This window comes from Actinoplanes couchii (assembly GCF_016862075.1).
GTDB lineage: Bacteria > Actinomycetota > Actinomycetes > Mycobacteriales > Micromonosporaceae > Actinoplanes > Actinoplanes couchii.
In genome coordinates this window covers 1-48085 of sequence record NZ_BOMG01000127.1, presented here as the reverse complement: position 1 = coordinate 48085, position 48085 = coordinate 1, and the positions used below count along the sequence as shown (strand labels likewise).

At 68.2% G+C, this 48085-nt stretch carries 39 protein-coding genes; 13 read left to right on the top strand and 26 right to left on the bottom strand.

Annotated features, from left to right (window positions below; all coding sequences use genetic code 11):
* From Aco03nite_RS49065 to Aco03nite_RS49050, 4 genes are all read right to left on the bottom strand, one after another.
* Positions 1–3690, bottom strand: a 3690-nt coding sequence (locus Aco03nite_RS49065; RefSeq protein ID WP_203809480.1) for an ATP-binding protein, incomplete at its 3' end; no start/stop codon positions are given.
* Between the two features lie 13 nt (positions 3691–3703).
* Positions 3704–5194: a serine/threonine-protein kinase gene (locus Aco03nite_RS49060; RefSeq protein ID WP_203809478.1), complete on the bottom strand. Its 1491-nt coding sequence runs from the start codon at positions 5192–5194 to the stop codon at positions 3704–3706.
* A gap of 37 nt (positions 5195–5231) precedes the next feature.
* Positions 5232–6329: a PIN domain-containing protein gene (locus Aco03nite_RS49055; RefSeq protein WP_203809476.1), complete on the bottom strand. Its 1098-nt coding sequence runs from the start codon at positions 6327–6329 to the stop codon at positions 5232–5234.
* A gap of 232 nt (positions 6330–6561) precedes the next feature.
* Entirely contained in the window at positions 6562–7344 is a 783-nt protein-coding gene (locus tag Aco03nite_RS49050; protein WP_203809474.1) for a transposase family protein, read from the bottom strand.
* 402 nt (positions 7345–7746) lie between these two features.
* Here Aco03nite_RS49050 and Aco03nite_RS49045 point away from each other — a divergent pair, with 402 nt between their 5' ends.
* The gene (locus Aco03nite_RS49045) at positions 7747–8832 is read left to right on the top strand and encodes an IS110 family RNA-guided transposase (RefSeq protein WP_239146067.1); all 1086 of its coding nucleotides are present in this window, start codon (positions 7747–7749) and stop codon (positions 8830–8832) included.
* Between the two features lie 158 nt (positions 8833–8990).
* Here Aco03nite_RS49045 and Aco03nite_RS49040 read toward each other — a convergent pair whose 3' ends face one another.
* From Aco03nite_RS49040 to Aco03nite_RS49020, 5 genes are all read right to left on the bottom strand, one after another.
* Positions 8991–10394: a nickel/cobalt transporter gene (locus Aco03nite_RS49040; protein WP_203809472.1), complete on the bottom strand. Its 1404-nt coding sequence runs from the start codon at positions 10392–10394 to the stop codon at positions 8991–8993.
* Positions 10391–11665, bottom strand: coding sequence for a HupE/UreJ family protein (locus tag Aco03nite_RS49035; protein WP_203809470.1), 1275 nt, complete (start codon positions 11663–11665; stop codon positions 10391–10393). The genes Aco03nite_RS49040 and Aco03nite_RS49035 overlap by 4 nt, the downstream gene beginning before the upstream one ends.
* Positions 11665–12891 carry a DUF3500 domain-containing protein gene (locus Aco03nite_RS49030; RefSeq protein WP_203809468.1) on the bottom strand — a complete coding sequence of 409 codons (1227 nt, stop codon included), beginning with the start codon at positions 12889–12891 and terminating at the stop codon, positions 11665–11667. The genes Aco03nite_RS49035 and Aco03nite_RS49030 overlap by 1 nt, the downstream gene beginning before the upstream one ends.
* Positions 12892–13053: 162 nt before the next feature.
* The gene (locus Aco03nite_RS49025; protein WP_203809466.1) at positions 13054–13695 is read right to left on the bottom strand and encodes a response regulator; all 642 of its coding nucleotides are present in this window, start codon (positions 13693–13695) and stop codon (positions 13054–13056) included.
* Positions 13692–14831, bottom strand: a complete 1140-nt coding sequence (locus tag Aco03nite_RS49020; RefSeq protein ID WP_203809464.1) for a sensor histidine kinase — start codon at positions 14829–14831, stop codon at positions 13692–13694. Before Aco03nite_RS49020 ends, Aco03nite_RS49025 begins: the two co-directional genes overlap by 4 nt.
* A 151-nt stretch (positions 14832–14982) precedes the next feature.
* On the opposite strand from Aco03nite_RS49020, the gene Aco03nite_RS49015 reads away from it, so the two are divergent.
* Entirely contained in the window at positions 14983–15525 is a 543-nt protein-coding gene (locus Aco03nite_RS49015; RefSeq protein WP_203809462.1) for a hypothetical protein, read from the top strand.
* 93 nt (positions 15526–15618) lie between these two features.
* Here the strand turns inward: Aco03nite_RS49015 and Aco03nite_RS49010 are convergent, their stop codons facing one another.
* Complete coding sequence (locus tag Aco03nite_RS49010) at positions 15619–16605, bottom strand: lysylphosphatidylglycerol synthase transmembrane domain-containing protein (protein WP_203809460.1); 987 nt, start codon at positions 16603–16605, stop codon at positions 15619–15621.
* A gap of 79 nt (positions 16606–16684) precedes the next feature.
* On the opposite strand from Aco03nite_RS49010, the gene Aco03nite_RS49005 reads away from it, so the two are divergent.
* From Aco03nite_RS49005 to Aco03nite_RS48995, 3 genes are all read left to right on the top strand, one after another.
* On the top strand, positions 16685–17692 hold the full coding sequence (locus Aco03nite_RS49005; RefSeq protein ID WP_203809458.1) for an ABC transporter substrate-binding protein: 1008 nt from the start codon (positions 16685–16687) through the stop codon (positions 17690–17692).
* A 72-nt stretch (positions 17693–17764) separates the two neighbouring features.
* On the top strand, positions 17765–18022 hold the full coding sequence (locus tag Aco03nite_RS49000) for a hypothetical protein (RefSeq protein ID WP_203809456.1): 258 nt from the start codon (positions 17765–17767) through the stop codon (positions 18020–18022).
* Positions 18023–18155: 133 nt separating this feature from the next.
* Positions 18156–19580 carry a WGR domain-containing protein gene (locus tag Aco03nite_RS48995; protein ID WP_203809453.1) on the top strand — a complete coding sequence of 475 codons (1425 nt, stop codon included), beginning with the start codon at positions 18156–18158 and terminating at the stop codon, positions 19578–19580.
* A gap of 4 nt (positions 19581–19584) precedes the next feature.
* Here the strand turns inward: Aco03nite_RS48995 and Aco03nite_RS48990 are convergent, their stop codons facing one another.
* The 4 genes from Aco03nite_RS48990 to Aco03nite_RS48975 form a co-directional block, all read right to left on the bottom strand.
* On the bottom strand, positions 19585–20190 hold the full coding sequence (locus tag Aco03nite_RS48990; protein WP_239146066.1) for a TetR/AcrR family transcriptional regulator: 606 nt from the start codon (positions 20188–20190) through the stop codon (positions 19585–19587).
* 22 nt (positions 20191–20212) lie between these two features.
* A complete protein-coding gene (locus Aco03nite_RS48985; RefSeq protein ID WP_203809449.1) occupies positions 20213–21787 on the bottom strand; it encodes an MFS transporter in 1575 nt (524 codons plus the stop codon).
* Positions 21788–21931: 144 nt separating this feature from the next.
* Positions 21932–23095, bottom strand: a complete 1164-nt coding sequence (locus Aco03nite_RS48980) for a hypothetical protein (RefSeq protein WP_203809447.1) — start codon at positions 23093–23095, stop codon at positions 21932–21934.
* A 91-nt stretch (positions 23096–23186) separates the two neighbouring features.
* The gene (locus tag Aco03nite_RS48975; protein WP_203809445.1) at positions 23187–23384 is read right to left on the bottom strand and encodes a hypothetical protein; all 198 of its coding nucleotides are present in this window, start codon (positions 23382–23384) and stop codon (positions 23187–23189) included.
* Positions 23385–24097: 713 nt separating this feature from the next.
* Here Aco03nite_RS48975 and Aco03nite_RS48970 point away from each other — a divergent pair.
* Together Aco03nite_RS48970 and Aco03nite_RS48965 are read left to right on the top strand one after the other, a co-directional pair.
* A complete protein-coding gene (locus Aco03nite_RS48970; RefSeq protein ID WP_203809443.1) occupies positions 24098–25129 on the top strand; it encodes a helix-turn-helix domain-containing protein in 1032 nt (343 codons plus the stop codon).
* Positions 25126–25350: a DUF397 domain-containing protein gene (locus Aco03nite_RS48965; protein ID WP_239146065.1), complete on the top strand. Its 225-nt coding sequence runs from the start codon at positions 25126–25128 to the stop codon at positions 25348–25350. Before Aco03nite_RS48970 ends, Aco03nite_RS48965 begins: the two co-directional genes overlap by 4 nt.
* Positions 25351–26021: 671 nt before the next feature.
* On the opposite strand, the gene Aco03nite_RS48960 is transcribed toward Aco03nite_RS48965, so the two are convergent.
* From Aco03nite_RS48960 to Aco03nite_RS48945, 4 genes are all read right to left on the bottom strand, one after another.
* On the bottom strand, positions 26022–29687 hold the full coding sequence (locus tag Aco03nite_RS48960) for a tetratricopeptide repeat protein (protein WP_239146064.1): 3666 nt from the start codon (positions 29685–29687) through the stop codon (positions 26022–26024).
* A gap of 243 nt (positions 29688–29930) precedes the next feature.
* Entirely contained in the window at positions 29931–32240 is a 2310-nt protein-coding gene (locus Aco03nite_RS48955) for a tetratricopeptide repeat protein (RefSeq protein ID WP_203809439.1), read from the bottom strand.
* A 762-nt stretch (positions 32241–33002) separates the two neighbouring features.
* Positions 33003–33965 (bottom strand): FecCD family ABC transporter permease, encoded by a 963-nt coding sequence (locus Aco03nite_RS48950; protein ID WP_203809437.1) that lies wholly within the window; start codon positions 33963–33965, stop codon positions 33003–33005.
* The gene (locus tag Aco03nite_RS48945) at positions 33962–34921 is read right to left on the bottom strand and encodes a FecCD family ABC transporter permease (protein ID WP_239146063.1); all 960 of its coding nucleotides are present in this window, start codon (positions 34919–34921) and stop codon (positions 33962–33964) included. The genes Aco03nite_RS48950 and Aco03nite_RS48945 overlap by 4 nt, the downstream gene beginning before the upstream one ends.
* A 99-nt stretch (positions 34922–35020) precedes the next feature.
* Here Aco03nite_RS48945 and Aco03nite_RS48940 point away from each other — a divergent pair, with 99 nt between their 5' ends.
* Both Aco03nite_RS48940 and Aco03nite_RS48935 read left to right on the top strand, forming a co-directional pair.
* Positions 35021–36043, top strand: coding sequence for an iron-siderophore ABC transporter substrate-binding protein (locus tag Aco03nite_RS48940; RefSeq protein ID WP_203809435.1), 1023 nt, complete (start codon positions 35021–35023; stop codon positions 36041–36043).
* Positions 36040–36840 carry a siderophore-interacting protein gene (locus Aco03nite_RS48935; protein WP_203809433.1) on the top strand — a complete coding sequence of 267 codons (801 nt, stop codon included), beginning with the start codon at positions 36040–36042 and terminating at the stop codon, positions 36838–36840. Before Aco03nite_RS48940 ends, Aco03nite_RS48935 begins: the two co-directional genes overlap by 4 nt.
* Here Aco03nite_RS48935 and Aco03nite_RS48930 read toward each other — a convergent pair.
* The 3 genes from Aco03nite_RS48930 to Aco03nite_RS48920 all read right to left on the bottom strand — a co-directional run bounded on the left by Aco03nite_RS48930 (position 36788) and on the right by Aco03nite_RS48920 (position 39922).
* A complete protein-coding gene (locus tag Aco03nite_RS48930) occupies positions 36788–37804 on the bottom strand; it encodes a LacI family DNA-binding transcriptional regulator (RefSeq protein WP_203809431.1) in 1017 nt (338 codons plus the stop codon). The two genes, Aco03nite_RS48935 and Aco03nite_RS48930, sit on opposite strands and share 53 nt — an antisense overlap.
* Positions 37805–37816: 12 nt before the next feature.
* On the bottom strand, positions 37817–38542 hold the full coding sequence (locus Aco03nite_RS48925; protein ID WP_203809429.1) for a hypothetical protein: 726 nt from the start codon (positions 38540–38542) through the stop codon (positions 37817–37819).
* Between the two features lie 171 nt (positions 38543–38713).
* Entirely contained in the window at positions 38714–39922 is a 1209-nt protein-coding gene (locus Aco03nite_RS48920) for a pectate lyase (protein ID WP_203809427.1), read from the bottom strand.
* 137 nt (positions 39923–40059) lie between these two features.
* Here Aco03nite_RS48920 and Aco03nite_RS48915 point away from each other — a divergent pair, with 137 nt between their 5' ends.
* Positions 40060–40425, top strand: coding sequence for a hypothetical protein (locus Aco03nite_RS48915; protein ID WP_203809425.1), 366 nt, complete (start codon positions 40060–40062; stop codon positions 40423–40425).
* Here Aco03nite_RS48915 and Aco03nite_RS48910 read toward each other — a convergent pair whose 3' ends face one another.
* Complete coding sequence (locus Aco03nite_RS48910) at positions 40426–41220, bottom strand: PHP domain-containing protein (RefSeq protein WP_239146062.1); 795 nt, start codon at positions 41218–41220, stop codon at positions 40426–40428.
* An 86-nt stretch (positions 41221–41306) separates the two neighbouring features.
* Here Aco03nite_RS48910 and Aco03nite_RS48905 point away from each other — a divergent pair, with 86 nt between their 5' ends.
* A complete protein-coding gene (locus Aco03nite_RS48905) occupies positions 41307–42053 on the top strand; it encodes an alpha/beta fold hydrolase (RefSeq protein WP_239146061.1) in 747 nt (248 codons plus the stop codon).
* Here the strand turns inward: Aco03nite_RS48905 and Aco03nite_RS48900 are convergent.
* The 4 genes from Aco03nite_RS48900 to Aco03nite_RS48885 are packed head-to-tail and all read right to left on the bottom strand — an operon-like array spanning position 42036 to position 46889.
* Entirely contained in the window at positions 42036–44120 is a 2085-nt protein-coding gene (locus Aco03nite_RS48900) for an iron ABC transporter permease (protein WP_203809424.1), read from the bottom strand. The genes Aco03nite_RS48905 and Aco03nite_RS48900 overlap by 18 nt on opposite strands.
* Positions 44117–45157, bottom strand: a complete 1041-nt coding sequence (locus Aco03nite_RS48895) for an ABC transporter substrate-binding protein (RefSeq protein WP_203809422.1) — start codon at positions 45155–45157, stop codon at positions 44117–44119. Before Aco03nite_RS48895 ends, Aco03nite_RS48900 begins: the two co-directional genes overlap by 4 nt.
* The gene (locus Aco03nite_RS48890; RefSeq protein WP_203809420.1) at positions 45154–45975 is read right to left on the bottom strand and encodes an ABC transporter ATP-binding protein; all 822 of its coding nucleotides are present in this window, start codon (positions 45973–45975) and stop codon (positions 45154–45156) included. Before Aco03nite_RS48890 ends, Aco03nite_RS48895 begins: the two co-directional genes overlap by 4 nt.
* Before the next feature lie 53 nt (positions 45976–46028).
* Complete coding sequence (locus Aco03nite_RS48885) at positions 46029–46889, bottom strand: helix-turn-helix domain-containing protein (RefSeq protein ID WP_203809418.1); 861 nt, start codon at positions 46887–46889, stop codon at positions 46029–46031.
* Positions 46890–46933: 44 nt separating this feature from the next.
* On the opposite strand from Aco03nite_RS48885, the gene Aco03nite_RS48880 reads away from it, so the two are divergent.
* Entirely contained in the window at positions 46934–47719 is a 786-nt protein-coding gene (locus Aco03nite_RS48880; RefSeq protein WP_203809416.1) for a maleylpyruvate isomerase family mycothiol-dependent enzyme, read from the top strand.
* Positions 47720–47764: 45 nt separating this feature from the next.
* Positions 47765–48085: hypothetical protein (locus Aco03nite_RS48875; RefSeq protein WP_203809414.1), on the top strand; the 321-nt coding region annotated here is incomplete at its 3' end.

The window sequence follows — 48085 nt, the reverse complement described above, 5'->3', positions numbered from 1 at the left end:
AGCAGCGGCGGCAACCGCCCGTGCGTCATCCACGGTGTACAGCGGGGCGGTCCCAGGCGTCTCCGCAACAGACTGCAAGAGTTCCTGGATTTTGGTGTACAGGTGCGCCGCCCGTGGCTCGATCGCCTCCCCGTCACGGATCTTCAGGGCTGCGAGCATTGCGCTGGTCAAGGCGAGGTTAAGGTTTGCGGCGCGGCCGCCGCCTTGTTCAAGCCGCTCCTGGAGGTCGGTCGGTACCTCGACCGAGATCTCAATCATGCCGGGTCGTTCCACAGACGGGACGATCCGTTGTGACGCTGAGTCAAACATAAGCGCCCGACGGCGTGCGACAGGCAGATCAGCGTCGTCCTCCGGACTGCCCAGCGCCTCGTGGGATCTGGCGACGAGCCGCTCACCCACGGCCTTGAGCACGGCCCTACGTTCGTCGTCGCCTGTGACCACCATCCATATCGCGATCTGGTCCGGAGGTACTTGTAGGGCCTCTTGGTCGTCGCTTGCCCGAAACGGTCCGCTTTCGCCGACGATCCGCGCGATCTCCATGTCCCACACAGCGGGATGCTCCAAGAAGGCGTCAACCGTGTCCCCAGCCGCGGCCAGATCCAGCACGACGAGCGAGTAGGCCACCGCCGGAAAGGCCACGCTCTCGCCGGCCGAGAGTACGTCGTCGAGCACGTCAGCTAGGGGCCGCGCCACCAGCTGTGTCTTCGCCCAGGCGCGAAGCGCCATCAGCGCCGACATCGCGGTGTACGCGCCGATGCCAGACCGGCGATACCAGCCCCAAGCGGTACCCGGCCCGCTGTACATCACGGCCTCGGCCCAGTGCGGCAGGCTCAGGGGAAGCCTGATCTCACCCCGCGGAACACCGAACGACGCCTCGACGCGGATCCGCGCATCAGAGGCGGCGTCGACTACGGCCCCCACGAGCCTGAGCCCATGTGCCGGGGAACTGGCCAGCAGTACCGCGAACGGCCCCCAGTCAGGTCCGGCCAGACCAAATCCAAAACGGCGGGACGTGTGAGGGGAATGCTCTCGCACGCCGTCCTCATCCTCGTACCCAGACAGGCCTGTACGCTTCCGCCTTGGTCGACGCTTGGCTGAGCGGGCGGGCCGGCGGCTAGGTACCTCCGGGTCCAGCGTGAGGGGTAGATCCAAGTAGCAGCTTCCAGCGAGTTCGAGCAACAGATCCGGGTTGTCTCTGGCCAATGCGGCCGCCACTTCCGGATCCTCGACTACTACATATAGGTCATGTCCACGCTCCTTCGCACGGTCGAGAAGCGCCCGAGCGTCCGGTGATAGGTAGCCGCCAAGCAGTCCCACAACCGCTAGCGCCGCGTCGTACGGATCGCCGTACCAAATGTCAGCTGTCCATTTGGCCACCACAGCGCTCAAAGTAGTGGGGTCGGGGATGAAGGCTGTTGCCTGACGCCCATTCACTTCCAGGCTCACAAGCCAGCGACGCACCAACTGAGTCGCCATGCCATTCAGCCGCTGCGGCAGACGGTCAGAAAGGGCACCAATAAGCGCCACGACGGGCGCAGCCAGCACATCGTCGAGTTGGAGTGCTTCGCCGTCCGGTTGGATCCGGGAAGTAGCCGCGTACCGGCCGGTGATGTCGATGAGTTTGTGCAGCCCAGCGCCGTCTCTGGCAAGCAGCTCAGGGGTCAGATGGGCCAACACGCTGTCCGGGCTACCGATGGAGACGAGTGCTTCATACGACACTTCGTCCCAACGGCTTCCGTCTCGGGCCGCGAGCTCCTGGCACAGGCTCACCGCGTCGCTCCAGGCTCGACGGACATCAACGGCGTCATCCGTTGCTTCAGCGAGTCTGTGCTGGATGGCCAACCTCACCGCGCGGATTAGCGAGCGTGGAGTGCTTGCCGACCCCAGAAGCGCAGCGCCATCGTCTTCGACTAGCCGCATGGCCGTGGCGTAGTCGGCCAAGACGTCATGGGCGAAGCGGTACGCCGAACGATGGCGTTGGAAGATGTCGTCGCTGACGAGCCCACTGATGGCTTTTCCGTCGGCGCTCGGCAGACGGCTGCTTCCGGACCCCGCGATGACGGCTTCTGCAAGCATGATCCACGCGACGTCGCGGTCCTGTGGCGAACCTTGCCCGGGCACGAGCCCTTCGCTGCGCCGCACGACCTTCTCGTGGACCACCGCGATGACGTCCTCTTCGCCAAGTACCTCATTCTCCCCAGGGGCAACCTGGGATCGGGCCAGGAGATCCACCAGATACGGTCGGCGTAGCAGGCGCTTGCTCCGGGGATGGCGCAGGAGGGGCGCCAACGCGGGGAAGGCTGTACTGACCTCGTCTACCTCGAGATCGGATAGTTCGTCGAGCAAGATGTACGTTGTAAGACGGTCCCCAAGTCGCCCGGTCAACTGCACGGCCGCATCCGCACGGCTCGTAATCACAACCGTCCATGGTGGCGAGGCTGTTCCCGCGGTTGGCGCGGCATCCAGAAGTGACTCCAAGAGCCGACCCGCATCTGTCAGCGCGTGCTCAGCTCCGTCGATTAGCAGTACTCGGGGGCCGATTGTGGGTGCGGCGCCCAGCACCGTCTTGAGGTGGGAGACGCCCAACTCCTGCTGTACGGTGGCCAGCGTGTCGCCGCTGCGGGTCGAGAGGCTAATCGCAACGACCGTCGCGGACTCATCTAGGTCTTGGACCGCCCGCCGGGAAAGAACGGACTTGCCGACGCCGGCCGCGCCAGACACGAGCACAATGCCGCCGAGTTGGATGGCCTTACCAAGTTCGCGAGCCGGGGTCGCTCGCTCGAGCCGCAGGCGTCCGCCCATCTGATCAACGGTGCGGGCGAGTTCTTGGCGCGAGGCGTCAAGAACTCGCCCCAGTTCAGTCCGGTGGCGCGGATCCGCTGTCAAGGGGATGCTGCGGGCGTTGAGCGCGGCTCGGAGCATTGGGGCGTCGATGACACCCGCGTTCGGCCCCCAGGCCTCAGCCAGCGTCCGCAGCTCCGAGAACACTATGTGCGCCTCTGTGGCACCCGGCGGAAGGATCGTAGACAGTCGGCTCTGGGCCTCCAGCACGTCACGGCCGTCGTCGCCGACCTCGAAAATCCAGACGTGCAGGTACTTGAGGAGTTCATACGCCAACTCGTCTAACTGGTTGTCAGTCAAGGTCTCGCCGTGGGCCTTGATCGCCACGTCCACGGTGTCCTTGAAGTACCCGTAACGTGTCCGCACCTCCCCGGAAGTAGCACCCGGGACGAGAACCCCTCGGAACGTCGCGACCGTCGAGTGGGACCGGGCGATCTCCGTCAGTCTCTGCAGCTGCTCCAGAGGCCCACGCGGGCCGGAGGCGCCGAATCCCAGCCTCAGGCGCCCCGCGGCGAGCGCCTCCCGCTCCTGCCTCAGCGTGTCGATGCATTGGCCAAGAGCGTCAACGAAGGCGTCGTTTGACGGAGCCGGAGACGCCGTCCGCTTGATCTGAAAATCGATGCCATTCTCGGCGGTGCCTGTGTCCGAGCGCAGCACTAGATCATCAAGCGTGTTCCCGGCCACGCGCCGCTGGAACGCCACGGTGGCGAGGGGCGCCGTGAGGCCCGGCAGCAGATCGCCCGTTAAGAGGCGAGCGAGCGCGACGGCACCAAGGGTGTACTCCTCGATGGTGCCGGCACCGCCTGTGGCTTCGGGCGATACCTGCCTCTGCGGGGGTTGGGTGCTCATGTCCTTGGTTTCCTCATCGCCGCCACACCCACGGGATCTCGACCTCTGGCATCAGGCTGGGCTGGCTCCACCCCGGTGACGATGCATCGACCAGCCAACCAGCCCACCGGCTGATCACGCCGTCCAGATCCTCGCCGGTCAGCTTCGTGAATGGCCAAGCCAGCTGCAATACGTCCATTCCCGAAGACAACGCTCCGGCGGACTCCGGCCCCGGTCCGAGAGCGAACGGCGCGACAGATGACGTCCTTGCCATCAGCGGATTGTGCATAAACGCCAGCTCGTACCAGCCGAACCGGCCCTCTTCGAGGGCGTCGCAGTACCAAAGTGCGTGGCTGCGGCCCTCATACCTGTTACGGCCTGCCGGGATCCGCAAGCCGATCTCGGCCACAGCGATCACATCAAACAACGGATGGCCCGGATCGCCCCATCGGTCGGTAGACGCAGTGATCGGCGGGGTCATCCTGAGCGTGGCCTGACCCAGTCGCATCGTCCATTGGCCGTCCCGGGGAGACGGAATGGCAGCAGGGGAGGGCGCAGCATCCGCCAACGATGCCCGGATCGTGCCCGAGATGCTGAGGTAGTTCTGCCGTGCCGCATCCAGGAGTCGCTCTCGCCGCTCCGAGGCACTGGCCGCCCGCGACGCCGAGCGCTCCTCCTCGGCTCGCTTACCCACCTGCTCGTGATGAGCTGCCTGTAGACGCGACAGTCCGGCCGTTGCAGCCGGGATCAGAACTCCGTCCAGCCGTCGCTCCAAATCCGTGGCGGCCGGGCGAGCTTCAGCTTGCTTGTATAGACACTCCATGACCAAGGCCGCCAGAGTGACCGGAACGTTGGGCAGGGGTGCCGGGGTCTCATGAAGGTGCTGTTCTCGGAGATCCGACACGTCGGGACCGACGAACGGCCGCCGCCCTGTGATCAGCTCGTAGGCGATTACTCCGAAGCCATAGACATCGGTCGCACTGGTCGCTCGTTCGTCACGCCACTGTTCTGGGGCCGCGTACAGCGGCGTCTTGGAGAATTTACGGGTGTCGGGCGCCGTGGTGGCATCGGCGAACCGGGAGATCCCGAAGTCTGCGAGGCACCACCGACCGTCCACCAAGAGCACGTTCTCCGGCTTGAGGTCGCGGTGAACCACACGGCCCGCCAGGTCGCCCAAGGCTTGGGCGATGTCCGTCAACACACCCACCGCCGCACCCACCCCGAGACCAGCGCCGCCAATCTCGTTCAGCAGGTCTCGCAGCGACTTCTCGGCCTGGGGCATGACGATGACCCAGGCGTCTTCAGTCTCGCCCTGGTCGATGACCGGCACGACGTTGCGAGCTTCTCCGAGATCCACAAACAGCAGCTCGCCCTGCGCCCCAGGAAGCCTTTTGACGAATTTGACCGCCGCGTCCTCGCCGCCGCCGGCGGCGGCGTACACCTGGCCGAAGCCCCCACCGCCGAGGCGTTCGCCAATCTTCCAAAACTTGCCAAGTTGGAGCGTTGCTCCTTGCATAAAAATCATTCTTTCGTGGCTATTCGAAGCTGACTATGACTGTCATCTACTCGACCGGTACCGGCCGTCCGATCTGATACCGGTCCCCGGGCAGTCGAATAAACGAGGGGTGGGCGCTCATGATCCGCCTCAGGCCTGCTGCAGTAACTTGTTCGCTGCTGGCCAGATTCATGACATCGCGCAACTCGCCGGGCGTCATCGCCTCGCCGCTGCGGGCCAGCGTTCGAGCGCACCGCTCCGTGGGGGACTCGGCCCGCCAGGGTGGATCGTGCACCGTCAACAGATCAGACCTCAATTGGGCGTATTCGCCCATTTCCGCCAGGACCCGGCGCATTTGCAGGCCCAGATGATCCAGCAGATCGCGACCCCCAGCTTGCACGTCCGCCCGCGCCTGCCACAGCAGCCGCCCCGCGACAGCGGCAAGAACCAAGGAGACAGGCACAGTCCAGGGGAAGCGTCGACCGAGCTTCACGAGCCCGCCAACGCCGGCCCACATCATCTGCGTACTCATGATCGCCACTACTGCACGGTCGATCTGCTCGCCTTCGAGAGCAGCCGCCCGCCTCAGTACCTTCGCCGTGACTGTCCAGTCGCTGGCCTTGTTGGCGTAGCCGAGCCGAGCAAATACTCCGTCCCGCGTGATGATCGCCGCTGGCCCGAGGAAGGCTGCGATGGCAAGGCTCGGCCAGTCATCTGGGTCACCTACCGGCTCGGGTTGCCTGATTCCAGCGATCTCCGGTCGCAGGTACTCCCCGATGGGTAGGTCGACAACCCGGAACAGCGGGGCGACCCGATCTCTCCAGACGCTCGTCGCTACCCCTGCGTCAACGCCGATCTTTCTGGCGATCCGGTCTAGGTGCTCATCCATCTCCCCGGGCACGTGCTCCGCGATGAAGCAGGGCACCCGGCCCGTGAGCACGAGCCGGGTGGCCAACGATTGATGACCCGAGATCGCCTCCATGCAGCAAGCCGTTGCGATGGCATTTGTGTCGAGCACCGCCACGAGCTGCGGCTCCCCGGTGATGTGCATCAGGTCAGGCCGGAGCCGCCACTTCAGAGGGATCTCCCAGCTCACTTGAGCAGGAACGAGCGCGGCGGGATGTTCCCGGCTCGGACCGGGCGACTGGCGATCTTCAAGGTCCACCTGGTCAGCCTGGCAGAAGGGTACGACAACTTTCTTCCGGTTTCTGGCCGTCATCCGGCTCCAGCGGACGTCGCCAGGTCCAGGTCGGGGTTACCTCACGACGTGGCGCTCCCACCCGAGCGGCTCGTATACGGTTCTCCTTGCCGGCGGACCGCTTATATTGACCGGATCGCACGAGCGGGTGTGCGAAAGGCAGCGCGACATCAACGGCGGTGTGCACATTGAGCCTTTTTCATCCTGAGTAGGCCGGGTGCTCGACCTGGTGCAGGACGAGAATGGCCTGCACGATCGGGGTCGCCCGGTGCGGGCTGCAGCGGAGTTTCGTCAGGATCTTCCAGATCTTGAGGGTGGCGTTGGCGCGTTCGCCGATGGCTCGGATCCGGGCGTGTGCCCGGTTGACCTTCTTCTGCCAGGCGGAGAGTTTCGGCCGGTAGCGGTGCCGTTTGAACGGGGTCCGGACGCTGCCGCGGACTCCTTGATAGGCCTTGTCGGCGAACGTCATCACCTTCGCGCTGGTCAAGGCCTTGATGATGGCGTGAGTACGGGCTGCGGTCAGGTCATGGACCGCACCGGGCAGAGCTGCCGACACCCAGATCAGTCGGCCGGCCGCGTCGGCTATGACCTGCACGTTCACGCCATGGCGGCGGTGCTTTCCCGAGTAGTAGGGCTTCTGGTCGGCGACCCGGTCGATCGGGATCAGGGTGCCGTCGAGGATCACGTAGGCAAGCAGCCGGATCCTGGTCATCGCTGTTTCGAGGTCGTTGGCGGTGGCGGAGAGGAGGTCGACGGCCTCACGGACGTAGCGCCAGGCGGTCGTCACGCCGATCTCGAAACCGCAGGCCAGGCGGGTCAGGGTGTCGCCGTTGCGCAGGTGTGCCAGGGCGAGCAGTGCTTGCCGGCCGGGGTCGAGGCGCCGCCACCGAGACCTGCGCTGGTTGCGGTGTGCTCGGATGAGGCCGGCGAGGTGGTTCAGGCTGCGAGTGGACAACGGAATCGCGGCAGGGTAAGACAGCACAGCGAGGCTCCCGGTTGGGGCATCGGATCTTGGTCGACTGCTGTCTTACCGGGAGCCTCATCCTATGTCGACTCCGCCGTGATGCCCCTGCTGTGACCTGCACGGTCACGATGAAAATGGCTGTGAAACTCGGTGTTGGCCGGCCTGGGGTTGGCTGGCAGGGTCGGCGTCATGATCGCGACCGGGTGTGGCTCATGAAAATGGTTGCCCCGCAGGGTGCTCTCAGTGAGATCTGCCCATCCGGTCGTGGGTCGGGCGTCGGCCCTGCTCTCTCTCGGTGGCTTGATCAGAAGCTTGCCCGACCCGTTGCAGCGGGTCGTGGCTCATCACAGTCCTGCCTCGAGAGCACCTTTCCTGGGCCGACGCCGTCACGACGTCTCCCCGGGAAGGCAGTGCGCCGCAATGGCCATCGTCGCAGACCAGTACGACTTCATCGTCGGCGTGGACACCCACGCCGCCTCCCACATCCTCGCCCTGATCACCGCCGCCACCGGCGCGATCAGTCAGCCGGCACAGTTCCCTGCCACCCCCGCCGGGCTGCGCCGTGCCGTCGGCTGGATCCAACGCCACACCCAGACCGCGGCGACGCTGATCGTCGTCGACGGCGCCGGGTCCTACGGCGCCACCTTCACCGAGCAGCTGGTCGCGGCCGGTTTGACCGTCGCTGAGGCACCCGAGATCCCGGCTACCACCCGGCGTCGCCGCGGGAAAAGCGACACGGTGGACGCCGTCGCGATGGCCCAGGCCGCTCGCAGCCTGGATGTCGACCATCTGTGCTGGCCGCGGCAGGCCGGCGATCGCACCGCGCTACGAGTCCTGGCAGCGGCTCGCGAACAGATGAGCGGCGAACGCACCCGCGCGGTCAACGCGCTGACCGCGCTGTTGCGCACGGTCGATCTCGGTGTTGACGCCCGCCGGGCCCTGACCACCACGACGATCGCGACCATCGCGGCCTGGCGCACCCGAAGCGACGGCATCACGCTGGTCATATGCCGCGCCGAGGCCATCCGGTTGGCTCGATGCATCCGCGTTCTCGATGCGGAACTCGCCGCCAACCACACGGCACTTCAGCAAGCCGTCACCGCGCAAGCACCCCAGCTGCTCGCCCTTCCCGGCGTCGGTCCTGTCGTCGCCGCCACCGTCCTGCTCGCCTGGTCTCATCCGGGACGCATCCGCTCCGAAGCGGCGTTCGCCGCTTTGGCTGGCGCGTCACCCCTGCCGGCCTCGTCCGGAAACACCACCCGCTACCGGCTCAACCGCGGCGGCGACCGCCGCCTGAACCGGGCGCTCTACACCGTCGCACTGGTCCGCATGGGACACGACCCCCCGCACCCGCGACTACGTCGCCCGCCGCACCAGCGAGGGTCGCACCAAGCGCGAGGTCATGCGCAGCCTCAAGCGCTACACCAGCAGACAACTCTTCCGGACCCTGAACAGCGCCAGCATGGCCCCCAGCACCACTTGACAGCTATAGAAGCATCTCACTGATGACGAACCCGCCCGCCGATTCAGGTAAATCAGGGGTTTTCGGGGGCGGGTCAAATCACAACGGACAAAAAGAAAAGCCCTGATCAGCGTTACCGCTGGTCAGGGCTTTTTAATGGTCGGGCTGACAGGATTTGAGCCTGCGATCCCTTGTCCGTGGGTTAGATCGACGCTTCGGCCGTTGCGTGGAGTACTCCGGTGGAGAACATGACGACGCCGAGGATCACCACTACCGCTGCGGAGACCAGCGGCAATCTGGTGATCAAGATGCTGTCGCCGGGTGGGTGGATTCTCTGTAGTGCGCCGCGGACCGTTACCAGGAACAGGCCCAGGCCTACCAGGACTGCGGCGAGGCCGATGCTGAAAGCGACGATCATGGCCACTCCGAGGCCGGCGCGGTTCAGGCCTACGGCGAGGATCAGGATGCTCAGTGCCTCCGGGCAGGGGATCATGCCGCCGGACAGGCCCATGGCCAGCAGTTCTCGCCAACTGCGCGGCACATGATGATCATGACTGTGAGAATGGCCGCGGCCGTGTGAGTGCCCATGGTCATGGGCGTGCGAATGGTCGCCGGTATGTGCATGGTCGCTGGAATGTGTGTGGTCACCGGAATGCGCATGGGCGTGCGCGGTTCGGTGGGTGTGGAGGGAGCGCCAGCGGCGGACGGCCAAGCGGATGCCGAGGAACAGGACCACACCGCCGGCCGCCAACTCCAGCGCGGGCACCAGGACACCGGGCATCACCCGGTCGCCGATCAGGACGACCATGGTGCCCAGCAGGATCACCGAGGCGGTGTGGGTCACCGTAATGATGCCGCCCAAGGTGATCGCCTGGCGGGGCGTGCTTTTCGCGCCAACCAGATATGCGGCCATCAGCGTCTTGCCGTGGCCCGGGGTCAGCGCGTGGAAAGCCCCCAGCAACGCACACACCCCGATCAGGACGGCCAGCGTCCACGGCGAACCGAGCGGTTCCCGCAGAGCCGAGAACACCCGCCCGGTATAGCCGCCGGACTCCACCCCTGGAGTGGCCACGACCTCGGCCGCCCGGGCCGTGACCTGGTAGGACAGGATGCGCGACGAGGAGGAGGCCGTGACGGCACCGTTCACCGAGACGTCGATCGTCACCGTCTCGTCCAGGCCACTGGAGTATCCGTCGGTGAAGCCGATCTCGCCGGTCCCGGTGGGCAGGGCGATCGAGGCGAGGATCGCCGTGACACCACCGCCGGACGCCATCACCGCATACTCCGGGTAGCTGGTCCGCCCCACGGTGACCGGCAGCGAAGTCCCGTCGGCGGTCACCGACAGTCCGCTCACGACCGACGCGGCATGGGCCGCGATCTCCGCCGGGCTCAGCGCCCCGTCACCGTCGGTGTCGACGGTTCGGGCGAACGCCCCGGCCACCAACGTGCCGGGCAGGAGGTCGACCTCGATACCCAGCACACCGGTGTCCGGATAGAGCGTCACCTCGTGCACGACTTGATCAAGCGGGTGCGCGGTGGCCGGTGCGGAAGGAAGAAGGATGCCCGCGGCAAGCACCGCGACGGCGGCAGGCAGCCGATACCTCATGCCGCGGCCCTTCGGGACGACGTGTACACCGCGCCCAGGGCCACCGCCGACACGATGGTCACGGCGGCCAGGGTCGGGGTGGTGTGGGTGCCCAGGATGTCGGCGACGGTGGCGACCGGGTTCGGCAGGCCCAGGCGGTCGGCCAGCCAGCCGGTGGCCGCTACGCCGGTCAGGATCGCGCCGGTGACCCGGACGGCCGGGCCGAAGCGGGTGCCGGCGATCACCACCAGGGCGGGCAGGGTCAGGGCCACGATGATCAGCTGGACCAGCTCGATGCCCAGGTTGAAGCCGAACAGGCTCAGGACCAGGCGCCCGGTGGACAGCTGCATCTCGGCCAGGGTGAACGAGAACGCCATCCCGTGTCCGAGACCGAACAGCGCCGCCACCGAAGCTTCCCGGCCGGGGAAGATCGGGCGGATCGCATGCACCGCGCCGACCAGGATGCTCAGCGCGATGAACGCCTCCACCGGCCACGCCGGAACGTCCAGCCGGGTCAGGGCGGTCACCGCCAGGGCGGCCGAGTGTCCGATGGTGAACGCCACCGTCGTACGGCAGATGTGTTTGATCGCCGTGCGGGGTTCGCTGACCGCACGCCATCGCCCGCCGCGCGCCAGCAGCGGCGCCGGGAGCAGCAGGATGAGCAGGAACAGCAGGTGGTCGGTGCCCTCCAGGATGTGACGCCCGCCGAGTTCGGCCATCGCCACGAACCCGGACCAGGCGCTGCCGCCGTCGAGGTCGACGGTGAGCGGGGGCACGGTCAGCGTCCGGTTGTCGATCCCGATGGTGCCGACCTGGACCGCCTCGCCACCGTTCTCGGCGAGTTGCCCGGCGGCCCAGTCCTCACGGACCGAGACGAGCGCGGTGTGGGTGACGACCTGATGGACCACCACGTCGTACGCCAGGGTGAAGTGCCGCACGTCGCCGCCGGCCGGCGGGCTGAGCGTCACGTCGGCGTCGAGTTCCTGGTATGCCCCGGTGGAGTCCGAGGTGACAGCCGTGTCGCCGACCTCGACGGTCCACGCGGCGCCGTCAGTGCCGGTCGGTTTGATGTGGGCGGCCAGGTAGGACGCGGTGTCGGTGAGGCCGCCGGCGAGGGAGAGCTCGCTGAGCGGGATCTGCAGGTGCGCGGTCACCGACGTCTCGTGCACGTCGAGCAGGACCACCGAGTGCGGCATGGGATGGGCCGCGGCCGGCGACGCCCCGAGCAGGAGCGCCGCCGGTACCGCCACCGCGATCCCCGCGAGCAGGCGCAGGATGCGGTTCCGGATCATCAGAACGCGAACTCGGCCCCGTAGTCACGGACGTGGTCGCGGTACACCGTGTGGTAGTGGATCTCGGTGTTGTAGACGACGCCGTTCTGGCAGACGAACTCGATCCACACGCCCGGGCCGTCGATGCGCAGGTAGTCGCCCTGCGTGTCGTAACCGGTGCCGCCGGACAGGCCGACGAACGTCTGGTTCAGCTCGGTCTCGTACGTCTTCATCAGCTGCGCGGTGGTGGCGTCGTCGGCGTTGCCGACCCACTGCCGGACGACGTCCAGGACCAGCTTCTTCTGCTTGGCGTTGAGCGACTTGACCGCCAGTCCGGACTTCGTCTCCGGGAACTGGCCGTCCTTCTGCGGGCCGACCAGCACGTCGGTGAACGACTGGTCGAGCGTCGCGGACGTCTTCTGCGCGGTGGTCAGACCGTTGGCGAGCGCCGTGACGGCCTTCTTCTGCGCGGCCATCGCCTCGACGACGGTGCCGTCCTCGGTGGTGTAGCTGATCGGCTCGACGCCGAGGAAGAACGGGCTGGCGCTGGTGACCTTGCCCTTCTCGTACGTCAGGTGGACGGCCAGGTGGTGCCCGCCGAAGTTCAGCTCCCAGGTGCCGGTGGCCGACGGCGTACCGAGGAACGCCAGGTAGTAGTAGTCGCTGCCGTAGGTCAGGCCGGGCATGTCACCGCCACCGCCGGGCGGCCCGCCGGACGGGGCGTCGGCCGGGACACTGGCCGACGGGTCCGCGGACGGGGCGCCGCCACCGGGCGCGCCGGATCCGGCGTCACCGGCGAGGACCTCGTCGGCGGCCACGATCTTCTGGATCTGGTCGAAGCCGGTGCCCGTCCCGGTGCCGGTGGCCGCCTTCAGCACGGCCTTGGCCAGGGTGAGCTGGTCCTCGTCGAGGTCACCGAGCCCGACGCCCGGACGGCAGGTGTCGGCGCACGGCAGATTCGACCAGGCGGTGGCGTTCTCCTCGGTGAACTCCAGCAGCGCCTTGGCCTTCTGCTCGTCGGTCAGGGTGGACAGGAACGCGTTGGCGGCATTCGCCAGCCCCGGCACGCCTTTGGCCCCGCCGGTGGGATTCTTGATCGCCGCCGCCCTGGTCCCGTTCCCGCCGGTGTTGCGGTCGACAGTGGCGGCGTTCGCGGCAACGACACCGGCACTGAGCAGGGCGGCTGCCGCGGTGGCGATGGCCAGGCCCCGCCAGCGCCGGGACGCCGGCTTGCTTTCTTCCTTCACGGATTCTCCTTGAGAACGGATGCTGAGAATTACCTGCGAGCAATTCTTGACATCCGCGGAATGGAAAATCAACGCATCATCGGACATTCACAGACACATTTGAATTGGCTGTGAATTACGCACATCCTGCAATTGTTGTCATCCCCTGGCGGCGGTATTCGTCTACCGCGGCCGCGGTATGCCGCTGTCGTACACCGCGACGATCAGCGCGGCCCGGTCGCCGGTACCCAGTTTGGCCATCGCCCGGTTCACGTGGGTCTTCACCGTGTGCGGGGAGATGGACAGCCGGGCGGCGATCTCCTCGTTGCTCAGGCCGGTGGCGACCAACAGGGCGATCTCCCGCTCCCGGTCGGTCAGCGTGGTGAGGGCGCCCGGCGACCGGGCCGGGACACGCGCGGTCAGGGCGGCCATCGCCTTCGGGGACAGCAGCGAGTGCCCGCGGGCCACCACCCGGACCGCCTCGATCACCGCCTCCGGGTCGGCGTCCTTGCCCAGATATCCGCGGGCCCCGGCGGCGACCGCGTCGAGCACGTTGCCGTCGGTCTCGAACGTGGTCAGCACCAGCACGGCCGGCCCGCCCTCGGCGGTGATCCGGCGGGTGGCCTCGATCCCGTCCACACCGGGCATCCGCAGATCCATCAGCACCACGTCGATGCCACCGGCCCGGACCGCCCGGACCGCGGCCGCACCGTCGGCGGCCTCTCCGGCGACCACGATGCCCGGCTCGGACTCCAGCACACCCCGCAGGCCGACCCGGATCAGCGCCTGGTCGTCGACGATGAGTACCCGTACAGAATCGGTCATGGGTGTGTTGGTCCTTCCGGGTGCAGCGGCAGGACCGCCGTGACGTCGAAGAGGTGCTCGCCCGCCGTGATCTCGAGTCGGCCGCCGGTGGCGCGGACCCGCTCGCGCATCCCGATCAGCCCGTATCCGCTGGTCCCGGTCGTGTGCCCGGCGGCGACCGGATTCACCGACCGGACGGTCAGCTCGTCGGCGGTGGCCCGCACGGTGAGGGTGACCGGGCCGTCGCCGTGCCGTCGCGCGTTGGTGAGCAGCTCCTGAACCAGGCGGAAAGCGGTCATCCCGACCACGTCCGGCACCAGCGCGGGATCCCCGTCACGGTCGACGGTCACCGCCATGCCGCCGCTGCGCAGGGTCGCCACCAAAAGATCAATATCAGCCAACTTGGGTACGGGGACCGCCGCGTCCCGTTGCCCCGGCTCGCGCAACACCTGCAGCATCCCGGCCAGTTCCCGCAGCACCGCCTTGCCCGCCGACTCGGCCTCGCGCAGCGCGGTCTCGGCCTGATCCGGATCGGACCGCACGGTCCGCCGGGCCAGACCGGTGTGCAGCCGGATCACCGCCACGTGATGACCGAGCACGTCGTGCAGGTCCCGGGCGATCCGCAGCCGCTCCTCGGTGACCCGGTGCTGCGCCTCGGCCTCCCGGGTCTCCAGCGCCCAGCGGGCCCGGTCCTCGGCGGCGGCCACCTGGTCACGGCGGGCACGCACCGCCACACCGAGCCCGGCCGCGCCGAGGGTCCAGGCGATCATCGTGAACCCGATACCCGGCAACATCCCCAGCGGCTCGTAGCTGACGACCACCGCGAAGACCACCGCGAACGTGATGACGGCGGCCACCGCGAGGGGCCGCCCGCCGCGTTTGAGCGCCAGGTTCAGCAGCGCCACCTGGCACATCGCGGCGGCGCCACCGGCCCACTCCCCCGCCACACCGACCACGGCGTAACCGGCCAGGCACAGGATCCAGACCGAGACCGCGGCGCTCGGCCGCAGAGCCAGAGCCAGCGCCTGTACGGCCATCACCGCCAGCAGCGTGGGACTCACACCGTCCGGGTTGGTGATCGCCGAGAACGCGGCCACGGCGAAGATGACCAGCGCACAGGCGGCGATCCCGATCCGTGACCCGACGAAGTAGCGCATGACCGCGCCACCCTAACGGAGGAACCTGTCAGCAGCTGGGCGCCGGTTCACGAGGCCCGCCGGGGTGGCTCGCCTCCACGCGCGGGAGGAGGTGCGTGACGGGTTGCGGGCGGCAGCGATGATGACCGACATGCGACGCATATTGATTGTCATGGTTTCCGCTCTGGTGGGCCTGCTGGCCGCCACCGGGCCGGCCGTGGCACACCCACGGGGGATCGCGGATCGGTTCATGCTGCAAGCGGATGAGCTCGGCGGTGCGACGCCGGGACCGGTCGAGGAAGGACTGGTGTGGCCGCTGCTGCCCCAGCCCTGCACGGACCGGCCGATCCCGCAGCCGACGGCGACCAGAACGCAGGCCGCCGACTACAACACCCGGTTCCGGGTCTATCAGAACGTCAGCCGCTTCCGGGGCGACGGCGCTCAGCAGTACCTCACCGAACTGAAAGCCCAACTCGCCGACTGCGGTGTCGGCGGCGGTGACAACGGCTTCGACCCGGTCGCCGAGGATCACCTCGGGCCGGACAGCGTGCTGTTCCTGGGCAACTACGACCTGGGCGACCGGTGGGTCGCGTATGTCGCGGCAGCGGTGGACCGGCACGTCGTGGTGATCATGGTTTCCGACCCGTCCCTGGGTGCCGGTGATCCGACCCTGGCGAACGGGCTCGCTCAGGCGGCCATGGCCCGCCTCCGATAGACCGCATCCCGGCCCGGATCGCGCGTCCGGGCCGGGCCACGGATGGTCTCGGCTCTCGGTTTCCGGTAACCGACGGGAACGCGGAGGAAACCGTCAGCAGCTGGACGCCGGCTCGCGGGGCCCGGCGGGCGTAGCTCGTTTCCGCGACCGCAGGTGGAGGTAACCGGCCAGGCCGGCGGGCAGCATCAGCCAGAACGAGATCAGCCGGTAGCCGATGACGATGCCGAGTGATTCGGTGGCCGTGGCGCCGGCCGCCGTCAGGCCCGCCAGCAGGCTGGCCTCGATCACCCCCAGGCCGCCGGGGGTCAGCGGGATCTGCCGCACCACCTGCACCGTCAGGTAGACGCCGGCCAGGTGCTCCCAGCGCATCTCGGCGTCGAAGGCCGCCGCCACCAGCATCAGGCAGGCCAGGTCGAACACCCATTTCGCGGCCGCGAAGACGAAGACCGCCGCCCAGTCCCGCAGCCGGACCTGCCGGCCCAGGCGCAGCACCCGGTACGCCTCCCGGGCCAGTTTGCGCAGCCGGGGGTGGCCGGCGAGCCGGTCCTTGATCCGGGACCGGCCGACCGGCAGCCGCCGCCCCACCACGACCGCCGCCACCAGGACCGCCACCGGGATCGCGAGCAGGGCCGGGGCGGCGCTCAGGGATCCGCCCGCGGCGAGCACGACCAGGGCCAGGGCGGACACCACGCCGGACAGGACCGTGACGGCGGCGGCCGCGGCCGAGGTGGCGCCGTGCACCGCGTACTGCCGGAACGTGTAGGCGGCGGAGACCACGGCACCGGCCGGCACGACCGTGCTGATCGCGTTGGCGGCGCTGGTGATCGCCACCGTCTCGGACGGCCGGACCGGCACCCCGAACGCCACCAGCAGCCCGTGCTGCTGCAGCGCGAAGGCCAGTTGCGAGGTCAGCCCGGCGGCCACGGCCAGGGCGGCCCACCCCGGTTCCACGGCCCGCAGCAGGTCGAACAGCGCCTCCGGATCGGGGAACTGCCGGTGCACGAGCACGGCGGTGGCCGCCAACAGGGCGACCACCACCGTGGCACGCCACCATTTGCGGAACGTCGGCCCTGGCTTCACAACGACCGATCATGCCCCGCGCGTGCCACCCGTGTGGTCCCCCTGTCCCGGATCCGATCGACGGAGGACGATGAATGGCATGCGGAGTCTTCTCACGCTCGTCATGGTGGCGGCCACCGCCGTCGCGGCCACGCCCGCGACCGCCGCCACCCCCACACCCGATCTCGTCCGGGTCCGCTCGGCGTCACGGTCGCTGCCGATGCTGGCCGGAGTGGCCGGCGGATTCTTCGCCGCCGAACGGCTGGACGTCGACTATGCCCAGTTCGTGTCGTCGCGGCCGACCTTCGTCCAGGTCGACCAGCAGGAGATCGAGTTCATCGTCTCGTCGATGGACAACGCCATCAACTATCAGCTGAACCCGGGCAATCCGGCCGGCCGGATCCTGGACAACGTGATCGTCGCCGCCCACGACCTCGGTCTCGGGCTGGCGCTGACAGCGGCGCCCGGCTATCCCGACGCGACCAGTCTGCGCGGGAAACGGGTCGGGGTGGACGTACCGCATTCGGGGTTCGGTCTGCCCGCCGAGAAGATCCTGCTCGAACAGGGTCTCGTCGCCGATACCGACTACACGCTCGTGTCGGCGGGCAGCACGCCGGCCCGCTATCAGGGTTTGCTCGACGGCTCGTGGGAGTCGGCGATCATCAACGCCGAAGGGGTGGTCCGGGCCCGCGCGGCCGGGCTGCCGGTGATCGGGACGGTGGCCGACTACTTCGACGCCTACCAGGGCGGGATCGTGGCCGGAAACCGCGAGTGGCTGGCCGCCCACCGGTCGGTCGCGGTGCGGTTCCTCCGGGCGTACGTCCGGGCCATGGTCTGGCTCTTCGATCCTCGCCACCGGGACGCGGCGATCGCGCTGCTCGTGGACACGGAGACCCCACCCGAACTGGCCGCCGCGATCTACGACCTGAACGTGAGCGCGGACGGCCTGGCCCGACGCGGCGCCCTGAGCCCGGCCGGTTTCCGCGCGGTCCTGGAACTCCGCAACGAGTTCCACGGCTTCGAAACCCCACAGGACATCGACCGGTTGGCCTCGCCGGAGGGCGGCCTCTACGACCTGACCTACTACAACCGGGCAGTCGGACACTGAACTGTGGACCGAACTGGAGATCACCCCTGACCAGCGGCTTCACCCCTTGCGATCCCTTGTTACGGTGCCCGGATGCCCCGGTTCCGCATCCTGCTCCCCGTCGCCCTGCTGATCCCGGTCGCCGTCGTCGCCACCTCGCTGTGGGCAGTGAACCGGGAGGCGGCTCGGGCTCCGGAGGTACGCAAGCTCGCCGAGGTCACCCGTGAGGTCAAGGCGTACACCGAAGAACTGGAACGGACCGCCGGCCGCGATCTGGAGTCGTGGGGCGGCGGGCCGGAACCGTGCGAGCTCCGAACCTTGTCGTCGTCTACCTGGGGAACGACTGTATGAGTCCGGCTCCCGGTGAGGATCCGGGTTATCACGGAAGTTGATGTGTTCCACCGTACGGGACGACGACGGTCAAGAATGTCGTACGGCGTGGCTATGGTCTTCGGTGTTCCCCCTCCTGGTGAAAGGTGGCCCGATGCCGGCCGAGACGACCTACCTCGAACTCTCCGAGAACAGCGGGAGTGCGCACAAGTTCTACGAGGTGACCATCGACGGCACCGAGCTGACGATTCGGTACGGGCGGATCGGTGACCGTGGGCAGGTCAAGACGTCGTCGTTCACCACCGATGCCAAGGCCAAGGCCGAGGCGGCGAAGAAGATCGGCGAGAAGGTCCGCAAGGGATACGCGACTGCTGTGATCGGGCAGACCGCGCCGCGTTCGATCACCCGGCGGCAGATCGTCAGCACCCGGTCGACCGCCAAGAGCGCGCCGGTGCTGTGGCGTTACAAGACCGGCAGCCCGGCGTTCGGGGTGTTCGTCGACGACGAGGTCTGCATGGTCGGCAACGAGGCCGGTGTGATCACGACGCTGAACCACCAGGCGCAGGTCCAGCAGCAGTTCCGCCTGCCGGACGGGGTGAAGTGCATCGTCGCCGACGACCGGTGGATCTACGCGGGCTGTGACGACGGCAACGTCTACGACCTGTCCGGCAAGGTGCCGCGCCTGGCGTACCGGATCGCGCCCGAGATCGACATCTACTGGCTGGACATCCACGACGGTGTCCTCGGTGTGTCGGACGCCGACGGGGGCATCGCCGCGATCGACCACGAGGACGAGTTCCTGTGGCAGCGCAAGGGCCGCGGATCGTCGGCGTGGATGGTCCGGTGCGACGACAACGCCGTGCACCACGGGCACAGCGCCGGGGTGACCAGCTACGACTGGCGTACCGGCAAGGAGCTGTGGCACACCGGGACCAGGGGTTCCGTGCTGTTCGGCTGGCAGGAGCGGGACACCGTCTACGCCGGCACGTCCGACCGGCGGGTCGTCGAGCTGGGCAAGGACGGCCGGGACCGGCAGACCTACCTGTGTGACGCCGCCGTGTTCTCGTGTGCCGCCGCTGAGGACGGGCGCTATGTCTTCGCCGGTGACAGCTCGTCGTCGGTGTACTGCTTCGACGCCAACGGCACCCGGTTGTGGAAACTCTCCACCGGCTGCGGCTCGGCCTACTCGATGCAGTACCACGACGAGAAGCTCTACATCGTCACCACCGACGGCTCTCTGGCCTGCATCGACGCCAGCGAGCAGGCGATCCAGGCGGCGGTGAGCGGCACCGTGCCGGTGGCGGTCGACGTGAAGGCCCCGCCGCGGATGGCACAGGTCGCCCCGTCGACGACCGTCGAGATCGTCACCGACCCGGCCGACGGCATCATCGTCGAGTGTGTCGAGGAGTCCGGCCGCCTGCGCATCCGGGTGGTCACCGACGGCTACCACGGCGACTGGCAGGTCCAGTTCCCGAAGGGCATCCGCGAGAGCGGCACCCGCTACGTCGTCACCGGAGTCCGCGAGGCCTCCCGCGGCGGCTTCTACCGGGCGTACGGCGAGATCCGCCGCCTGCGCTGAGCCGTCAGGCGGCTGCTCCCCGGAGGATCGCGTCGACCAGGGCCTCCGGGAAGTCCTCCGCCGGGACGGACGAGGTCATCCGGAGCATCGACTGGATCATGCCGGGGGCCGACAGCATCAGCTGGGTCAGTTCGACGTCGAGATCGGCGCGCAACTCGCCGGTCTCGATGCCGCGCCGCAGCACCTGCCGGGTCACCTCGCGGCGTGGCTCGACGTAGGCCTGGTACATGCGGGCCAGCTCGGTGTCACGCTGCATCTCCGGCAGCAGGCAGGCGGTGACCTTGCTGAACCGTTCGGCGCGTGGGGTGCGGTGCGCTTTGATCAGCGCGATCAGATCCTCGCGCACGGATAGCCCGGCCAGCTCGGGCAGCGGACCCTTCATCGACCGGACCGCGTCGATGATCAGCGTCTCCTTGTTGGGCCAGCGCCGGTAGATGGTGGCTTTGCCGACGCCCGCCTTGGCGGCCACCGCCTCGATCGAGATGGCGGCCGCGCTCTGCCCGTCGCTGAGCAACCCCAGCACCGCGTCGAGGATGCTCTCGTCGGCTTGGGCGTTGCGGGGCCGGCCAGGAGACTTGCGCTCCTGGCCGGCCGTTGTGCTGCTGTTCATGTGGTTCATTGTTGCCGGTGTATTACGCGCCGGCCAGTTCCCGGTCCGGTTCCCCGGCCGTGGTGGGGACGACGGGCTCGGAGCGGCGCTTGCCGGGCAGCCACAGGACCGCCACCACCGCGCCGAGCAGGGCGAACACGGTCGAGCCGATGGCCGCGTAGTGCATCGCGGTGACGAACGACGCATTCGCCACGTCGAGCAGGGCGGGTGCGGCCGGTCCGGCCTGACCGGCGACCGCGTAGGCGCCGGCGATCGACTCGCGGGCCGTCTCGACGACGTCGGCCGGTAGCCCGGCCGGGGCGGTGAGGTGGTCGCGGTAGACCGAGGAGACGACCGCGCCGAGGACCGCGACACCGAGGGCGCCGCCCAGCTGGCGGATGGTGTTGCTGACCGCCGAGCCGACGCCGGCCTTCTCCCGCGGCAGCGTGGCCATGATCGCCTCGGTGGCCGGGGGCATCACGTTGGCCATGCCGACGCCCTGGACGAAGAACGCCACCGCGACCAGCGCGATCGGGGTGTCCACGCCGATGAAGGTCCAGATCGCGAGGCTGCCGGCGACCAGCAGCAGGCCGACGGTGCTGACCGCGCGCGGGCCGAACCGTTTGACCATCGAGGCGCTGGCCGGTGCGAAGATCAGCTGGCCGAGCGCGAACGGGACGAACAGCGCGCCCGAGGCGAGCGGCCCGTACCCGCGGACCATCTGCAGGTAGAAGGCGCCGAAGAACATCGCGCCCATGGCGGCGAAGAAGACCAGGCCGATGATGCCGGTCGAGGCGGAGAACTGCCGGTTCAGGAAGAGCCTGACATCGAGCGACGGGTACGCGACCCGGCGCTCCCAGAACACGAACGCCACCATGATCAGGATGCCGGCGGCGAGCGTGGACCAGGCGGCGAGGTGACCGAAGCCGTCCTCGCCACCCTTGATCACACCGTAGGTGAGCAGGGTCAGGCCGACGATCGACAGCAGCACGCCGATCACGTCGATCCGGCCGGGCCTCGGGTCGCGCGACTCCGGCACGAGCACCGCGGCCAGCGCCACCCCGGCGATCACGATGGGCACGTTGATCAGGAAGACCGAACCCCACCAGAAGTGTTCGAGCAGCACGCCGCCGAGCACCGGCCCGATCGCGACGGCCAGGCCGACCGCGCCGGCCCAGACGCCGATGGCGCGCGGGCGTTCCCGCGGGTCGAAGACGTTCGAGATGATCGAGAGGGTGGCCGGCATGACGGCCGCGGCGCCGAGGCCCATCAGGGCGCGGGCGCCGATCAGCTGGTCGGGCGAGGTCGCGTAGGCGGAGATCAGTGACGCGATCCCGAAGACGATCAGGCCGGCGATCAGGCTGAGGCGGCGGCCCCACCGGTCGGCGAGGATGCCGGCGGTGAAGAGCAGACCGGCGAAGACCAGCGTGTACGAGTTGATCGACCACTCGAGTTCGCTCTGTGTCGCGCCGAGGCCGCGGTCCGGGTCGGCGATGGTGCGCATCGCCACGTTGAGCACGGTGTTGTCGAGGACGACCACCAGCAGGCTGATGACCAGTACCCCGAGGATGGCCCAGCGCCGGGGATGCCCGGTCTGGGGCTGAGCTTGGGTTTCCATGTGCGGGTGTCCCCCGAGAGCTTTCCGAAACGGAACCGTTCCGTTTCACAAAGCAAGCTAACGCCCACCTCGCAATAACGGAACGGCTTCGTATCGAAAGTGTCCCCCGTCACCCCGCCGGGGTGAGATCGGAAGCGTTCCCCGTCACCCCGCCTGGGTGAGCATGTCGTTGACGATCTTCTGGACCGGGGACTTGGTCTCCGGGCGGCTGTAGACACCCACCGCCAGCTGCCACTTCGTGCCGTCGGGGGCGGTGATGATGTGGCTCATGTCCAGGATGTAGCGGCCGTCGGCGTTGCGGGCCACCTCGACGTACGACGTACGCTCGTCGACAAAATCGACCTTCGCACCGTCGTCGAACCAGTCCCGGGCAACCGCCACGACGTCGGCGTTCGAGCAGGAGTTCGGGCACGGGCGCAGCATGAACTGCAGGCGCTTGGTGCGGTCCGGTTCCGGCGCGTTCGCCTCGAACGGCTTACCCTCGTCGATGCACACCCACGCCTTCGCGTTCTTGATCTCGATCTTGCCGGGAATGCAGCCCCAGGTCGGCGGGGTCCGGAAGGCGAACGGCACACCCTTGATGTCCATCGTGTACGTCTGGTCACCGGCCGCCCACGACGGCCCGGCCAGCGTGCGAGCCGGAACCGACTTCAAGGTCGGCCGCACGTCGGGCCACGGCAGCGAAGCACTCGCCGACGGCGTCGCGCCACCGGACGACGGCCCCGTGCCGGCCGGTTCGGAGGTCGACGGCGCGGGTGACCACGGGTCGGCCGACGGGATCGGCACGGGGTTGAAGGTGGGCACGGCGACCGGCTGGCTGGACGTGCGGAAGACGGCCGCGCTGCCGAGCAGGCCGAAGACGCAGAGCAGCGCCACCAGCGGAACGATCATCAGGGCGATCCCGGCGCCCATCCCCCGGTGCCGCTGCGGCGGCGGGCCCATCGTCCCGTCCAGCCAGCCGATGATCGGCGCCCGGTACTCGACCTCCACCACCTGGCCCGGATAGACCGGCACGACGGAGTCGGCGGACCCGATCCGCGGCGGGATGAGATAGGGCACGTGGACGTGCACGTGGTACTGCCCGGCGGGCATCGGGATCACGGTGCGGCCCCAGCTCACCGGCACCTTGTGGCCGTTGATCAGCATCAGCGGCCGGAACAGGCCGAGAATGAAGGTCATCCCGTGGTACTTCGCGGTCAGGGCGATCGCCCCACCGTTCGGATCCGTCGGTGGCTGGTACTGGTCGTACATGGTGTTCCTCTCCCCCGGTTCGACCCGGAAGTATACGAGCCCACCAGAGACCGTCATCTAGCTGCACAAACGCCCGCGCGGAACCACCACCGGGCGTTGCACTACCGGAAAGCGCGATCACATCGATCAAGATCGTGTTCGCACTGAATCATCCGTTTTCAACGGCCCCGGAGTCGTCGGCGTCCAGGGATGCACCCGAGTCGACGATGTCATGGCCGACCAGGAACTCCCAGATGGCCCTGGCGAGCGGTTCGATCTCGTTCTCCTCGATCGAGGCGTAGTCGTCGGCGAGCAGTACGTCGGCGACGTTGCCGGCAGCCCGCCACAGCGGTTGGTCGATCGACATCACGATCAGTTCCTCTCGTCAGGATCTCGGTAGACGTGGAGCAAGAATTCGATCTGGGCGGTTCGCCCGACCCGCCACCGTGCGTGGCAACGAAGAATCGCCTGCCGCGTCGGTCATTGCGGCCTGGATCACATCGCGTGACGGTCTTCGGGGTGCTTGCGGCGCCATGCCCGAGTCCCGGCTGCTCTGACCAGCCAAGGAACCGTGCGTAGAGGTTCGGCAGCGGACCGACCGAGCTGGCCGCCCAGTCGTCGATCGCCTCGATCAGGCACGAGCCGAGGAAGATCGAGAGGCCGTGCGGGAATCGTTGGTACTGCTCGGCGAGCTCGACCTTGGCAACCGCGCAGGGCCACGCCTGACCACACACCCGGCAATCCCAGGCAGGCCGTCCACCCTGATGGTCCGTGCGAGGAATCAGCACGTGTGATTCCCTCTCGCGCGATCCTCCGGCGCCGGCGTGCGGTCTCCCTCACACACGATCAACCCCAACGGCATCGTGGAACCGGCCCCGCGTGGGCCCTCGAATCCCGCAGCCGTCGCAGGCTTCGGGGCCGATCGGCTTTCAGGCTGGCGAATCGCTTCCAGCCTCACCTCCAGGCACTCCCACGGGAGACCACAGAGACACCGCGGGCGACTCAGTAGCTGCCACCACCTGGGTGACCGTTTGCCATGCATCACGCCTCCCCGCACTCGGAAGCTCTCGCCATCACGGGATGATCATGGATAACCATCACTTCCCGCGTGCAACAACGTACGCCGATGCAACCATGCGTGCAACGCGCTCACACGTGCAACTCAAACGGATGACGCAACATGCTGAGCCGCCCGACGCCGGGAACTGCGATTTGCAACACTTGGCCCACCTGCAACAGGAGGCGACGATGGGAACGGCAAGCGCACGAAGCCTCGGCCTGGCCCTACGCAAGCTCCGAATCGGCACGGGCAACGAGCGCAGTCCGCAATGGACCCTCGAAGAGGCAGCCGCAAGCATCCGGGCGCACAAGTCGACCGTCAGTCGTATCGAGCGCGGCTTGGTCGCCGCGAGCCCGAAGGACGTCGAGGCCCTGCTCGGGTTCTACGGCGTCGATGACCAGGAGCTGACCGAATCCGTCGTGGGCCTGGCCAGGGCCGGGCGGCGGCAGAACTGGTGGGCCGACTACCGCGACATCATCCACCCGCAGTTCCGGCAGTACCTCGGACTGGAGGCAGAGGCCGCAAGCCTGCACTCCTGGCAGCCGAACATCATCCCCGGCTTGCTGCAGACGCCCGGCTACGCGCGAGCCCTGGTCACGGCATATCAGAGAGGTAAGAACGCCGAGGAGGCGACGCGGCTCGTCGACGCACGAATGGAGCGCCAGACGCTTTTGCAGGGCAAGGACGCACCGATCTTCCAAGCAATCATCGGTGAGGCGGTCCTGCGCCGGGTGATCGGCGGCAAGCAGGTGATGCACGATCAGCTCACCCGTCTCGCGGGAGCCGCCGACCAGCCGAACGTCCAGGTGCAGGTGCTCCCCTACTCAGCCGGCGCGTACGTGCCCGAGGTCGGCGGTTTCCAGGTGCTGCGCTTCGCCGACAGCGAAGCAGGAGAAGTAGTCTGCGTAGAAATCTTGGGTCGGACGCTCTACTTGGATGACCGAGCCGAGGTCGAGCTGTACCGCGATGCTTGGGAAGACGTGCTGGGAAAGGCCGCGCCACACCAGGAGTCGCTGGAGCTGATCAGGACGGCAGCCGAGGAGATGCAGTGAAGCAGGACAAGGGCTACGGCCACATCAATCAGAGCGAACTGACATGGCGCAAGGGCAGCCGCTCCTCCGGCAGCGGAAGCGACTGTGTAGAGGTCGCCGACCTACCCGACGGCGGCTTCGCACTGCGAGACAGCAAGAACCCGGACGGCCCGACCCTGTTCTTCACTCCGGGCGAGCGTACTGCGTTCGTCGCGGGAGTACGGGACGAGAACCTTCTCTAAGGACCGCATGGGACCATCGCCAAACTCCGAAGATCCGAACGCGAAATCCGATTCCAGACACATGATTGTCTACGGTCAGCTCACCCCTTTCCCCCACGGATCTTGCAGCGGACCTGAGCTCGGGCAGTGACAGAAGAGAAACGGTTCGTTCGGCCGGATAGCTCGGTGGCCGCCTCGAAAGGCATGAAACCAACCCGATCGCCGCTGGCGGTCAACAGGGGATTTGGCGCGGGCTCCAAAAAGGCCTAGGCTCTGACCAGGGTTACCCCTGGTCAGAGCCTACATCTGAGCCGCCCGACGGAATCGAACCGTCGACCTACGCTCCTCGGCCATGGCCCTCTCTAGCTTGCCACTAGTCGTCACGAGTGGTGGTTTACCAGCGCAGACGCGACTGCCCACCGATCAACGTTAGTCGCCAATCGTCAGCCATCAGCATGAGTTTTCGGGGGGTAAACGGGGGCCAGACGGAACAACGGGACCACCCCCGCAACGAACCGTCAACCCGGCCAGCACGGTGTCTACGGCGTTTGTTGGTCGGACCGGCCGTACGGGTCGCCCGCAGCGTGGAACGCGTCAGGGCCGGTGCTGGGTGCTCAGCCTTCCGGCTCCGCCGCACGAAGGTTTGCGAACGGTCTACTTTTCCGTGTTTTGTTCCGTAGTCGTCAGCCTGGTCAGCCGTCGCCGTTTGGATTGGCACCAGGTCGCCTAAGCGACCTGACATGCTGCAACTTTGCACGTAGTTCGGCCGCCTCGGCCAAACGGCCTACTCGATCAAGGAGCTCGGCACGTGTGTCGTATGCGGCGAGGGCGTGACCAGCAAAAAGCTGCGGATTTCCCTCAAATAGCTGCTCGTAAAGCTCAATGGCTTCGTCGATCGCCGTCAGGGCTATCGGCAGGTCCGCGTTCACTCTGACGCACACGCTTGCATAAGTTCGAAGCGAGAGCGCAAGACTCGGAGCATGGACAGCTGGCTGCACCTCGGCCAACCGCCGACTTATATCGATGGCGTTCTTACTTGAAGCCAGAGCCTCCTGTGGTCGGTTCAGTGCGGGCAACCAGGTGGCGAGGTTGGTCAGCGCGGCGGCTAACTCGGGTAAGTAGGTGATCGGATCCGGCACTCCGACTCTCTGATAGATGTCGATACCCTCCTCGACCGCGAGCGCCGCCTCTTCTAGGCGCCCCTGCTCGAACAGGGAAATTCCCAAGTTGTTCAACGACGCGGCGAGTCTTGGAAGGTAGGTGATTGAGTCATCGTTTGCCAGGGTGCGATATACCGCGACCGCCTCCTCAACCGTCGGGGCTGCATCAGGAAGACCTAGCTGCGTACGGACACCGCCTAGATTGATCAATGACATGGCGAGCTGCGGCAGGTTGTCGGCAAGGTTTGCATCGACCGACTGCCGGCTGATACTGGTTGCTTCTTCGGCTGGTGACAGGGCGTCTCGATAACGTCCCAATTGGAAATAGGATGCGACCAGATCAGTCAGTGCGCCCGCAAGGGCCGGCAAATATTTTAGGTTCTTCGCAGCGAGCCGGCGATAGAGCGCCGCAGCTTCCTCTCTCGGAGACAAAGCCTCGATTTGGCGCCCCAACTGCGACAGCCGGATGCCGAGATTCGTCAGCGACACCGCAGCGTTCCGCGCATGGGCGTCCGGTGCCGTCTCGGACAATCGACGATAGATGCTAGCGGACTCCTCTGCTGGCGCCAAAGCATCTTCGTATAGGCCTATATGCGCCAGAAGGGAGGCGAGGTTGGTTAGCTGGCCCGCCAGCTCGGGCAAATAGATCATTGGATTCGTTGCAGCCATCCGTCGGGAAATGGCGACGGCTTCCTGCGTGGAGAGCAGCGCCTCCCTGTGCCTGCCTGATTCCTTTAACGAGGTCCCGAGGTTGTTCAACGCGCTGGCTAGGCGAGGGAGGTGAACAGCCGGGTTCGTCTCGGCTAGTCGGCGGTTTATCGACACAGCCTCCTCGGACGCAGTCAGTGCCTGAGCGTGGTGTCCTAGCTGCAGCGACCGGGCGCTCAAGTTGCTCAGCGACACCGAGAACCCGTGTAGGTAAGCGTTCGGGTTCTTCCTGGCCAGTTGCCGGAAGATTGTGACGGCTTCCTCGGTCGGGGGCAGAGCGAGCTGATACTCACCTAGCTGAGACAGCCGGATGCCAAAATTGGTCAGCGACGTCGCCAGATCCGGCGAGTAGACGGCTGCATCTCTCTTCGCCAATCTGCGATATATCGTGACGGCTTCCTCGGCGGGAGGCAGCGCGTCGTCATGACGGCCGAGTCTGTCGAGCATGTTGCCGAGGTTGGTCAACGACACAGCGAGGTTCGGCTGGTGTTCGTTCGGATCTGTTCTCGCCAGCTTGCGGTTGAGCACGACGGCTTCCTCCATGAGGAGTAGCGCCTCATGGTCATGGCCCAGGCCTGACCGGATCATGCCGAGGTTGCCCACCGAGGATGCCAGATTGGGCAGGTGAGCGGCAGGGATCCGCTTAGCCAACGGACGAAGAATGATGATGGCTTCCTCAACGCGAATCAGGGCCTCGTCATGGTTGCCTAGTTGGGACAACATGCTTCCGAGGTTGGCCAATGACATCGCGAGGTTGGACAGGTGGACGGCTGGGTCTGTCCTCGCAAGTTGACGGTAGACCGCGGTAGCCTCCTCATACTCCAGCACGGCCTTCGTATGTTGTCCGGCGTTAGACAGGCGTCGGGCGTAGTCCATATGTAACTGGGCGTGCACTACCGGGTCGGTGGTGTGACGGAGTCGGTAGGGGACAGTCTTCTCGGTGATCGCGGCCGCGGCGATATCGAGGTCGATGTGGCGGTCGGCGGGTAGGTGCGACTCGAGAATCTCGAGAATCTCGGGGTCAACGTCGGGGATCCCGGCCAGCCGGGTCAGTGTGGCGCCGCCGGCGGTGATGACCAAGTCGGGACGGTGGCGGACGAGCGAGTACAACTGGCCGGTACGGACATGTGGCCATCGATACGCGGTCTCCACCAGGGTAGTGACCACCGCTGGGGCCCATTGTTTCTGGCCAAGGGCGCTGAGTAGCACGTCGGGCGTGGTGAGTGTCCAGTCATCGGTCAGGCCGGGCAGGTCGTCGTGGCCGTGGCCGGGCGTAGATAGGGCGATTAGATCTTCGCCGAGCCGATCAGGGTGTACCGGTTCCAGCACCGTGGTGGGGGCCGTGGGCGGGTAGCACGCGCGGTGGTCGTCGATGATTTGGTCTGCCCCGGTCTCATTACTAGCAAGCGCAGTACACAGGAGTGCCTGCCGCGCGGCGAGCCGCGGCAGGACACCCGTCAGCGTCGCCGTGAAAGCCGTACGATGCATGACTTGCGGCGGCGTCACCATCGGAGGCTCGGACCAAGCGTGGATCTCTTGCCAATGAGCTTGTTCCCGCCGCAATAGGTAAGACGACACCGCATGCGGGCGCACGGGCGGCACATAGCCGTGCCGGTGCGCGTCGACGGCTGCCAACGCGGTCATATGCACGGCTAAGACCTGCGCGAAATCGTCCCCGGATAGATCGGGCGCCGACCAGTTATCGCCTGGCACGTCGAGGGCGTTAGCAAAGCGGGTGGCCGCCACCCGGTATAGCGCTTGCCGGTCGTCGGCACTGTCGGCAGCAAGCGAAGGTAGCGCTATCTGGTCGGCTTGGATGTCCAGGTCGCTGTCGGCGCGGTTGGCTATTGCCTGCCACCAGAAGCCGGCGCTGCGGGCTAGGAGCAGCACCCGTACTTTCGTACTCGCTGCGGCGTGCAGCTGCCGTAGTTGTGTGAGCAAGGCCAACACGGCTGAGAACGGCCACCGGTCCGCATAGTCCACGACCACCAGCAGTGCCCCGCTCGTCAGTTCGACCCGGGACGCTGGCGCGGTAGTAATCTCCCGGCCCGGAACTGAAACAGGGGTATACCTCACCTGCCAGACCGTCCAGCCCGCCCTCGCATACCTGGCGCTCACCTCATCGGCAAGACGGCTCTTCCCCTGCCCGCCCGCGGCGTGGATCAGCCGGGCCGACACCGTATCATCGTCGGTCATCCAGGTGGCGAGTTCTTCCAGAGCCCGGTCGCGACCGGTGAATGGCACCACCTGGTGACGCGCTAGCAGCAGCCGACTCGGTTGTGCCCGCGCCTGGGACGCGCTTATCACCACTGGGACAATCACAGCCGGTGTCACGCGGTAAACCGGCCGGTCAACGCTGATCGTGACGTCCCCGCCCACGTGCGTGATCCGGATGTCGTCGCCGAAAACCACCCTGCCAATCACCGTGGTGGTGATGGGAGCGTTATTGTTGCCGCCAACTGCGACCGCTCCTGGGCCTGATGCCTCCACGCGGACACCTTCTGGCGTAGGCGCTTCTTCGTCGCGTCGCCTTGAAGTCATATCTTCGGACGGTGCTCGGAGCCATTGACGCGGGTGCTGATCGGTGCAGTGCTGTCACCCTCGACGGCAACCGAACCCGTATCGCTTACGTCAACTGCCGTTTCGGCGTTCGCTGGTCCGGAGGTCGGTATCCCCTCAGCAGACGCATCAGTGCAGGGTCCGCCATCACTACTCCTTCCAATACCGAGAGTGCTAGCCCCGCCGTCCGCCGCTATCGGAGATCGCCCCTCCCCCCGCCTGCTCGCGCCATTCATGCAGGCTCCGCCGACTGATCGTAACGTCCGGATGGTCAGGGCCGAGCACGCGAAGTTGATCAACGAGAATCTGCTCATATGCTGCCGCGGCACCCGACGGGTTCCCTGCCGTGCCTTGCAGATCAGCAATATTGGCCCGGGTGAGCAGGGTGTCCGGGTGTTCAGGTCCGAGCACCCGGGTTCGATCGGCGAGAAGCTGTCGGTGCGCTTCGATCGAGCCTGCGAGGTCACCGGCTTTGGCCCGCATGGTGGCGAGATTGCTGCGGGTCTTAAGGGTGCTCAGGTGCTCGGGGCCGAGTTCGCGCAGCTGGTTCTCGAGTACATCCTGAGCGTCAGTTATCGCGCCGGCCACGTCCACCAAGCCCTTCAAAAGGGCGAGGTTGTTGCGTACCACCATCGTTTCGAAGGCATCCGGACCCAGAACATGCTCGAAGTCGTCGAGCATCTGCTCATACTCGGCGGCGGCGCCGGCCGGACCGCCAGCCACACCCCGCCAATGGGCGTTATTTAAGCGAGCCACCAGGGTGAGGGGGTCAGACGGTCCCAGAATCCTATTCAGATCGGGTAGCAGTTGCCGGTAGGCGCTCACGGCGGCATCGGGGTTCCCCGACTCGCCTTGCGCCTGGGCGAGGTTATTGCGTGTTGCCAGCGTGAGGGGGTGCTCCGGTCCTTTCACCTCGATAAGCGCTGGGAGTAAAGCTGCGTTCGTGGCCACGGCTTCGGACGGGTTTCCCGCTCTGACCTGCCACCGTGCCATAAGGTGCCGCAAGTTCAAGGCACTTCCGGAATCGTGGTGGGGCATCCGGACGATGTCGGCGTGGAGCCGTTCGTACGCGGCCACGGCACCGACGGCGTCGCCGGACTCCCCGAGACTGCTCGCCGCTTGGGCCAAAACTGGGTGGATGTCCGGGTGCAGCAGCACCTCCTTGCCGTACCCGTACACAGTCGCGGCATTATCGCGCAACCGCTGAGCGTAGTCGCGATCGCTCGCGACCTGGGGCCACTCCTCAGCCAGCGCATCGGCGGCCGCCCAAGCAAGGTCAGTCAGTTCCTCGTCGGCCTTCGTCTCTCGCATCACTCGCTGCACCAGCGCGTGAACCATGACATTGCTGCTGTCGAGGGTCATCAGGTTGAGACGGTGCAGGCAACGCAGTGCGGAGTGGATCACGCCCGCGCCATTCACTTGTGTGTTAGAGCAATGGTGCGTGAGCCAATTGAGCGCGGCCTCGGTGGTGAATAGCGACGCAGGGATGCCGGCAGGGTGCAGCACGCTGGCCAGTTCCAGCACCGGCCGAGCTAGACCGGCCGGCCGGGCTCGGCCGGCCGGCTCCACGGACAGCGACAGGGTGACGGCAACCGTGCGCTGGTAGTCGTCCGGAAGACCGTTGGGATCCTCGGGGTCGGGCATCAAGTCGTCGAGGCGCACCCGGCGATCGGCCCAGCGTGTCCGGTACACCGAGCAGGGCACATGCTCATCGAGTAGGAACGCACTGGCCTGGCCCAGAGCCAGTGGCAGGCTTCCAAGGTCGGTGACCACGCCGTCGATGTCGTCGGCAAGGTCCGGGTGGCCTTCGAGCCGGGCTTGCAGGTATGCCGCCCCCTCAGCGGCGGTGAACGTGCCCATCTGCACAAGACGCTGATCCGGACCGTCGAGAGCCACACCGCGAAGGCGAGTGGTCAGCACGGTGCGACCGAGATCGCGGCTTGGGGGCCACAGCCCTTGAAGGTCAGCGCTGCGCTCAAGCGTGTCGAGCACGATCAGCCATCGCCGGTCAGTGGCGCTCAGCCAGCCGTGGAACTGGGCGGCATCCGCCTCCGCATCGGTGCCCTGCACGCCGGGCGCCGCGACCGCCAAACCGGCGCGGGCATAGCCGCCGAGGATTCCGGCCCGGGAGGTCGCCGAAATCCACACGAGCAGGTCGAGCTGCCTGTCGCGCCACAGCCGCTCGGCGAGGCTCACCGCAACCTGCGTCTTACCCACCCCGCCCATGCCCGATAGCAGCATGGTCGACCCACCCGGAACCGTCTCCTCCACCGCAGCGAAGTCGGCAATTCCCTCAAGAGACCGATCCTGGAAACAGTCAGCCAGCCGTGGTACCAGACCAACCCGCACCGGCCAGCTCACGTCTCTTGGCAGAATGACGTTCGTAGCGACTGTGCCGTAGTTATCCCGCAACGCGACGCTGCCCGTTCCGGATGCCTCGGTGCTGAAGTCCGCCGGCGGCGGATCCGGCCGAAGGAAGCTCATGGCTTCTTGCCCCGCCAACCCGTCACTCTGGTACGGATCTGGCCGTCGTTATCGCCGCCTACCGCGACTGAGCCCGCACCGGTCGCGTGCACTCCGCTGGCGGGGGCGGCAGGGGTGCCTTGAGGAGTGTCGACGTCAGACGCCTCGGCATCTATGGAGCCACTGCTGCTCCCTGTCACGGCTACCGAGGCCGGCCCGGACGAGGTGGTAGCGGGAGCTTCGGGGAGAGCCGGCGCGGTCCTACGCCAGGTCAGCCAGCTCAACGCGAAACCGGCGAACGTGAACAAGCACGAGGCGATGGATAGAATCTTCTCCGCGCGGTCCAGACCCTGCCGTGCCAGCAGGATGACACACACGGCCGTCGCCGCGATTCCCGCTATCGCCCCAGCTGCGGAGATCGCTATCCGTACTGGCTTCTTCATGGATCCATTATGACGGTTCCGCGCATAGCAATGGCCCGCTTGATGGGCAGTCGGCGGACAGTCCGTCCGCCCGGCACGGCAGGGGCCAGCGGGCCCGACAGGAACTGGCCATCCCGGTCGGGCTTGCAGCCCGTGTGCGAAGTAGGTGACCTCCAAATCGCCTCGGGGCGTGGTGGCGCTAGAGGTCCCTCGCGGTGCCCGGTCTTGGTGTAACAGGTTGAGGCTCGTCGAGCTTGGCCCGCAAGATCGTCCGTGTACATGAAGGAAACAGACGCGAGCAGTTGCACAACGATGACAAGAGTCGACAACCTACGCATTACGATCGCGCGACTCACGCACCTCAGAGCCTGGTGCGGCGGCGCAGCAGCATGATCAGGTAGATACCGCCGAGGAAACCGGTCATCGCGCCGACCGGGATCTGCTGGGGTGTCAGGACCCGCTGGGCCAGCATGTCGGCGGCCAGCAGCAGCACCGCCCCGACCAGCGCGGACACCACCGGCATCGGGGACGCCACCCGGGTGAGGCGGCGGGCCAGCTGGGGCGCGGCCAGGGCGACGAAACCGACCGGGCCGGCCGCCGCCACTGCGGCGCCGGTCAGCCCGATACCGACGGCGATGGCGATCAACCGCTGGTGGTCCGGGCGTACGCCCAGGGATTGGGCTTTGTCGTCCCCCATCTCCAGGATCGTCAGCCCGCGACCGTACCACGCCGCAAGCGGCAGCAGGGCGAACGTCAGGATCGCGCTCATCAGAAGGTGCGAGCCGCGCCCGTTGAGGCTGCCTACCAGCCACACCCCGGCGTTCTGCGCCTCGGTGATGCTCGCCCGGGTGAGCAGGAACGAGTTGACCGAGGTGAGGAACGCCGCCAGCCCGATGCCGACCAGGATCAGCCGCCGCCCGGTGCCGCCGGTCAGCACCGAGACCAGCGCGACCGCGAAACCACCGGCGACCGCACCGGCCCCGGCGGAGATCACCCCGGCCGGCAGCACCAGGATCGCGACCAGTGCCCCGGTCGCGGCGCCGCTGGTGAACCCGACGATGTCGGGGCTGCCGAGCGGGTTGCGGGTGACGCTCTGGAACAGCGCCCCGGCGGCCCCGAGCGCCGCCCCGACGATCAGCGCCAGCCCGATCCGGGGCCCGCGCAGCTCCCGCAGGACGAACAGCGTCCTACGGTCACCGTCCCCGATGAGCGCCGCCCACAGGTCGGCGAGCGGGATCGGCAGGGTGCCGGTGGCGACCGCGACCACGGCCAGCACCAGCGCGGTGGCGAGCAGCACGGTGACGACGACGGCCGGGCGCCTCACAGGTCCGCCACCTTCCGGGTGCGCGCCAGGGCGATGAACACCGGTGCTCCGATCAGGCCCATCACGATCGCGACCTCGATCTCGCCGGGGCGGGCGGCGATGCGGCCGAGCACGTCGGCGGCGAGGAGGACCAGAGGACCGAGGATTGCGCTGTACGCCAGGATCCAGCGCTGTCGCGCGCCGCAGATCAGGCGGGCCGCGTGCGGGACGGCCAGGCCGAGGAAGCCGATCGGGCCGACCAGCGCGGTGGCCGCCCCGCACAGCAGCGCGACGGCGGTCAGGCCCCACAGGCGGGTGCGGGCCGGGTTCGCGCCGAGGGCGGCCCCACTGTCGTCACCGAGCGCGATCACGTCCAGCACCCGGCCGACCCCGACCGCGATGACCAGGCCGGCCAGCAGTACCGGTCCGGCGTACCGCAGCAGGTCGAGGGTTTGATCGGCGAGTGTGCCGACGACCCAGAAGCGGTAGTGGTCGAACGCGTTCTGGTCGAGCAGGGTGATCCCGGCGACCAGGCCGGTGAGGGTGGCGGTGATCGCCGCGCCGGCCAGGATCAGGCTGTGCCCGAGTGCCATCACCAGGGCCGATGCGAGTCCGGCGCCGATCAGGGCCAGGATCAGCCGGGGTACGTCGCCGTCGGGCAGTCCGAGGACCACGCCGAGGACGACCGCGGCGGCGGCGCCCGCGTTGACACCGAGCAGTCCGGGGTCGGCGAGCGGGTTGCGGGTCAGGGCCTGCATGAGGGCGCCGGCCACGCCGAGGGCGGCGCCGACGCAGAGCGCCAGGATCGTGCGCGGGATCCGGACCGCCCAGACGATCTCGCCGGCCTCGCCCTCGCGGGTGCGCAGCGCGTGCAGCACCACGTCCCAGGACAGGTCCCGGGCGCCGATGGCGAGTCCGAGAACGATCGTCACCCCCAGCAGCAGCACGCAGGCTGCGAGTCCGGCTCGTCGTGTCATCCAAAGCACTCCGGTGGAACGTTCCATCTTTAAGTCAGGTTAGGCTACCCTAACGGCGGCACGCCCCCTTGATCAGCCCCCACGCGAAAGACACGACACATGTCTGCACTCAAACGCGCGCTCGCCGCGACGACACTTTTTCTCGCCCTCGCCGGCTGCGGCGATGCCGCCACGACACCGGAGTCCAGCGCCTCGGCAGCGGGTGACACCTTCCCGGTCACCGTCGACCACGCCTTCGGCAAGACCGTCCTCGAGGCGAAACCCGAGCGGGTCGTCGTGGTCGGCTACTCCGAACAGGACTACTACCTGGCGCTCGGCACGGTGCCGGTGGCGATCCGGGACTGGTACGGCGATCAGCCGTCCGCCACCTGGCCGTGGGCCCAGTCGTACCTCAAGGGCGCGAAGCCGACCGTGCTGCCCCGCGCCGACCTGGACTACGAGCAGATCCTGGGACTGGACCCGGACGTCATCGTCGGCGTCTCAGCCGGTCTGACCCAGGAACAGTTCGACACCCTCAACAAGATCGCGCCGACCGTGGCGCAGCCCAGCGCCGACGACCCGTGGGCCGTCACCTGGCAGGACAAGACCCGCAAGGCCGGCCAGATCCTCGGCAGGAGCGCCGAAGCCGAGAAGATGGTGACCGACCTGGAGACCCGGCTGGCCGCCGCGAGCACCAAATACCCGCAGCTCAAGGGCGCGTCCACGGTGTTCGCCTCCGGTTTCGAGGGCCAGTTCTACATCTTCAGCCCGAACGCCACCGGCAGTCAGGTGCTGCTCGACCTGGGACTGACCATGAGCGACGAGGTCGGCAAGCTGACCGACAACGCCAACGACTACTACACGATCAGCAAGGAACGCTTCGACCTGCTCGACGTCAAGGTCGCGGTCTGGTCCGAGGCGCCCGACGACGCGCTGATCAAGCAGCTGCTGGCCAACCCGCTCTACACCGACCGGGCCGTGCACAAGGAGGGCCGCGACGTCTTCCTCGGCCAGGAGGCCAACGGCGCGTTCTCGTTCTCCTCGGTGCTCAGCCTGCCCTACGTCATCGACACGATCGTCCCGGCGCTCGCCGCGGCGGTCGACGGCGACGTGGCCACCACCAGCGATTTCAGCGCCAAATGACCTGGCACGTGTCGGTTCTCGCGGTCCGTCCGGTCGGCTCACACTTCATCCGGGTCGAGGTGGGCGGTCCAGGCCTGGCTTCATTCCTTTCCTTGGGTACGCCCGACGAATCGGTCACGCTCTACTTCCCGCGAGCCGGCGAGTCCTCTCCCCCGCTGATGACCTGCATCGACGGGGTGTGGGGGTATCACGGTCTACCGAATGCGCCGATCGGCCGGAACTACACGATCCGGTCTGTCTCGCCCGACAGCCTGGTGATCGACTTCGCCCGGCACGGCACCGGTGTCGCGTCGAACTGGGCGGAGAACGCGTCACCCGGGGACGGCCTGGTGCTGTGGCGACAGCGGGGCTGGTACAAACCGCCGGCGAACACCGACTGGATCCTGCTGATCACCGACCTGACCGGGCTGCCCGCGGTGGCCCGGATCGTGGAACAGCACGACAGTCCGGTTCCGATCATGGTGCGGGCCGTCGAGGACGATCCCGCGTATCTTGACCATCCGCGTGTACTATCTGACGATTTCGAACCGCCGCCGGGCCGCGGTTACGTCTGGTTCGCCGGGGAGACCAGTGAGGCCCGCAAGGTCCGTTCACACTGGCGGGACGTGCACGGCTTCCAGCGGGACCAGATCACCGCGGTCGGCTACTGGCGGGCCGAGGCGGAGAACTGGGAACGCCGGTACGCCGCCGTCAGCACCGAGATCGAACGGTTCTACCAGGCTTGCGTCGACAACGGCGACTCGATCACCGTCGCCGGCGAGAAGGTGGAGGAGGAGCTGGCGCGCCGAGGACTGTAGAGCCCCGGCGGTGCACCGTCACCGGATGCTCGATCTCGCCACCCGGCTCGCCGGTGAGCAGCCCGTCCAGCAGCGCCGCACACCGGCGGCCCGCTTCCAGGGGGTCGATGTCGATCGCGGTGATCGGCGGCTGCCCCAGCCGGGCGGCGGTCGACTCGGTGCCGGTGGCCAGCTGGAAGTCCACGCCGACCGTCCGGCCGTGCCGTCGCAGGGTGGGCAGCACGGCCGGCGCGGTGTCCACCGGCCCGCAGACCAGCCCGTCGATCCCCGGATGCTCGGTGAGCAGCGTGTCGGCGACCGTGTCGAGCTGGGCCGGAGTCGGTATCCAGTCGACACTCCCGATCACCGGCGTGACCCCGTGCCGGGCACACCAGTCCCGGTAGGCCACACCCAGCTGCGCCGTCCAGTCCCCGGTCTCCGGCGGGATCATCAACGCCGGCCACCGCCCACCGGCGGCCCGCATGTCGTCCAGGACCGTGGTCAGCGCCGCCCGGTGATCACACCAGAGCACTATGTCCGGACTGCTCACCGAGGTTCCGAAGGGCCGCTCGAAACACACCGTGGGCAGGCCCGAGGCCAGCAGCGCGGCGATCGCCGGATCGGTCTCGTCCGGATCGGACAGGATCACCCCGTCCATCGGCGGCAGGGTGCTGCGGTCGGCGCCGCTGAGGATCACCGTGTCCCGGCCACGCGCGGACAGCGGCTCCATCACCCCGAACACGAACCGCATGTAGTACTCCGACAGCGACGGGTTGCCCGGCACGTAGACGCCGACCACCCCGGTCCGGCCGCCGCGCAGCAGCCGGGCCGCCCGGTTCGGTGCGTAGCCCAGCTCGGCGACCGCCGCGAGGACCTTCTCCCGGGTCGCCTCAGACGGGCGGCCGGTACCTGCCAGCACGTTCGACACGGTGGACTTGCCCACCCCGGCCCTGCGCGCCACGTCGTGCAGCGTCGGATTGCCCATCCCCGGATCTTTTCACTCCGGGCCGTAGAAGCGAGGATCGGACAGGTCGATCTCGAGCGTGTTGCGTTCGTTGTTGCTGTTGCGGTGGTTGTTGCTGAGGTACACCTTGTGCCCGTCGACGGTGGCCTTCTCGAACGGGTTCGAGTCGGTGAGTGCGACGACGAAGACGAGCGTGCCGTCCGGCTCCACGAGCGCGAACATGCCGTCGCTGCCCAGCGGGCCCTCGCCGTACCGGAGATGTCTGCCGTCCGGAAGTTCCACAGTCGAGTGATCGACCTTCATGGTGTCGTCCGGATTCTCCCGGGCCTGCCGGAGGACATCGATCGGGCCACCGAACGTGACCCGGGTGAGCTTGGTGCCGTCCGTGTCGAACTCGCGGCCGGTGTCGTCCGGCCAGTAGATGCCGTCACACGGCGCCTCTCCCCGCGACCACAGGGTCGTCACCCATCCCATCTCTTGATCCTTTGGTTTTCGGAGGGCGTCGCGGCGGGCCAGGGCCCGGTGCAGCCAGCGGTGCCGCTCGACCCGGACGACCTCGCCGGCCGGGTTGCGGACGACCACCGGCCAGGTCGTCACCCCGACCATCCGGAGCAGGTAGAAGCCGGGGACGAACACCAGCAGCACCGCGACCTCGAGCGGGAACAGCAAGAACGGCAGAATGCCGAAAGCGAGCAGCACGACGAACAACCAGACCACGAAGCCGATGGCACCACCGATCAGGTCATCGAAATCGAGCATGGCGAGATCCTCAGGGACCTCTATCCCACGAACACGCGGGCGCCAGGGCAACAACCTCAGCTCTGCGGTACGGATCCCGGTCATGTCCATCGAGGATCGCAGGACCGTGCCACCGCCGAGTGGTGGGTTCGGTGCGACTCGCGCCGAACCCACCGGACGGACCCGCCGTTGCTACTTACGGGTGATGTCGGCCTGGGTGACCTTGCAGTTGCTGTTGTTCCAGCCCTCGCCCAGGTACTTCGGCTCGCTGCCCTTGGCGACACCCTGGTACTGGCCGCAGACGGTGGCGCTGGAGCTGTTGGTCAGGGTGACCCGGGTGATGGTGGCGGTGTCGCCCCAGTTGGTGTTGATGCCGGCGACCATGTCGATGTCGTTGAGCAGCACGTTGTCGATCTTCACGTGCCGCTGGTACGAGTTGGTGCAGTTGCCGCAGCCCCGGTAGAGCTTGCCGGAGCCGCTCAGGTAGAAGCCGGAGATGTTGACGGTGCCGTTCCCGTTGTGCTGGAACGTCTTGTCACTGCCCGACCGGGCGCCGCCACCGATCACGTAGCTCGTACCGCCGCCGGTGCCCTTGAACGTGGCGGCGTCCTCGCCGATGTCGTTCCACCACACGTTGCGGATCGTGCAGGTGCCCTCGCAGTGCACGCCGTCGCCGGCCGGGGAGCCGATGATGACGTTCTGCAGGGTGCCGCCGTTGGCGATGGAGAACATCGGGTCCTGCGACTCGTTCTGCGAACCGTCACCGATGCAGCAGAACGTCTTCATGCCACCGTCGTAGACCCCGGACACCGGGACGGTGCCGGAGACCGACACGTTGCCCTGCGACGACGGCCAGGCGCCGGTCGGGGTGCCGGTGCCGCTGGTCGGGCTGGGGCTGGGCCCGGCGGTGGGGCTGGTCGTCGGGGTGGTGCCACCGCCGCTGGAGTACGTCTCGAACTCGGCGATCCGCGGCGCCGCCGACGCGCTGGTGATCTCGAACGTCAGCTTCTTCAGCGAGGTGGAGGTGAACGAGATGGTGCTCGGGCTGCCGCTGCCGCTGGTCAGCACCGAGCCGGAGTCGGCGTTGAGGACACGCCAGGCGCTGATGGTGCCGCCGCCAGAGGCCTGTTTGATGACCGCCGAGGACACCGTGGTGGCGCTGCTCCACTTGACCGAGACGTAGCCGGTGGTGCTGCCCGGCGCCCAGTAGGTGGCGGTGTTGCCGTCCCGGACGTTGCCGTAACTGGTGCCGCTGGCCTTGCTGGACCCGTCGGCGTCCCCGCCGAGGCTCAGGTTGTCGGCGGCGTAGGCGCTCCCGGCGGGCAGCGACAGCGCGATCGCGGCCGAGGCAGCCACGGTGGAGCCCGCGGCTATCCAGCGGAAGACGGTTGGTCTCCTCATCGGTGTCTCACTTCCATGTTGGGGATCGGAGCGCCTTCAAGCGGGGGGAAAGCGCTTTCCCCAGCACGATAGAGACTGATCGATGTTAAGCCAAGGTGTCTTCCGATTTACGGCACGCTCCGCCTACGCTTCCCCGCATGGAGCCGGCGATCACCTCCGGCGGCACGCCGGGACCACGTCTCGCCGACGAGTGGGCGGGGCTCGACAACAACGTGTACGGATCGTTCACCGGCTCCCCGCCCGCGAAGACCATCGCCGCGTCGTTCGCCGCCGCCGGGTGGCGGGTGCGGGCGAGTTCGTGGACGGACTTCGAGGTCGAGCGGGAGTGGGTGTGTCTCGAACTGCGCCAGCTCCCGGACACGGTGATCTTCAGCGGCGTGGTGGACCCGTCCCGGCTCGACGATCTCGGGACCGCTCTGGCCGCGGCCGGGCTGCGGTACTCCGTCGAGTTCTGGGACGGCGAACTGTCGCGGGCCCCGGACCGCACGATCCGGGGCGGCTGATCAGGCGCGGGACCACCAGTCGTACGGCCGCGGGCCCGGTTTGAAGCCGAAGGCGTCGGCCATCGCCACCGCGTCGGGGAAGCCGCGGGCCACGTCTTCGGGTGAGTGGGCGTCGCTGCCGAACGTGACCGCCGTGCCGCCCTCGTCGCGCCACCAGCCGAGGATCGTCGCGCTCAGCGGGATCGTCGTGTTGATCTCCAGGGCCCGGCCGCTGTCGGCCAGAGCGCGCAGCGCCGCTCGGAACTCCTCCTCGTACACGTACGGGTCGAAGGGGCCCGCGGACGCCGGCCAGCGGCGGACCGTGTAGTCGATGTGGGTCAGCGACTCGAAGGCGTCCGATCCGGCGACCAGGTTCGGGATCTCCCGCAGGTAGTCGCGCATCACCTGGTCGGCGGGCAGGAAGGCGAACGCCTTGTTGGCCTCGCTCAGCCCGTCCGGGGTGCTGACCGTGTGCAGCGAGCCGATGACCCGTTCGAAGTCGCCGCCGGCGAGGAGTTTCGCCACCTCGTCGGCGTGCCAGTGCGGCTCGCCCAGTTCCAGGCCGGTGAGGATGCGCAGGCTGGGGAACCGGTGCCGACAGCGGTCGACGGCGGCCAGGTAGCCGTCGACGTCCAGCGGCGGGGCGGTGAAGTCGGTCCAACTGGTGAGATCGAGGTGTTCGGTGAACGCCAGCGCGGGCAGGCCGATCTCGACCGCGCGGGCGCAGGTCAGGACCATGTCGGCGCCGCGCCGGCCGGCGTCCCAGGACCATTCGCTGTGTACGTGACCGTCGGCGGGCAGAACGGGGAACGTCAAGGCAGTCCTTCCGGAGGGTGACAGCGGTGCAGGCCCGCCGTTGGGCTGCCCGGCCCATGATAGGCGGGGCGATCTACGCTGAGGTCATGCCCTACCTGCGGATCGGAGAATCCGACATGTATTCGGAGATCACCGGCGACGGCGAGCCGGTCCTGCTGCTGCACGGCGGCTGGTGTTCGCTGGAGTCGTTGCGGGCCCAGTCGGACGCCCTGATCAGCGACCATCGGGTGGCCGCGTTCGAGCGCCCGGGGCACGGGCGGACGGCGGACATCGACGGGGATTACGACTATCCGGGGATGGTCGCCGACACGCTCGCCTATCTCGGCACGATCGGTGTGCCGTCCGCTCACATCGTGGGATACAGCGACGGGGCGATCATCGGGCTGCTGCTGGCGCTCGACCATCCGGAGCGGGTCCGGTCGCTGACCGCGATCAGCGCCAACCTGGACCCGTCGGGTTTCACCGACTCACCCGGAACCGTGCTGAAACCGCCGCGGCGGGCGAAAGAGGAAGGGCCGGATCGGGAGCGGATGCACTACGACCGGCTGTCCCCGGACGGGCCGGAGCACGCCGACGTCGTGCTGGCGAAACTGTTCCGGCTGTGGACCACCGAGCCGCACATCAAGCCTGCGGATCTGGCCCGGATCACCGCGCCGGTGCTGGTGATGGCCGGTGACCGGGACACCGTCCGGCCGGACCACACCCTGCTGATCGCGGCGTCGATCCCCGGCGCCCAGCTGTGCCTGGTGCCGGGGACCTCACACGCGCTCGTGGCCGAGCGACCGGAACTGATCAGTGCCCTGATCGAGGACTTTCTACGTTCGGCGCAGTAGCCAGACGAAGTAGGGCGCCCCGATCAGCGCCATCATCAGCCCGGCCGGGATCTGCGAGGGCGCGATGACCGTACGCCCGAGGGTGTCGGCGACGCAGACCAGTAGGCCGCCCAGCAGCATGGCCACCGGGATGATCCGGGCGTGCCGGACGCCGACGAGACTGCGGGCGATGTGCGGGGCGACCAGCCCGACGAACCCGACCACGCCGACGGCGACGACACTGACCGCGGCCGCGAACGCCGCGATCACCAGGAGGGTGAAACGGGTGCGTTCCCGGCGTACGCCGAAGATCCTCGGGGTGTCCTCGTCGATCGACAGCAGGTCCAGCTGACGGGTCATGCCCAGGACCACCGGGGTGGCCACGAGCAGCACCACCAGCACCGGGACCACGTCGGCGAAGGTCCGCCCGTAGGTGGTGCCGGACAGCCAGGTCAGGATCCGCGGGGTGTCCCACGGGTCGGCGCGCAGCAGCAGGAACGTGCTGATGTCGCTGAGCGCGTACCCGCAGCCGATGCCGATCAGCAGGAACCGGTCCGGCAGCAGGCCGCCGCGCCAGGCCAGCAGGGCGATCAGCGCGAACGTGGCGAGCCCGAGGACGACCGCGGTGACGATCAGCACCGGTCGCCCACCGGCGATCCCGGAGGTCACCACGATCACCGCGCCCAGGCCGGCGCCGGCGGTGATGCCGAGCACGCCCGGTTCGGCCAGGGGGTTGCGGACGGTGCCCTGCACCACGGTTCCGGCCAGGGCCAGGGCCGCGCCGGCGACGACGGCGGCCGCCACCCGGGGCGCCCGGTCGTCCAGGGCCAGGTCGATCAGGTTCGGTGCGGTGCCCTGCAGCCACAGCATGATGTCGCCGGTGCGCAGCCATCGGGTTCCGGAGAGCAGGCCGGCGACGAACGCCCCGGTCAGCAGTGCCGCCGCGGTGATCGTGACGGTCAGGAACCGGCGGCGGGAACGGACCGCGACCTGGGCGCGGGGCGCCTCGCGGGTGTTGCCGACGTCGCGCAGCCGGAGTGCGAGCAGCACGATGACCACCGCGCCGAGCAGCGACGTCGGGATGCCGGTCGGGATCGACGCGGCGGCCTGTGCGCCCATCACCGCGCGGAGCACGGCGTCGGCGAGCAGCACCAGCAGCGCTCCGGCCAGGCCGGCCGCCGGGATCAGGAAGACGTGCCGGTTCAGGGCGCCGATCCGGGCGGCGGCCAGCCGGACCACGACCGGGGCGGCCAGGCCGACGAACGCGATCGGGCCGGCCAGCGTCACCGAGATGCTGGTCAGCAGCACCGCGCAGAGCACCGCGAAGATCCGGGTGGTCTGCACCGGCACGCCCAGGGAGGCGGCGGTGTCGTCACCGAGGCCGAGCACGTCCAGGCGCCGGGCCAGCAGCAGCGCGGCGATCAGGGTGACGATGACGACCGGGGCGGCCCGGGTGGCGGCGTCCAGGTTCAGCTGGGCCAGCGAGCCGCTGCCCCACGCGTACAGGCCGGTGGTGCTCTCCTTGAAGAGGATCAACAGCATGGCGCTGACCGCGTCGAAGGCCATCGCCACCGCTGATCCGGCCAGGATCAGCCGGGTGGTGCTGATGCCGGAGGCGGCGCCGACCAGACCGAGCACCAGGGCGGCGGCGATCAGGCCACCGGCGAACGCCACCGCGCCGGACGCCCACAACGGCACGGCCAGGCCGAACGCGGCGACCACGCAGAGCGCGAGGTAGGAGCCGGCGGTGACGGCCAGGGTGTCCGGGGCGGCCAGCGCGTTGCGGGTGACCGACTGCAGCAGCGCCCCGGCCGCGCCGAGCGCCACGCCGACCGCGATGCCGGCCAGCATCCGGGGCAGGCGGGAGCCGGTGAGCACGTCGGTGATCGGCACGCCGCCGACGTCCTCGCGGGCGCCGAGCAGCGAGCGCAGCAGATCCCAGAAGCCGACACCGGAGGTGCCCTGGGTGATGTGCCAGAGACCGATCAGGATCACCACGACGAGCAGGGCGGCCAGCACGGCCGCCCCGCCCACGCCGCGCCCGGTCCGGGCAGTCCGCCCGGTCTCGGCGACGCGGGTGTCGGTCACTTCGTGGTCAGGATGTTCACGTAGGCGTCGATCGCCTCTTCGTTGGACTTCGGGCCACCGGCGCCCCAGACACCGGCCGGGAACGGGTACGCGCGGCCCTCGGTGACGGCGGGCAGCTTGGTCCAGATCGAGCTCTTGGTCAGTTCCTTGACGTAGCTGTCCGGGGTCTCGTCGTCGCCGTAGAAGAAGGTGGCGTTGCCGACGGCGGTCAGGCCCTCGATGTCGGTCTGGGCGAGACCGTAGGACGGGTCGACACCGCCGCTGCCGTACGCCGCGTTGATCTGATCGGTCCAGGCCGGAGTGAGACCGAGCTGCTCGCCGAGTTCGGTGAAGAGCGCACCCTTGCCGTACGGGCGGATGACGACGTTGCCGCCCTCGATCCAGCCGTCGAAGAACAGGAAGTCCTTCTTGGTCACGTTCGCCGCGGCGACCTTCGCCTTCGCCCCGGCCAGGTGCTCGTCGAACTGCTTCAGGACCAGATCGGCCCGCTCGGTACGCCCGGTGGCCTGCCCGATCATCGAGAAGACCTTCTTCATGTTCGCGATCTGGCCCTTGGCGTCGGCGCCGACCGTGGCGAGCACCGGCACCCCGCGCTTCTCCAGCTTGGTGATCACCTCGTCGTCGGCCTTGAACGCCTCGACGATGATCAGGTCCGGGTTCGCCCCGTAGAGCGCGTCCAGGTCGGGCTCGCCGCGTTCGCCGGTGTCGACGGCGTCGGCGGGCAGCTTCTCGGCCTTGACGTAGGTGCCGTACCCGGCCTTGTCGGCGACCGCGACCGGGTTGAGGCAGAGGGTGAGCACGTCCTCGGTCTGCTGCCACTCCAGGACGGCGACCCGGGCGGCCGGCTTGGCGAGTTCGACCTTGCGGCCGACACCGTCGGTGATCGAGACCGGTGCGGTCGACGTGGTCGTGGTGTCGTCGGCGCAGGACTGCGACGTGGGGGCGGCCGAGCTGACGGCGGCCGGTTCGACCTCGGTGGTTCCGCAGGCGGTCAGGGCCACCGCGGTCAGGGCGGTTGCGGCAACGAGACGGATCATGCTTTTTCCTCTACCGGTTGTTTCCTGGTGCGGGCCGGGTGCCGTCCGATCGGATCGATGCGGAGGCGCCCGGTACGGGGATCGGTCTCGACCTCGACGGGCAGGCCGTAGACCTCGCTGATGTTCGCGGCGGTGAGCACCTCGTGGGGAACACCTGCCGCGTGAATGCGCCCGGCGCTCATCAGCAGCAGGGTGTCGGCCACCCGGGCGGCGTGGTCGAGGTCGTGCAGGACGATGCCGACGGCGACACCGCGGTCGTCGGCGAGGTCGCGGACCAGGTCGAGGGTCTCGATCTGGTACCGCAGGTCGAGATGGTTGGTGGGTTCGTCGAGCAGGACGACGCCGGTCTCCTGGGCCAGGCAGGCGGCCAGCCAGACGCGCTGCATCTCCCCACCGGACAGCTCGCCGACGGACCGGCCGGCCATCTCCTGTACGCCGGTGACGGTCATCGCGGTGTCGACGGCGGACCGGTCTTCCGGGGACGGCCCGGCGAACCGGCGCCGGTGCGGGTGCCGGCCGAACGCGACGACCTCGCTGACGGTCAGCCCGTGCGGGGCCTGCCGGGACTGCGCGAAGAGGGTGACCCGGCGGGCGAACTCGCGGGCGCTGAACGCCGACACCGCGCCGTCGGCCTGGGTCACCTCGCCGTCGTCGACCTTGTGCAGGCGGGCGAGGGCGCGCAGCAGGGTGGACTTGCCGCTGCCGTTGGGGCCGATCAGGGCGGTCACCCGGCCGGGCGTCAACTCGACCGAGACGCCGTGGACCACCGCCGTCCTCCCGTAGCGAAGCAGCAGTCGCTCGCCGCGTAAGAAGGACATTCATCACTCCGAATTAGGTTTGCCTTGCCTAACGGAGGCTAGATGACCGCGCTCTAGGTCTGCAATCCGGCAGTCTGGACACCCGATACGGGATTCCGGACACCGAGGCGGCCGGGCGTCACCTTCATCACCCGGCTGAACGCGGCGATGAACGTGCTCGGCTGGGCGTACCCCAACCGCTCCGACACGGTGGCCACCTCCGCGCCCTCGGACAGCAGAGCCAGAGCCTGATGAATACGCAACGACTGCCGCCACTGCGCGAACGACAGGCCGGTCGCCCCACGGAACGCCCGCGTGATGGTCCGGTCGCTCAGCTCCAGATGCGCCGCCCACTCCAGCAGGCCACGGTCGTCGGACGGGTCGGCGAGCAGCGCCTCGGCGATCGGGTCGATCCGCGGATCCCCCGGCAGTTCCAGCGCGAACTGCTGCTCCGACGGTTCCAGCACATCGAAGACCACGGCTTCGGTACGGGCCCGCTCCCCCGCCTCCAGCCCGGTACCGGCCAGCCGGGCCAGCAGCGACTCCAGCAGCATGGTCATGGTGATCAGAGTCGGCCCGGGGAACGCGACGGGCGTCCGGTCCGGGGCGAAGAACGCGTCGTGCAGCACCGCCGCCGCGGTCAGCCGGCCGCCATGCACCACCCCGGCGGGCAGCCACAGGCCGAACCCGGGCGGCACCGTGACGATCCGGTTCCCGATCCGCGAGGTCAGCGTCCCGCGGTGCACCCACACCAGCTCGTGCATCGGATGCGAGTGCGGCGTCCAGTCGGTGGCGACCCCGGGCACCTCGGACTCGGCGTAGATCGTGAGCGAACCCACATCACCGGGCGGCACCGACACGGCCCGCCGGACCACCGTGCCCGGATCCCGCCGCCACGTGCCGAGGCTCAACTCCGCGGGGGTCGATGGATTCATGCGGCCGAGCGTAGACGCGGCCGGCCGCTCACTACGCTGAGGTCATGACGACACTTGCCGGACGTACGATCGCGGCTCTGCGCAGTGAGCACGATGCCCTCGCCGCTCTTGTTCCCGGGCTCGGCGACGACCAACTGACCGGCCCGTCCGGAGCCGCCGACTGGACCGTCGCCGACGTCCTGTCGCACCTGGGCAGCGGCGCCGAGATCACCCTGGCCGGGTTCCGGGCCGCGGTGGGCGAGGCCGATGCGCCCGCCGCCGACTTCAACCAGAGCGTGTGGGACAGGTGGAACGCGCTCAGCCCGCAGCAGCAGGCCAGCGGCTCGATCGCGTCGGACCAGGCCCTGGTCACCGCCCTGGAGTCGGTTCCGGCGGACCGGCACGAGGAGCTGACGGTCCGGACGTTCCTGCCCGAGCCGGTGCCGTTCGCGGCCTTCGCGGCGCTGCGGCTCAGCGAGGTCACCAACCACGTCTGGGACGCCCGCGCCGGTCTCGACCCGCAGGTGACGCTGCTCCCCGGCTCGGCGGACGTGCTCGCCGAGCACCTCGCCGGTGGCCTGGGCTTCCTGCTCGGATTCATCGGCAAGCCGAAGGAGGCGCCGGAGCCCGCGGTGATCGAGATCAGCGGCACGCCGTACCGGATCGTCGTGGCCGACGCGGTCCGGCTCACCACCGAGACGCTGCCGGTGACCGCCACGTTCACCGGTTCGCTGGAGGCGGCGCTGCGGCTGCTCTACGGGCGGCTCGCCCCGGCCCACACGCCGGACGGCACCGACGTGACCGGCAACATCACGCTCGACCAGCTGCGGGCGGTATTCCCGGGCTTCTGACCCGGACGCCTCAGCGCCACCGGTCGGCAACCGAACTCAAAGAGTGTGAGCGAGGTGCTGTACGCCAGCGCGCGCACCCGGGTGGTGCGCTCCGGGGACATGGTGCAGAAACAGCCTCTCGGGCCGGATGCGGCCGGACGGCTGGACAACGAGCGGGCGATGCTGCGGCTCCTCGACGGCGTGCCGGGGGTGCCGCGGCTCGACGACCGGCAGTTGCCCGGGACGCTGGTGACCGCCTGTGTGCCGGGCACCGTGCTCAACGAGCTGCCGATGCCGTGGGAGCACGGCCAGCTGATCGAATTCGCCGGTCAGCTGGCCGGGATCCTCGGCGCGATCCACCGCCGTGGTGTGGTGCACCGCGACGTC

Excerpts from the sequence above, each read along its gene's own strand:
- Aco03nite_RS48905 (WP_239146061.1), top strand. The coding sequence starts at position 41,307 with ATGCCCTACCTGCGGATCGGAGAATCCGACATGTATTCGGAGATCACC.
- Aco03nite_RS48935 (WP_203809433.1), top strand. The coding sequence starts at position 36,040 with ATGACCTGGCACGTGTCGGTTCTCGCGGTCCGTCCGGTCGGCTCACAC.
- Aco03nite_RS48890 (WP_203809420.1), bottom strand. The coding sequence starts at position 45,975 with ATGTCCTTCTTACGCGGCGAGCGACTGCTGCTTCGCTACGGGAGGACG.
- Aco03nite_RS49060 (WP_203809478.1), bottom strand. The coding sequence starts at position 5,194 with ATGATTTTTATGCAAGGAGCAACGCTCCAACTTGGCAAGTTTTGGAAG.
- Aco03nite_RS48915 (WP_203809425.1), top strand. The coding sequence starts at position 40,060 with ATGGAGCCGGCGATCACCTCCGGCGGCACGCCGGGACCACGTCTCGCC.
- Aco03nite_RS48940 (WP_203809435.1), top strand. The coding sequence starts at position 35,021 with ATGTCTGCACTCAAACGCGCGCTCGCCGCGACGACACTTTTTCTCGCC.
- Aco03nite_RS48980 (WP_203809447.1), bottom strand. The coding sequence starts at position 23,095 with ATGACGGTCTCTGGTGGGCTCGTATACTTCCGGGTCGAACCGGGGGAG.
- Aco03nite_RS48990 (WP_239146066.1), bottom strand. The coding sequence starts at position 20,190 with ATGAACAGCAGCACAACGGCCGGCCAGGAGCGCAAGTCTCCTGGCCGG.
- Aco03nite_RS49020 (WP_203809464.1), bottom strand. The coding sequence starts at position 14,831 with ATGCGCTACTTCGTCGGGTCACGGATCGGGATCGCCGCCTGTGCGCTG.
- Aco03nite_RS48985 (WP_203809449.1), bottom strand. The coding sequence starts at position 21,787 with ATGGAAACCCAAGCTCAGCCCCAGACCGGGCATCCCCGGCGCTGGGCC.
- Aco03nite_RS48880 (WP_203809416.1), top strand. The coding sequence starts at position 46,934 with ATGACGACACTTGCCGGACGTACGATCGCGGCTCTGCGCAGTGAGCAC.
- Aco03nite_RS48925 (WP_203809429.1), bottom strand. The coding sequence starts at position 38,542 with ATGCTCGATTTCGATGACCTGATCGGTGGTGCCATCGGCTTCGTGGTC.
- Aco03nite_RS49025 (WP_203809466.1), bottom strand. The coding sequence starts at position 13,695 with ATGACCGATTCTGTACGGGTACTCATCGTCGACGACCAGGCGCTGATC.
- Aco03nite_RS48930 (WP_203809431.1), bottom strand. The coding sequence starts at position 37,804 with ATGGGCAATCCGACGCTGCACGACGTGGCGCGCAGGGCCGGGGTGGGC.
- Aco03nite_RS49045 (WP_239146067.1), top strand. The coding sequence starts at position 7,747 with ATGGCCATCGTCGCAGACCAGTACGACTTCATCGTCGGCGTGGACACC.
- Aco03nite_RS49015 (WP_203809462.1), top strand. The coding sequence starts at position 14,983 with ATGGTTTCCGCTCTGGTGGGCCTGCTGGCCGCCACCGGGCCGGCCGTG.
- Aco03nite_RS49035 (WP_203809470.1), bottom strand. The coding sequence starts at position 11,665 with ATGATCCGGAACCGCATCCTGCGCCTGCTCGCGGGGATCGCGGTGGCG.
- Aco03nite_RS48920 (WP_203809427.1), bottom strand. The coding sequence starts at position 39,922 with ATGAGGAGACCAACCGTCTTCCGCTGGATAGCCGCGGGCTCCACCGTG.
- Aco03nite_RS48975 (WP_203809445.1), bottom strand. The coding sequence starts at position 23,384 with ATGTCGATCGACCAACCGCTGTGGCGGGCTGCCGGCAACGTCGCCGAC.
- Aco03nite_RS49000 (WP_203809456.1), top strand. The coding sequence starts at position 17,765 with ATGCCCCGGTTCCGCATCCTGCTCCCCGTCGCCCTGCTGATCCCGGTC.
- Aco03nite_RS48955 (WP_203809439.1), bottom strand. The coding sequence starts at position 32,240 with ATGAGCTTCCTTCGGCCGGATCCGCCGCCGGCGGACTTCAGCACCGAG.
- Aco03nite_RS49005 (WP_203809458.1), top strand. The coding sequence starts at position 16,685 with ATGCGGAGTCTTCTCACGCTCGTCATGGTGGCGGCCACCGCCGTCGCG.
- Aco03nite_RS48970 (WP_203809443.1), top strand. The coding sequence starts at position 24,098 with ATGATCATGGATAACCATCACTTCCCGCGTGCAACAACGTACGCCGAT.
- Aco03nite_RS48895 (WP_203809422.1), bottom strand. The coding sequence starts at position 45,157 with ATGATCCGTCTCGTTGCCGCAACCGCCCTGACCGCGGTGGCCCTGACC.
- Aco03nite_RS48885 (WP_203809418.1), bottom strand. The coding sequence starts at position 46,889 with ATGAATCCATCGACCCCCGCGGAGTTGAGCCTCGGCACGTGGCGGCGG.
- Aco03nite_RS49040 (WP_203809472.1), bottom strand. The coding sequence starts at position 10,394 with ATGAGGTATCGGCTGCCTGCCGCCGTCGCGGTGCTTGCCGCGGGCATC.
- Aco03nite_RS48945 (WP_239146063.1), bottom strand. The coding sequence starts at position 34,921 with ATGACACGACGAGCCGGACTCGCAGCCTGCGTGCTGCTGCTGGGGGTG.
- Aco03nite_RS48995 (WP_203809453.1), top strand. The coding sequence starts at position 18,156 with ATGCCGGCCGAGACGACCTACCTCGAACTCTCCGAGAACAGCGGGAGT.